General features: G+C 64.5%; 57 protein-coding genes, 2 tRNA genes and 1 pseudogene (2 of these 60 running past the window's edge). 33 read left to right on the top strand and 27 right to left on the bottom strand.

Annotation, left to right across the window (positions count from 1 at the left end; genetic code table 11):
- The 9 genes from Har1131_RS13525 to Har1131_RS13480 form a co-directional block, all read left to right on the top strand.
- Positions 1–81: the final stretch of a cytochrome P450 gene (locus Har1131_RS13525; protein ID WP_050037678.1), read on the top strand. Its footprint begins 1,257 nt before the window's first position; the window shows 81 of its 1,338 coding nt (coding positions 1,258–1,338); the start codon falls outside the window, past its left edge; its stop codon occupies positions 79–81.
- Positions 82–450: 369 nt separating this feature from the next.
- Positions 451–2,631 (top strand): PAS domain S-box protein, encoded by a 2,181-nt coding sequence (locus Har1131_RS13515; protein WP_151146862.1) that lies wholly within the window; start codon positions 451–453, stop codon positions 2,629–2,631.
- 67 nt (positions 2,632–2,698) lie between these two features.
- Positions 2,699–3,682, top strand: a complete 984-nt coding sequence (mvk, locus tag Har1131_RS13510) for a mevalonate kinase (protein ID WP_151103021.1) — start codon at positions 2,699–2,701, stop codon at positions 3,680–3,682.
- Positions 3,679–4,434 carry an isopentenyl phosphate kinase gene (locus tag Har1131_RS13505; protein ID WP_014039764.1) on the top strand — a complete coding sequence of 252 codons (756 nt, stop codon included), beginning with the start codon at positions 3,679–3,681 and terminating at the stop codon, positions 4,432–4,434. Before mvk ends, Har1131_RS13505 begins: the two co-directional genes overlap by 4 nt.
- A 170-nt stretch (positions 4,435–4,604) precedes the next feature.
- Entirely contained in the window at positions 4,605–6,161 is a 1,557-nt protein-coding gene (locus Har1131_RS13500) for a hypothetical protein (RefSeq protein WP_151146859.1), read from the top strand.
- Between the two features lie 264 nt (positions 6,162–6,425).
- Positions 6,426–7,772 (top strand): ribonuclease J, encoded by a 1,347-nt coding sequence (locus Har1131_RS13495; RefSeq protein WP_050038279.1) that lies wholly within the window; start codon positions 6,426–6,428, stop codon positions 7,770–7,772.
- 4 nt (positions 7,773–7,776) lie between these two features.
- On the top strand, positions 7,777–8,817 hold the full coding sequence (gene idsA3, locus Har1131_RS13490) for a geranylfarnesyl diphosphate synthase (protein WP_014039767.1): 1,041 nt from the start codon (positions 7,777–7,779) through the stop codon (positions 8,815–8,817).
- A gap of 87 nt (positions 8,818–8,904) precedes the next feature.
- Positions 8,905–9,840, top strand: a complete 936-nt coding sequence (locus Har1131_RS13485) for an ArsA family ATPase (RefSeq protein ID WP_014039768.1) — start codon at positions 8,905–8,907, stop codon at positions 9,838–9,840.
- A gap of 775 nt (positions 9,841–10,615) precedes the next feature.
- Positions 10,616–12,355: a glutamate--tRNA ligase gene (locus tag Har1131_RS13480; RefSeq protein WP_151146856.1), complete on the top strand. Its 1,740-nt coding sequence runs from the start codon at positions 10,616–10,618 to the stop codon at positions 12,353–12,355.
- Between the two features lie 8 nt (positions 12,356–12,363).
- Here the strand turns inward: Har1131_RS13480 and Har1131_RS13475 are convergent, their stop codons facing one another.
- Positions 12,364–14,805: a PAS domain S-box protein gene (locus tag Har1131_RS13475; RefSeq protein ID WP_151146853.1), complete on the bottom strand. Its 2,442-nt coding sequence runs from the start codon at positions 14,803–14,805 to the stop codon at positions 12,364–12,366.
- A gap of 250 nt (positions 14,806–15,055) precedes the next feature.
- Between Har1131_RS13475 and Har1131_RS13470 the strand changes: the two genes are divergently transcribed.
- The 10 genes and pseudogenes from Har1131_RS13470 (at position 15,056) to Har1131_RS13435 (ending at position 22,657) form a co-directional block, all read left to right on the top strand.
- The gene (locus Har1131_RS13470; protein ID WP_023843159.1) at positions 15,056–15,427 is read left to right on the top strand and encodes an Hsp20/alpha crystallin family protein; all 372 of its coding nucleotides are present in this window, start codon (positions 15,056–15,058) and stop codon (positions 15,425–15,427) included.
- A gap of 57 nt (positions 15,428–15,484) precedes the next feature.
- Positions 15,485–15,640 (top strand): hypothetical protein, encoded by a 156-nt coding sequence (locus Har1131_RS21820; RefSeq protein WP_191907481.1) that lies wholly within the window; start codon positions 15,485–15,487, stop codon positions 15,638–15,640.
- Positions 15,612–15,734 carry a hypothetical protein gene (locus tag Har1131_RS22550; RefSeq protein WP_255518471.1) on the top strand — a complete coding sequence of 41 codons (123 nt, stop codon included), beginning with the start codon at positions 15,612–15,614 and terminating at the stop codon, positions 15,732–15,734. The genes Har1131_RS21820 and Har1131_RS22550 overlap by 29 nt, the downstream gene beginning before the upstream one ends.
- 37 nt (positions 15,735–15,771) lie before the next feature.
- Positions 15,772–16,728 (top strand): alpha/beta hydrolase, encoded by a 957-nt coding sequence (locus tag Har1131_RS13465; RefSeq protein ID WP_151103029.1) that lies wholly within the window; start codon positions 15,772–15,774, stop codon positions 16,726–16,728.
- 49 nt (positions 16,729–16,777) lie between these two features.
- A complete protein-coding gene (locus Har1131_RS13460; protein ID WP_004593526.1) occupies positions 16,778–17,107 on the top strand; it encodes a ferredoxin family protein in 330 nt (109 codons plus the stop codon).
- Between the two features lie 204 nt (positions 17,108–17,311).
- The gene (locus Har1131_RS13455) at positions 17,312–18,166 is read left to right on the top strand and encodes an electron transfer flavoprotein subunit beta (protein WP_050037686.1); all 855 of its coding nucleotides are present in this window, start codon (positions 17,312–17,314) and stop codon (positions 18,164–18,166) included.
- A 2-nt stretch (positions 18,167–18,168) separates the two neighbouring features.
- Positions 18,169–19,832 (top strand): annotated as a pseudogene (locus Har1131_RS13450) (electron transfer flavoprotein subunit alpha/FixB family protein).
- Positions 19,825–21,486 (top strand): FAD-dependent monooxygenase, encoded by a 1,662-nt coding sequence (locus Har1131_RS13445; protein WP_151146850.1) that lies wholly within the window; start codon positions 19,825–19,827, stop codon positions 21,484–21,486. Before Har1131_RS13450 ends, Har1131_RS13445 begins: the two are co-directional and overlap by 8 nt.
- An 11-nt stretch (positions 21,487–21,497) precedes the next feature.
- Positions 21,498–21,857, top strand: coding sequence for a hypothetical protein (locus tag Har1131_RS13440; RefSeq protein ID WP_044951721.1), 360 nt, complete (start codon positions 21,498–21,500; stop codon positions 21,855–21,857).
- Positions 21,858–21,925: 68 nt separating this feature from the next.
- Positions 21,926–22,657 (top strand): GNAT family N-acetyltransferase, encoded by a 732-nt coding sequence (locus tag Har1131_RS13435; protein WP_014039779.1) that lies wholly within the window; start codon positions 21,926–21,928, stop codon positions 22,655–22,657.
- Positions 22,658–22,661: 4 nt separating this feature from the next.
- Here Har1131_RS13435 and Har1131_RS13430 read toward each other — a convergent pair whose 3' ends face one another.
- The 5 genes from Har1131_RS13430 to tmcA form a co-directional block, all read right to left on the bottom strand.
- Positions 22,662–23,636 carry an LLM class flavin-dependent oxidoreductase gene (locus Har1131_RS13430; RefSeq protein ID WP_050037689.1) on the bottom strand — a complete coding sequence of 325 codons (975 nt, stop codon included), beginning with the start codon at positions 23,634–23,636 and terminating at the stop codon, positions 22,662–22,664.
- A 76-nt stretch (positions 23,637–23,712) separates the two neighbouring features.
- Positions 23,713–25,314 (bottom strand): class I adenylate-forming enzyme family protein, encoded by a 1,602-nt coding sequence (locus Har1131_RS13425; RefSeq protein WP_151147294.1) that lies wholly within the window; start codon positions 25,312–25,314, stop codon positions 23,713–23,715.
- A gap of 123 nt (positions 25,315–25,437) precedes the next feature.
- The gene (locus tag Har1131_RS21815; protein ID WP_191907480.1) at positions 25,438–25,602 is read right to left on the bottom strand and encodes a hypothetical protein; all 165 of its coding nucleotides are present in this window, start codon (positions 25,600–25,602) and stop codon (positions 25,438–25,440) included.
- Positions 25,599–26,096 carry a DUF456 domain-containing protein gene (locus tag Har1131_RS13420; RefSeq protein ID WP_050037691.1) on the bottom strand — a complete coding sequence of 166 codons (498 nt, stop codon included), beginning with the start codon at positions 26,094–26,096 and terminating at the stop codon, positions 25,599–25,601. The genes Har1131_RS21815 and Har1131_RS13420 overlap by 4 nt, the downstream gene beginning before the upstream one ends.
- Positions 26,093–28,330, bottom strand: coding sequence for a tRNA(Met) cytidine acetyltransferase TmcA (gene tmcA / locus Har1131_RS13415; protein WP_151146847.1), 2,238 nt, complete (start codon positions 28,328–28,330; stop codon positions 26,093–26,095). The genes Har1131_RS13420 and tmcA overlap by 4 nt, the downstream gene beginning before the upstream one ends.
- Positions 28,331–28,417: 87 nt before the next feature.
- On the opposite strand from tmcA, the gene Har1131_RS13410 reads away from it, so the two are divergent.
- The 6 genes from Har1131_RS13410 to Har1131_RS13385 all read left to right on the top strand — a co-directional run bounded on the left by Har1131_RS13410 (position 28,418) and on the right by Har1131_RS13385 (position 31,405).
- The gene (locus tag Har1131_RS13410; protein WP_151147286.1) at positions 28,418–29,431 is read left to right on the top strand and encodes a nitronate monooxygenase family protein; all 1,014 of its coding nucleotides are present in this window, start codon (positions 28,418–28,420) and stop codon (positions 29,429–29,431) included.
- Positions 29,432–29,644: 213 nt separating this feature from the next.
- Positions 29,645–30,007 (top strand): 50S ribosomal protein L7Ae, encoded by a 363-nt coding sequence (rpl7ae, locus tag Har1131_RS13405; RefSeq protein WP_004593501.1) that lies wholly within the window; start codon positions 29,645–29,647, stop codon positions 30,005–30,007.
- Positions 30,008–30,018: 11 nt separating this feature from the next.
- Positions 30,019–30,246, top strand: a complete 228-nt coding sequence (locus tag Har1131_RS13400) for a 30S ribosomal protein S28e (RefSeq protein ID WP_004516764.1) — start codon at positions 30,019–30,021, stop codon at positions 30,244–30,246.
- A 2-nt stretch (positions 30,247–30,248) separates the two neighbouring features.
- On the top strand, positions 30,249–30,617 hold the full coding sequence (locus Har1131_RS13395; RefSeq protein ID WP_014039785.1) for a 50S ribosomal protein L24e: 369 nt from the start codon (positions 30,249–30,251) through the stop codon (positions 30,615–30,617).
- Positions 30,617–31,081 carry a nucleoside-diphosphate kinase gene (gene ndk, locus Har1131_RS13390; RefSeq protein WP_008310318.1) on the top strand — a complete coding sequence of 155 codons (465 nt, stop codon included), beginning with the start codon at positions 30,617–30,619 and terminating at the stop codon, positions 31,079–31,081. Before Har1131_RS13395 ends, ndk begins: the two co-directional genes overlap by 1 nt.
- A 66-nt stretch (positions 31,082–31,147) precedes the next feature.
- Positions 31,148–31,405, top strand: coding sequence for a glutaredoxin (locus Har1131_RS13385; protein ID WP_014039786.1), 258 nt, complete (start codon positions 31,148–31,150; stop codon positions 31,403–31,405).
- Here Har1131_RS13385 and Har1131_RS13380 read toward each other — a convergent pair.
- From Har1131_RS13380 to Har1131_RS13330, 11 genes are all read right to left on the bottom strand, one after another.
- Positions 31,378–32,091, bottom strand: a complete 714-nt coding sequence (locus tag Har1131_RS13380; RefSeq protein ID WP_014039787.1) for a hypothetical protein — start codon at positions 32,089–32,091, stop codon at positions 31,378–31,380. The genes Har1131_RS13385 and Har1131_RS13380 overlap by 28 nt on opposite strands.
- 48 nt (positions 32,092–32,139) lie before the next feature.
- A complete protein-coding gene (gene msrB, locus Har1131_RS13375) occupies positions 32,140–32,544 on the bottom strand; it encodes a peptide-methionine (R)-S-oxide reductase MsrB (protein WP_014039788.1) in 405 nt (134 codons plus the stop codon).
- A gap of 35 nt (positions 32,545–32,579) precedes the next feature.
- Positions 32,580–32,653: transfer RNA gene (locus Har1131_RS13370), tRNA-Thr, on the bottom strand.
- A 32-nt stretch (positions 32,654–32,685) separates the two neighbouring features.
- The gene (locus Har1131_RS13365; protein ID WP_014039789.1) at positions 32,686–33,153 is read right to left on the bottom strand and encodes an N-acetyltransferase; all 468 of its coding nucleotides are present in this window, start codon (positions 33,151–33,153) and stop codon (positions 32,686–32,688) included.
- 86 nt (positions 33,154–33,239) lie between these two features.
- Positions 33,240–33,815: a CBS domain-containing protein gene (locus tag Har1131_RS13360; protein WP_044951729.1), complete on the bottom strand. Its 576-nt coding sequence runs from the start codon at positions 33,813–33,815 to the stop codon at positions 33,240–33,242.
- Between the two features lie 67 nt (positions 33,816–33,882).
- Positions 33,883–34,656, bottom strand: coding sequence for a GTP cyclohydrolase III (locus Har1131_RS13355; RefSeq protein ID WP_014039791.1), 774 nt, complete (start codon positions 34,654–34,656; stop codon positions 33,883–33,885).
- A 108-nt stretch (positions 34,657–34,764) separates the two neighbouring features.
- Positions 34,765–35,103: a hypothetical protein gene (locus Har1131_RS13350; RefSeq protein ID WP_064288342.1), complete on the bottom strand. Its 339-nt coding sequence runs from the start codon at positions 35,101–35,103 to the stop codon at positions 34,765–34,767.
- Between the two features lie 55 nt (positions 35,104–35,158).
- On the bottom strand, positions 35,159–35,458 hold the full coding sequence (locus tag Har1131_RS13345) for a DUF5785 family protein (protein ID WP_004593490.1): 300 nt from the start codon (positions 35,456–35,458) through the stop codon (positions 35,159–35,161).
- Positions 35,459–35,503: 45 nt separating this feature from the next.
- The gene (locus tag Har1131_RS13340) at positions 35,504–36,766 is read right to left on the bottom strand and encodes a PGF-pre-PGF domain-containing protein (protein ID WP_014039793.1); all 1,263 of its coding nucleotides are present in this window, start codon (positions 36,764–36,766) and stop codon (positions 35,504–35,506) included.
- 493 nt (positions 36,767–37,259) lie between these two features.
- Positions 37,260–37,343, bottom strand: a tRNA-Ser gene (locus tag Har1131_RS13335).
- Positions 37,344–37,369: 26 nt separating this feature from the next.
- Positions 37,370–38,122 carry a hypothetical protein gene (locus tag Har1131_RS13330; RefSeq protein WP_151146844.1) on the bottom strand — a complete coding sequence of 251 codons (753 nt, stop codon included), beginning with the start codon at positions 38,120–38,122 and terminating at the stop codon, positions 37,370–37,372.
- A 100-nt stretch (positions 38,123–38,222) separates the two neighbouring features.
- Here Har1131_RS13330 and Har1131_RS13325 point away from each other — a divergent pair, with 100 nt between their 5' ends.
- Positions 38,223–38,765 carry a hypothetical protein gene (locus tag Har1131_RS13325; protein ID WP_050006898.1) on the top strand — a complete coding sequence of 181 codons (543 nt, stop codon included), beginning with the start codon at positions 38,223–38,225 and terminating at the stop codon, positions 38,763–38,765.
- Here the strand turns inward: Har1131_RS13325 and Har1131_RS13320 are convergent, their stop codons facing one another.
- The 3 genes from Har1131_RS13320 to aroA form a co-directional block, all read right to left on the bottom strand.
- Complete coding sequence (locus Har1131_RS13320; RefSeq protein ID WP_151146842.1) at positions 38,766–39,392, bottom strand: uracil-DNA glycosylase family protein; 627 nt, start codon at positions 39,390–39,392, stop codon at positions 38,766–38,768. It lies immediately after the preceding gene.
- A 1-nt stretch (position 39,393) separates the two neighbouring features.
- On the bottom strand, positions 39,394–40,593 hold the full coding sequence (aroC, locus tag Har1131_RS13315; RefSeq protein ID WP_151146839.1) for a chorismate synthase: 1,200 nt from the start codon (positions 40,591–40,593) through the stop codon (positions 39,394–39,396).
- Between the two features lie 94 nt (positions 40,594–40,687).
- Positions 40,688–41,977: a 3-phosphoshikimate 1-carboxyvinyltransferase gene (gene aroA, locus Har1131_RS13310; RefSeq protein WP_151146835.1), complete on the bottom strand. Its 1,290-nt coding sequence runs from the start codon at positions 41,975–41,977 to the stop codon at positions 40,688–40,690.
- A gap of 97 nt (positions 41,978–42,074) precedes the next feature.
- Between aroA and Har1131_RS13305 the strand changes: the two genes are divergently transcribed.
- Both Har1131_RS13305 and Har1131_RS13300 read left to right on the top strand, forming a co-directional pair.
- The gene (locus tag Har1131_RS13305; RefSeq protein ID WP_174878657.1) at positions 42,075–42,782 is read left to right on the top strand and encodes an SDR family NAD(P)-dependent oxidoreductase; all 708 of its coding nucleotides are present in this window, start codon (positions 42,075–42,077) and stop codon (positions 42,780–42,782) included.
- A gap of 45 nt (positions 42,783–42,827) precedes the next feature.
- On the top strand, positions 42,828–43,694 hold the full coding sequence (locus tag Har1131_RS13300; RefSeq protein ID WP_151146831.1) for a ZIP family metal transporter: 867 nt from the start codon (positions 42,828–42,830) through the stop codon (positions 43,692–43,694).
- Positions 43,695–43,708: 14 nt separating this feature from the next.
- On the opposite strand, the gene Har1131_RS13295 is transcribed toward Har1131_RS13300, so the two are convergent.
- The 4 genes from Har1131_RS13295 to Har1131_RS13280 all read right to left on the bottom strand — a co-directional run bounded on the left by Har1131_RS13295 (position 43,709) and on the right by Har1131_RS13280 (position 48,778).
- A complete protein-coding gene (locus tag Har1131_RS13295) occupies positions 43,709–45,109 on the bottom strand; it encodes a PAS domain S-box protein (RefSeq protein ID WP_151146828.1) in 1,401 nt (466 codons plus the stop codon).
- Between the two features lie 6 nt (positions 45,110–45,115).
- On the bottom strand, positions 45,116–46,606 hold the full coding sequence (locus Har1131_RS13290) for an ATPase domain-containing protein (RefSeq protein ID WP_151146825.1): 1,491 nt from the start codon (positions 46,604–46,606) through the stop codon (positions 45,116–45,118).
- Between the two features lie 442 nt (positions 46,607–47,048).
- Positions 47,049–48,329 (bottom strand): TIGR00300 family protein, encoded by a 1,281-nt coding sequence (locus Har1131_RS13285; protein ID WP_050037704.1) that lies wholly within the window; start codon positions 48,327–48,329, stop codon positions 47,049–47,051.
- Positions 48,330–48,391: 62 nt separating this feature from the next.
- The gene (locus tag Har1131_RS13280; RefSeq protein ID WP_151146822.1) at positions 48,392–48,778 is read right to left on the bottom strand and encodes a hypothetical protein; all 387 of its coding nucleotides are present in this window, start codon (positions 48,776–48,778) and stop codon (positions 48,392–48,394) included.
- A gap of 161 nt (positions 48,779–48,939) precedes the next feature.
- Here Har1131_RS13280 and Har1131_RS13275 point away from each other — a divergent pair, with 161 nt between their 5' ends.
- Complete coding sequence (locus Har1131_RS13275; protein WP_151146818.1) at positions 48,940–50,589, top strand: thiamine pyrophosphate-binding protein; 1,650 nt, start codon at positions 48,940–48,942, stop codon at positions 50,587–50,589.
- 34 nt (positions 50,590–50,623) lie between these two features.
- A complete protein-coding gene (locus tag Har1131_RS13270; RefSeq protein ID WP_146417484.1) occupies positions 50,624–51,325 on the top strand; it encodes an SOS response-associated peptidase in 702 nt (233 codons plus the stop codon).
- Between the two features lie 19 nt (positions 51,326–51,344).
- On the opposite strand, the gene Har1131_RS22545 is transcribed toward Har1131_RS13270, so the two are convergent.
- Positions 51,345–51,470, bottom strand: coding sequence for a hypothetical protein (locus tag Har1131_RS22545; RefSeq protein ID WP_008310277.1), 126 nt, complete (start codon positions 51,468–51,470; stop codon positions 51,345–51,347).
- 119 nt (positions 51,471–51,589) lie between these two features.
- Between Har1131_RS22545 and cysK the strand changes: the two genes are divergently transcribed.
- Positions 51,590–52,516, top strand: a complete 927-nt coding sequence (gene cysK / locus Har1131_RS13265; protein WP_151146815.1) for a cysteine synthase A — start codon at positions 51,590–51,592, stop codon at positions 52,514–52,516.
- Positions 52,517–52,552: 36 nt separating this feature from the next.
- Here cysK and Har1131_RS13260 read toward each other — a convergent pair whose 3' ends face one another.
- Positions 52,553–53,164 carry a translation initiation factor IF-2 subunit beta gene (locus Har1131_RS13260; protein WP_008310273.1) on the bottom strand — a complete coding sequence of 204 codons (612 nt, stop codon included), beginning with the start codon at positions 53,162–53,164 and terminating at the stop codon, positions 52,553–52,555.
- Positions 53,165–53,261: 97 nt separating this feature from the next.
- Here Har1131_RS13260 and Har1131_RS13255 point away from each other — a divergent pair, with 97 nt between their 5' ends.
- Together Har1131_RS13255 and Har1131_RS13250 are read left to right on the top strand one after the other, a co-directional pair.
- Positions 53,262–53,642, top strand: a complete 381-nt coding sequence (locus Har1131_RS13255; RefSeq protein WP_023843165.1) for a hypothetical protein — start codon at positions 53,262–53,264, stop codon at positions 53,640–53,642.
- Positions 53,643–53,652: 10 nt separating this feature from the next.
- Positions 53,653–54,372 carry a DICT sensory domain-containing protein gene (locus tag Har1131_RS13250; protein WP_151146812.1) on the top strand — a complete coding sequence of 240 codons (720 nt, stop codon included), beginning with the start codon at positions 53,653–53,655 and terminating at the stop codon, positions 54,370–54,372.
- Positions 54,373–54,411: 39 nt separating this feature from the next.
- On the opposite strand, the gene Har1131_RS13245 is transcribed toward Har1131_RS13250, so the two are convergent.
- A protein-coding gene (locus Har1131_RS13245; protein ID WP_050038280.1) for a CapA family protein crosses the window boundary here: on the bottom strand, positions 54,412–55,314 show its 3' portion. It continues 225 nt past the right edge of the window; the window shows 903 of its 1,128 coding nt (coding positions 226–1,128); its start codon lies beyond the right edge, outside the window — the gene reads right to left on this strand; its stop codon occupies positions 54,412–54,414.

Genomic DNA, 55,314 nt, shown 5'->3' with positions numbered 1-55,314 from the left:
GGGGAGACGCCTCTGGAGTTGTTGCCGTCGCTGACCGCCCATCCTCGGCAGGAAATGTCGATGCGCGTGCAGGAACGGTAGCGCGGACTCCGATGTGACCACTCCGGTGTCGTCGTCGCCTCACAGTGCGGGATCGACGTGACAGGGACTTGGTCATCAGCTATTTACTGCAGAACCCCGTGTAAGCGTACAAGAACAGCGGACTGAACGTCTCTCCGGTGACCGATTTCAGCCGCGGTCACGGTGGGAGGGCCCCGTTCACAGCCGACTACTCGACCATCATGACACTGCTGCAGAACACCACTGGCGGCAATCGTCCCGCGCCGTTTGCAGTTGTCCTGCGACCGGACCTGTCCCGAGACAGTTCCCAGAGCCATATCACTCCGACTGCTCTTGAGCAGGGAACGATATCTATCCCGGCGCAATGGCCAGACTCGAACGGGATACCGAATGACGTCTGAGACCGCTGTCAACGGGGACGACAGGGTTCAGGTCCTCTACGTCGGCACCGATTCGGACGACGCCGAAACGCTGTCGACGGCGCTCGAACGCGAGAACGGCCGTTTCACGGTCGAAACGGTGCGCACTGCTCCCGAGGCTGTGGCGAGGCTGGCTGACGATACCGTAGACTGTCTCGTCTCCGACTACGACCTGCCCGAACGGAACGGTGTCGAGCTTCTGGAAACGGTCCGTGACGAGCATCCGACCCTCCCGTTTATTATCTACACTGCCCGGGGGAGCGAGGCGGTCGCCAGCGAGGCGATTTCGGCCGGTGTCACGGACTACCTCAGGAAAGAGCCGGGCACCGAACAGCATGTGGAGTTGACGAACCGAATCTTTGACGCCGTCGAGCATCACCGCTCACAGCAGGCGACCACCGAGCGGAACCGAGCGCTCCGGAGCTACGAGCGGATGGTCAACTCCATGCAGGAGGCAGCCTGTATTTACGATGCGGAGGGGCGGTTCGAAATCGTCAACGAGACCATAGCAGAGTGGTACGACACGACGCGCGCTGCGCTCGAAGGACAGACCAGTAGACTCGTTCCGCGTATTCGAACCGAGGGTGAGAGAGACCGCTACCAGGAACTGCTCGACGGAACGCGGGAGCAGCTTAGCGGCGAAATCGAAGCGGAGTTCCCCGGCCACGGACACGCGGTGGTCGCGTACCAGCTAACGCCGCTGGTCGTCGATGGTGTTATCGACGGCATCGTCGGCGTCGCTCGGGACGTCACCGACCGGAAAGAGCGCGAACAGAAGCTACTCCGGAACAAACGCGCGATAGACGAGGCCCCGGTCGGTGTCGTTATCACCGACCCTGGCCAGACGGACAATCCGCTGATCTACGCCAACGACCACTACCGCGACCTGACTGGCTATTCGCTTCCGGAGTTACTCGGGAAGAACTGCCGAATGCTACAGGGCGAGAACACCGATCCGGAGTCCGTCGCTACAATGCGGGACGCGATTGACGCAGAGGAGCGGGTGACGGTCGAACTCAGGAACTACCGGAAGAACGGGACCGAGTTCTGGAACAGGGTTCGGATCGCGCCGGTTCGAGACGACGACGGGACAGTCGTCAACTACGTCGGGTTCCAGCAGGACATCACGGAGCGGAAACGACGCGAGAAACGATTAAAGGAAACGTCGTCGCGGCTGGAAGCCCTCTTCGAGAATTCACCGGACATGATCGACGTGCTTGACGCCGACGGGACGATCTGCGACGTGAACCAGCGGTTCTGTGCGGAGCTGGGGTACGACGAGAGCGAGGTGATCGGGCGGTCGATCTGGGAGTTCGACCTGACGTTCGACGCCGAGGACGTGCAGACCCAGCTTTCCGGGTTCAGTGTCGACGAGCGCCGGAAGTTCGAAGGCCTGTACGAACGCCGCGACGGGTCGACGATGCCGGTCGAAGTACATCTGCTCCGACTCAGCCTCGACGGCAAGGACCGGTTCCTGGCGATCAGCCGTGATCTCACGGAGCGCAAGGAGCGCGAGCAGGAACTCGAACAGCAAAACGAACAGCTCGAACAGTTCGCCAGCGTCGTCAGCCACGACCTCCGGAACCCGCTGACTGTCGCTCGCGGCCAACTCGAACTCCTGCGAGAGGAATCCGATAGCGAGCATATCGACGCCATCGACGGCGCACACCAGCGGATGGATACACTCATCGACGACCTGCTCACGCTCGCACGCGACGGCGCGTCACCCGCTTCGCCCGTCGTGGTTGACCTCGAACCGTTCGTCCAGACGTGCTGGCAAAACGTCGACACGAAAGCCGCGACGCTCCGCACTGACATAGACCGGCCCATCCGCGCCGACGAGAGCCGCCTCAGACAACTGTTCGAGAATCTCGTCCGCAACGCGGTTGAGCACGGCGGTGACGGCGTGACCGTGACCGTGGGCGAACTGGCCGACGGCTTCTACGTCGCGGACGACGGTCCCGGTATCCCTGTGGCCGACCGCGGGGACGTGTTCGATGCCGGCTACTCGACGGCGGTCGAAGGGACCGGCTTCGGCCTGAGCATCGTGAAACAGGTCGCTGACGCCCACAGCTGGGCGGTCCGCGTCGGCAGCGGCAGCGACGGCGGCGCCCGGTTTGAGTTCACCGATGTCGACACTGTCTCTGAGTAGTATCCCGAGGGTCGTCCTGACCATCGACTCCGAAAACGCCTAACGCCCTGGGTGCACACGAGCGGGTATGGTCACGTCGAGCGCTCCCGGGAAGGTGTACCTGTTCGGGGAGCACGCGGTCGTCTACGGTGAGCCGGCGGTGCCCTGCGCCATCGAGCGGCGAGTGCATGTGACGGCAACCGAGATCGACGAGGGATTGCGAATCCACGCGAACGACTTGCAACTGGACGGCTTTACCGTCGAGTACACCGGCGACGGGGAGAGCCATCCGGACGTAGACGTCGCCGAATCGCTCGTCGAAGCCGGCATGGGGTACGTCAACGAGGCAGTGGCACAGGCCCGTGACGCGGCCGACGCGCCGGAAGCGGGCTTCGAGATTTCCGTCGAGGGCGACATCCCGCTCGGGGCGGGGCTGGGGTCGTCTGCCGCGCTCGTCGTCGCGGCGATAGACGCGGCGACCCGGGAACTCGGCGTCGAACTGCCGGCGAGCGAAATCGCCGACCGCGCCTATCAGGTCGAACACGAGGTACAGGACGGGCAGGCCTCGCGGGCGGACACGTTCTGCTCGGCGATGGGCGGGGCGGTCCGCGTGGAGGGCGACGACTGCCGGCGGCTGGACGGCATCGACACCCTCCCCTTCGTCATCGGCTACGACGGCGGGGCCGGCGACACCGGCGCACTGGTCGCCGGCGTCCGGACCCTCCGCGATGAATACGACTTCGCTGCCGACACCGTCACGGCAATCGGCGATATCGTCCGCGAGGGCGAAGCGGTGCTGGAAACGGGCGATTACGAGCGGCTCGGGGAACTGATGGACTTCAACCACGGACTGCTCTCGGCGCTGGGCGTCTCCTCGCGGTCGCTGGACTCGATGGTGTGGGCGGCCCGCGACGCCGACGCACACGGCGCGAAACTCACCGGAGCCGGTGGCGGTGGCTGTATCGTCGCGCTGGACGAGACGGACGACGCGCTCACGGCGCTGAAGTACACGCCGGGGTGTGAGGACGTCTTCCGGGCCGAACTGGACACCGACGGGGTCCGGCAGGAATGACGGCCGTCCTCAAACTCGGCGGGAGCGTCATCACGGAGAAAGACGAACCCGAGACGGTCGATACGGCCGCTCTGTCGGCGGCGGCGTCGGCTATCGCCGAATCGGCAGTCGGGGAGGATATCGTCGTCGTTCACGGCGGCGGGAGCTTCGGCCACCACCACGCCGCCGATTACGGTGTCAGCACGACCGCGGGGACCCACGACGTGGACGGCGTACAGGCCATCCACGGCGCGATGTGTCGGCTCAACGCCGCCGTCGTCGATGAACTCACTGGGCAGGGAGTTCCGGCTGTCCCGATCCACCCGTTCTCGGCGGCCACACGCGACGCCGACAGTGACCTTTCGCTGCCGACGGCGCAGGTCACGACGCTGCTCGACGAGGGGTTCGTCCCGGTCCTCCACGGCGACCTCGTCGCACACGCCGGTGCGGGCGCGACGGTTCTGAGCGGCGACGAACTGGTCGTCGAACTCGCGCCCGCTGTCGACGCGGACCGCGTCGGCGTCTGCTCGACTGTTCCCGGCGTCCTCGACGAAGACGGGACCGTCATCGACCGCATCGAGACATTCGAGGCCGTCGCATCGGCGCTGGGCGGGAGCGACGCGACGGACGTGTCGGGTGGGATGGCCGGCAAGGTCCGTGCGCTGCTCGCCCTCTCGGCCCCCGCCGTCGTGTTCGGGCCCGACGCACTCCCCGCGTTTCTCGCCGGTGAGAGCCCGGGAACGACTATCGCTGGTGATGACGACGACTGGTGAGACTGCTACTACTGTCGTCGACTGGCCCGTCCCAGAAAGCGATTTAGTCCATAGTGTGCCCAGGCTGGCTGATGCAGGGTATCTCTGCCCAGGTCTGGCAGACTGGTAGCTTAAATATCACTTCTTCGGCTGTCGTAACATATTTGTCCTCTGTTATCAATTATGCGACTATGTCTGCAGTAGGTCTGACCGACGTCTATCGATACGGAACGAGGTTTCTCGGGACATTGCTTGTCGTCGCCGGCGTCGGTGGCGGCCTCATCGCTGCAGGGTACGTGCTGATACAGAACGGCTCTCTCGACTCGTTCTCGGGGACGCAAGGCTATCGCGCGGTACTCGGCGTCGTCGTCGGTGCGCTCGGTGGGCTCCTGTTGCTCTCCGGCCTGCTCGGCCTGAGCCACAAGCTCATCGCCGACGCGACGATGGCGGGCACGCTCGCGGCCCAGACAGCACAGCGTGGTGCGAGTGACGTGGCAGCCGCCAGTCCACCAGCGAGCGACCAGGCAGCAACTGAAACTGCCGATGATAGCGCGTCCGCGGCGACCGAATCGGATTCGGAGTCGGAAGAACCGACGACGGAGTCGGCCGAGACTGAACCGGCGGTTTCTCAGGAGACGGAACCGGCTGCCGACTCAGCGACTGTCGAGCCGGCAACGGCCGAACCCGAGGTATCGGAGCCGGTCGCTGACTCCGAGCCGGACGCGGACTCGTCCGGAGACTCGGGGATCCACGCGTCCCAGGAACCCTCCGACCCATCCGACGGGACAGTGGCGTCCGCTACGTCCGACGCTTCGGCGGCCGGGACTGATGACGCACCGGTGACGGCAGCCGACGAAGATCCGCTGGCGGATGCTGACCCGGCAACAGCTGATGACCCGGTAGCAGGCGATGATCCAGTGACAGACAAGGACCTTCTGGACACCGACGACACTTCAGGACCACCGTCGACCGACGACACGATGGCCGCGGCGACAGACGACACGATGGCCGCGGCGACAGACGACACGATGGCCGCGGCGACAGACGACACGATGGCCGCGGCGACAGACGAAGACGAAGTGGAGACGGCCCAGAACGAACAGCTATCGAACCAACAGCCGGCGGAAAACGTTGCTGGACCGGAATCTGAAGCAGTGGACGACACCACTGCGGAGCCATCCCCGACGGACCTCGCCGGTGAGACGGAAACGGTAGAGCCCCAGTCTGAACCCAGCGAGCAGTCGGACCGCGACCTGCTCGCCGAGGACGCCGCCGAGGAACCAGAATCGAGCACGGAACCACAGGAGTGGACTCCGCCGGACCCTGCGGAGTTCGACACGCAGAGCGAGGAACCCGCTGCGGCTGACGACTGGGGAGCGGACGAACCAGTACCGGCCGACGACTGGGAAACCGAACCTGAAGCCGATACCGGACCCACTGCTGTCGGATCACCAGATGACGCCGAGGCGGACCAGCACGACGCCGTGACCGAGGACACCCGACTACTCGACGAATCCGGTAGGGCAGACACGTCCAGTGGCCCGCGGACGACGGACGACCTGTTCGGTGGCGGCACTGCTGACGAGCAATCCGATTCCCGGGCCGACGAGAGCGTACAGGGCGAGGTGGAGTCACAGGACGCGGACGCGACTGACGACGAGGACACGACGCTCGCGGACGACGGTGTCACTGGTTTCGACGTCTCCAGTGACGACGACCCGCTCTCGGACCCCTTAGACGACGAGTAGCGACGAACCCACACCGTTTTAAGAAGCGCCGTTGTAGTCCGGAGTAACCGAGCGCACGGCCGCTCGCGGACTGCGGTTCGGCGGCCGGCAGACGGCGGATGTAAGTTGCGGGACGGAAGTCCCTCCCACTGCGGTTGCACAGGCTACGGGCGTACCCGACTGGCCTGGAGCGCCGACGCGGATGAAGTCGCCTACATTGCAGATACCGTCGTTGCCGTGCCCCACCGGATGCCCGCGGCCGGCTTTCCACTCGGAGCTACAACCATGGAAGTCGAAATTGCGACAATTGGCGGTTACGAGGCTGTAGGCCGACAGATGACGGCCGTCCGTGCAGGGGACGACGTCGTCATCTTCGACATGGGCCTGAACCTCTCGAAGGTACTGATTCACGACAACGTCGAGACGGAACGGATGCACTCGCTGGACCTCATCGACATGGGTGCCATCCCGGACGACCGGGTCATGTCCGACCTGGAAGGCGACGTGAAGGCCATCGTGCCGACACACGGTCACCTCGACCACATCGGCGCGATATCCAAGCTCGCCCACCGCTACGACGCCCCCATCGTCGCGTCGCCGTTCACCATCGAACTCGTCAAACAGCAGATCAAGAGCGAGGAGAAGTTCGGCGTCCAGAACGACCTCGTCAAGATGAGCGCCGGCGAGACGATGTCCATCGGCGAGCGCAACGAACTGGAGTTCGTCAACGTCACACACTCCATCATCGACGCGATCAACCCCGTGCTTCACACGCCGGAGGGCGCAGTCGTCTACGGGCTCGACAAGCGGATGGACCACACGCCGGTCATCGGCGACCCCATCGACATGAAGCGGTTCCGCGAGATCGGCCGCGAGGGCGAGGGCGTCCTCTGTTATATCGAGGACTGTACGAACGCGGGTAAGAAGGGCCGCACGCCCTCCGAATCCGTCGCTCGTCGCCACCTCAAAGACGTCATGACCAGCATTGAGGACTACGACGGCGGCATCGTCGCCACGACGTTCTCCTCGCACATCGCCCGTGTCAAGAGCCTCGTCGAGTTCGCTGACGACATCGGCCGCCAGCCGGTGCTACTGGGCCGCTCAATGGAGAAGTACTCCGGCACGGCCGAACGACTCGACTTCGTCGACTTCCCGGAAGACCTGGGAATGTACGGCCACCGGAAGTCCGTCGACCGGACGTTCAAGCGGATCATGAACGAGGGCAAGGAGAACTTCTTCCCCATCGTTACCGGCCACCAGGGCGAGCCCCGCGCGATGCTCACCCGGATGGGCCGCGGCGAGACGCCCTACGAGCTAGACGACGGCGACAAGGTCCTCTTCTCGGCCCGGGTCATTCCGGAGCCGACCAACGAGGGCCAGCGCTACCAGTCCGAGAAGCTCCTGGGCATGCAGGGCGCGCGCATCTACGACGACATCCACGTTTCGGGCCACCTCCGCGAGGAGGGCCACTACGAGATGCTCGACGCGCTCCAGCCGAAGAACGTCATTCCGGCCCACCAGAGCCTCGAAGGGTTCGCACCGTACGTCGACCTCGCGGAAAACATGGGCTACAAAGCCGGGCGGGACCTCCACATCACCCGCAACGGCAACATGATCCAGCTCACCGAGTAAATCGATGTCCGAACGCCATCAGCAGGTCGAAGACGCGATTGTCGCCCGACGAGACCGGGTCAACGACGCCCTCCCCGAGGACCTTCCGGTGCAGAAGCCGGACCACCTCTACGAGGCGTCGCGTTACCTGCTGGACGCGGGCGGGAAACGGCTCCGCCCGACGGTCCTGCTGCTGGTCGCGGAGTCGCTGCTCGACGTCGACCCGCTGACGGCAGACTACCGTGACTTCCCGACGCTCGAGGGCGGGCAGGCCGATATGATGTCGGCCGCCCTCGCTATCGAGGTCATCCAGACGTTCACGCTTATCCACGACGACATCATGGACGACGACGCGCTCCGACGCGGGGTGCCCGCCGTCCACAAGGAGTACGACCTCTCGACGGCGATTCTCGCCGGCGACACGCTGTACTCGAAGGCGTTCGAGTTCCTGCTCGATACGGGCGCGGCCCCCGAGCGGACCGTCGAGGCGAACAAGCGACTCGCGACGACGTGTACCCGCATCTGCGAGGGCCAGTCCCTCGACATCGAGTTCGAGCAACGCGACGTCGTCACGCCCGAGGAGTACCTGGAGATGGTCGAACTCAAGACGGCCGTGCTGTACGGCGCGGCCGCCTCGATCCCGGCCACGCTGCTCGGGGCCGACGCGGAGACCGTCGACGCCCTGTACAACTACGGGCTCGACGTGGGGCGTGCGTTCCAGATTCAGGACGACCTGCTGGACCTGACGACGCCCTCTGAGAAACTCGGCAAGCAGCGCGGGTCCGACCTCGTCGAGAACAAGCAGACGCTGGTGACGCTGCACGCTCGCCAGCAGGGCGTCGACGTGGGCGACCTCGTCGACACGGACTCTGTCGAGGCCGTTTCGGAAGCCGAAATCGACGACGCCGTCGAGCGTCTGCGAGAGGTAGGGTCAATCGAATACGCCCGCCAGACCGGGCAGGACCTCATCGCGAGCGGCAAGCAGAACCTCGAAGTCTTGCCGGACAACGAGTCCCGGTATCTGCTCGAAGGCATCGCGAACTACCTCGTCGAGCGCGACTACTGAGCGCTCCGACAGTCCGTTTTTCCCGCGTCCTTCGACCCTGAACAGTGCTGGTCAGCAACTAAGACCGGTCAGCCCCTAGGCAGTCGTGTGACTCGGTTCCTCCTCTACGGCGGCAAGGGCGGCGTGGGCAAGACCACAGTTGCGGCGGCGACCGGTCACCGGCTGGCAACAGCGGGCCACGAGACACTGGTCGTCTCCACCGACCCCGCACACTCGCTGGCCGACGCCGTCGAAACCGACGTCGGCGGCGACCCGACGGAAATCAAGTCGGGGCTATGGGGTGTCGAGATCGACCCACAGACCGGTATCGACCGCTACCGGTCGCTGTTCGAGGCGCTGGCGTCGGAGTTTGCTGACGCCGGCATTCGGATGGACGAGGACGAAATCGCCGACCTGTTCACGACCGGCGTGATGCCCGGCAGCGACGAACTGGCGGCCATCGAGGGCATGGCGACGTACATCGAGAGCGACCGCTGGGACCGCGTGGTGTTCGACACTGCGCCGACCGGCCACACGCTCCGCCTGCTCGACCTCCCGTCCGTGATGGACCGCGGCGTCGCGACGGCGATGGACCTCCGGGATCAGGTCCGCCGGAAGGTCAACACCGCCCGGACCATGATGTTCGGCCCGATGGCGAACCGGCGCGACGACGGCCCGGACGACTTCACCGCGATGCGCGAGCGGATGGAGCGGGTCGGGATGGTCCTGCGGGACCCCGAACAGACGGCGTTCCGGGTCGTCACGATTCCGGAGACGATGGCCGTCCGCGAGACGGAGCGCTTGGTCGGGAAGCTCCGGGAGTTCGAGGTGCCGGTGACGACGCTGGTCGTGAACAAGGTCATCGAGGACGCCGGCGACTGTCAGCGCTGTCAGGGGAAGCAGGCGGTGCAGGAGGAGGCGATAGCACAACTCCGGGAGTCGCTGCCCGACCTTGACGTGTGGACGATTCCCGACCAGTCCGGCGAGGTGACTGGTCTTAGTGCGCTGGAACGGGTCGCGGGCTCGTTAAGTGCTGTGGAGTGACCACTCTCCGTTTGCGGGTGACCCGTCGTGCGTAGAATACACGATTCGTCTGCAAACTTAACAACCGGAAAACACATACCGCCATAGATGAGTTGCTTGCGTGATGAATATTCGTCCGTTTCTTGCGGTGTTTCTCATCATCACTGTCGGTATCGTAGCTTCACTACTCCTGTTTCCCACCCTCTCTGCCCACAGCGGCCCGCCCGATGTAACGACGACTGACAAGCCGACGCTTGATCCATCTGTTCCAGCCCCATACCAAGGAACAAAAGCCGAACCCTCTGTCGTCATCCAGGTCGGTGAAACTGGGAATGGCTTGCCGATTCAGGTTTGGAATGCTAGCCCGATGAATCGAACCGTATCCGTCGAGATAATACACAATGACAGTGATTCCTCAGTCGTAACCCGGACAGAAACACTCCCACCGAACGGGACACTTTGGTTGGAAATCCCGTCTCCAGGGTACCTCCTCACAGTGACGGACGAATCAACACAGACGACTGGAACGTACCCAGTAACAACTGACCATTTCGACTGTAATTCCCGGTTTGCAGAAGTCCGTATCGATAGCAACGGAACAGTTGGTTCTCGGACTGTCTCCACAAGTATGGGCTGTTGACGGTGCTCGCTGTACTAATCAGTGTGTCTGCACCCTGTACTGAATGAAGCGAATCGTTGCAGACCAAGGAGCTATGTGAACCGTTTGCTGACACCCTGCCCCAATAGCTAGCCGAACCCGACGGCGTTTTGACCCTCCCAGTCGCAGGTCCCGGTAATGGACGACGAGCTGCGAGACCGAATCACGGAGGCGGCGGAGACGAACGCGCTCCTCAACGCGGTCAAACACGACAGCGAGGCACAGGTCGGGGCGATCATGGGGCCACTCATGGGCGAGAACCCGGAGTTCCGCGAGTACGGCGACGAGATTCCGGGCGTTATCGCCCCGGTCGTCGAGCGGGTCAACGGCATGGATGCCGAGGAACGCCGTGAGCGGCTGGCGGAGTTAGCGCCGGACAAACTCGAAGAACTGGAGAGCGAGGACGAGGGCGAGGACCACCCGCTGCCGGACCTGCCCAACGCCGACGAGTACGATACCGTCCGGATGCGGGTCGCACCGAACCCCAACGGCCCGTGGCACATCGGCCACGCGCGGATGGCCGCCGTCGTGGGGACGTACAAGGAGCGCTACGACGGGGAGTTCATCTGCCGCTTCGACGACACCGACCCCGAGACCAAGCGGCCGGATCTGGACGCCTATGACGCGATTCTGGACGCCATTGACTATCTGGGCTTTGAGCCCGACGACGTAGTCAACGCCAGTGACCGGGTCGAGACGTACTATGAGTACGCCCGCGAACTCATCGACAGAGGCGGGGCCTACACCTGCTCGTGCCCGCAGGGTGAGTTCTCCGATCTGAAAAACAGCGGCGAAGCCTGCCCGCACCGCGAGAAGGACGCCGAGACCACGCGCTCGGAGTTCGAGGCGATGGTCGACGGCGAGTACGACAGCGGCGAGATGGTGCTGCGGGTCCGGACCGACATCACCCACAAGAACCCCGCGCTGCGAGACTTCGTCGCCTTCCGGATGGTCGACACGCCCCACCCGCGCGAGGCGGCCGAGGAGTACCGCTGCTGGCCGATGCTGGACTTCCAGAGCGGGCTCGACGACCACCTGCTTGGCGTCACGCACATCATCCGCGGTATCGACCTGCAGGACTCCGCGAAACGCCAGCAGTTTGTCTACGACTACTTCGACTGGGAGTACCCCGAGGTCATCCACTGGGGCCACGTCCAGGTCGACGAGTACGACGTGCCGCTGTCCACGTCGAGCATCGCCGAACTCATCGCGGACGGCGAACTCGCGGGCTGGGACGACCCCCGCGCGCCGACCGTCGCCAGCCTCGAACGGCGCGGCATCCGCGGCGAGGCCGTCGTCGACGCGATGATTCAGCTGGGGACCTCCACCTCGAACGTGGACCTCGCGATGTCCTCGATCTATTCGAACAACCGTGACCTCATAGACGACAACTCGGACCGGGCCTTTTTCGTCCGGGACAGCGACGACCACGGCGGCCTCGTCGAGCGCCAGGTCGTCGGCGGTCCGGACGCCGGCGAACCGCCGCTCCATCCGGACTTCGAGGAGCGTGGCCGCCGCGAGATTCCGGTAACCAGCGGGGTCGTCGTCGAGGGTGACGACCTGCCGAGCCACGGCGAGCGTATCTGGCTCAAGGGGTACGGCTGCGTGCGCCACACCCGCGACGCCTTCGAGTACACCGGCGACGACATCGACGCCGTCCGCGAGGAGGGCGTCGACGTGATTCACTGGGCACCGGCTGATGGGCCACAGGTCCGCCTCCGGACGATGGACGGCGACGTGTCCGGCGTGGCGGAACCCGGACTACTCGATTACGACGCTGACGAGGTGGTTCAGTTCGAGCGTATCGGCTTCGCCCGCCTCGACGAGGTCGCGGACGACCCGGACACGGAGTCCGTCGCGTACTTCACCCATCCCTGAGGCCGCCGTCACGACGACTCTGCGGTCGGTTCTTCGCCCTGTGTCTCGATCTCGACGCCGCTGAACTCGAACCGGGCGCCGCCGTCCTCGCTGTCGGTAATTTTCAGTTCCCAGCCGTGGGCCTCAGCGATCGTTTCGACTATCGACAGGCCGAACCCGGTGCCGTCATCGCTCGTACTGTAGCCCGATTCGAGAACGGCGTCGCGCTGGTCCGGCGGAATCCCCGGGCCGTTGTCGGCGACGTAGAAGCCGTCCGGCGTGGCTCCGAGCGTTATGGTGACCGCCCCTGCCCCGTCGACCGCTGGCCCGGATTCGGGAGTAGCACCGTCTCTGCCGTGTTCCACGGCGTTTCGTACGAGGTTCTGGAACAGTTCGACGAGGCGGTCGGGGTCGGCCAGTACGCGCTCCGGCGGGTCCCGAATCCGGCGCTCGGCCGCGCTCGTTGGTGCGGCGTCCCACGCCCGAGCGAACGTGTCTCGGAGCGACACCGGTTCGGGGTCGCCGATGTCACGCCCCTCGCGGGCCAGCGTCAGGGTGTGGTCGATGAGCGTCTCCATCCGATTGAGGGCGTCCGTTGCGGCCGTTATCGACTCGCGTACGTCCGCCGAAGCGTCCTGTGACGCCAGTTCCAGATGGCCGCTGGCGACCTGCAAGGGGTTCCGGAGGTCGTGGCTGACGAGGCTGGCGAACTCGTCCAGCCGCTCGTTCTGGAGTTGGAGTTGTCGCTCCCGCCGCTTCTGGTCGGTGATGTCCGTGATGACGGAGACGCTGCCGACCACAGAGCCACTGAGGCCGCGTATCGGGGCAGCAGCGAGGCTCACGTCGACGTGGCTCCCGTCTTTTCGCTGGAGTTCCGTTTCGTGGCCTGCCAGACGCTCGCCCTCGAGTACCTGCGCATGAATCTCGATGGTCTGCTGTCGGTTCTCGGCCGGGATAACGGGGACCGTTTCGCCCAGAACCTCGTCCGCAGACCAGCCGAACAGCTCTGTCGCGGCGGGGTTCCAGACCTCGACGACCCCGTCGGTGTCCATCGCCACAATCGCGAGCGGGGCGGCCTCGACGAGCGTCTCTAGGCGCTCGGTCGTCACTGCGAGTTCGGACTCGATTTCCTTTCGCTGTGAGATGTCACGGACGATGCCGACGCGGCCGGACTCACCGCCGGCCAGTTCGATGTCCGCTGCGTCGACTTCACAGGGGACCTGCTCGCCGGACGCGGTCCGGATCAGGAACTCCCCCGACCCGTCGTCCATCGGTTCGGTTTCCATCTGCCCCAGTACCGTCTCGAAGCGTTCGCCGACGAGACTGTCCTCGACGGTACCGACCAGTTCGGCGAACGGGTCGTTGTACGTGACGAACCGGTCGTGCTCGTCGAGGACGTAGACGGGTTCGCTGACGCCCTCGAAAATCGTCTTGTACTGCGCCAGCCGCTGTTCGCGCTGCTTCCGCTCCGTGACGTCCCGGAGGACGACGAGCCGGCCGACGAGCCCGTCGAACCGGTCGGTAAACGGTGACACTTCTAGTTCGACGAACCGCTGCTGGCCGTCCACGGAGAGCGCGAGTTCCGACCAGTCTGACTGCCCACTGTCGTCGACCGCGACTTTGTCCCAGGTTGGGATGACGGCGTCTACTTGCTGGCCCACGAGCGTTTCCTCGGGGCCAGCGAGGAGGGTTTCGGCCGCTGGGTTCGCGTGGCTGATACAACCGTCGACGTCCAGAACGAGCGTTCCATCGCCCATCTGCTCGACGATGGTCTCCTGGGCGGCTGGCACCGGGTCGAGTGTCTTGAACGTGTAGAGCCCGGTCGTCATCGCTATCCCGGAGACCCCCCAGGCGAAAATCGTGGCGTCTTCGGGTATCTGTAGGAAGTACTGCTGGGTCAGCGCAATGGTCCAGGGAGCCAGCGCCGCGACGAGGACGGCAGCGGCCTGTGTTCGGTACAGGTGTCGCGAGCGGACGAACAACTGAACGAGAACGACTGTCCCGGCGAGTGCCGCAATCAGAATCGTCGCCATGTGGGCGACGAACACCGCTGTGAGGCCGGTCCCGGGCGTCACCACCAGCGACCCCACGGAGCCGCTGGGCGGGAGGTCGAACAGCGATACGCCCGGAAAGACGAACACGGCCATCAGCATCAGTAGATCAAGCGACAGTAGCCCGACGGCCCGGCGCGTCACCGCCCGGTCGAAGTCGGCGTACTGCAACGCGGCGTGCAGCCAGGAGATGGCGACTGCACCCTGCGCGATGGTCGCGACCTGTCGGGCGAGCAACTGGGTCGACAGCGTCGTCGCGGTGATGTCGACGGCGTAGCTGGCAGCACCGACTGACAGAGCGAGGTGAAACACCACCATCGGCGTCCCGCCAGGGTCCTCCCGCTTGCGCCACGCGAGCAGTGAAAACACCGCGGAAAGGCCCGTCAGGACCCACAGGGCCGTCACGAAGCGGCCGTACATCGTTCCAGTAACGATACTCCTATTCCCACTTTATCTTATCGATAGATGGGTATTATTAGTAAAAAATACGCTTGCCTGTAGTCGGTCTCCTCATTACCCGAATCATGCCTTCTAACCCGACTGGGGCTACTTGCAGTGGTTATTTTAAACTCTCGATGAGCTGAATTACTGTTTGTTGTCATATACCATGGTTAGTAAGACTTTTTACGAACTGCAACACTAGTGTCAAATGGACACGAGGTGATGGCCAATGGCACTGCCAACAACCACACCGAGTTCCTGGATGCGCGGTCTTGACCTCCCGTCCCGCCTACTCGAAACCGGTAGCGACGACTACGAACTATATGAAGAGGACGACGAGTTCGTCCTCAACGTCGAGCTCCCGGGCTTTGACGTCGAGGACATCGACGTCTCCTGGGACGACGGCATGTTGAACATCGCCGCCGAACGTGAGGACGAACAGCGCGGCGAGCGTCGGACGTACCACCGACGCTTCCGGTTCCCGAAGCGGGTCGACGACGAGGGTATCGCCGCGAACTACACCAACGGTATCCTCAAGGTGCGCCTGCCCGTCGAGGTAGGCGCGACGGCCCGCGGCAAGCAGATCGAGGTCGAAGGCTGACCGTCGGGCCACAGGCGTACCGCCCGAGAACCGAGCTTTTTCGCTTCGTTCAGAACGATGCAACTGACTGTCAGGCCACTCAAGAACAGAGAGCCGGGGAGTGGGATGGCAGTCATCGACCGGCAGGCTCCGGCGGACAGCGAGTTCAGCAGCGGTGACTTCGTTCGCCTGCAGGAACGCAGCAGTGGCCAGTCGGCTATCGCGACCGTGTGATCCAGCGACTGTGGTGGCACTGGTCGGTGCTGAGGCGTCGTTGGACGCCCGCGATGCCGACGCCTCGCTCGACCACGGCGTCGAGAGCGAATAGCGTCGGGCTTATGTCCGCGACGGCCCGACTGTAGCCCGTGACAGATACCGCTCCCGAGTCGGTAACCGTCCAGCGGGATATCCCGTTCCACGAGATGGACGGCGTGACGCTGACGCTTGACCTGTACGACTCGCCAGCGGCCAGCGGCCCGAAACCGGTTGCCGTGCTCGTCCGCGGCGGCGCGTTCACGTCCGGCGACAAGGGCGAGTTCGCACGGCACGCGCTCGACCTCGCGGCGGACGGCTTCCTCGTCATTGAGCCCCAGTACCGCCTCGCGCCGGAGTGGACGTTCCCGGCGGCGTTGGTCGACGTGAAAGCCGCTATCGAGTGGGCCAGAACGGAGGGCGAGAGCTACGGCGCGGACACTGACCACATCGTCGGCGTCGGCCACTCGGCGGGCGCGAATCTCGTTGTCTTGGCAGCGCTGACGGCGGATGAACCCGGTTTTGAACCCGAGCTGTATCCCGGTGCGTCCTCCCACCTGTCGGCTGTCGTCGGCTACGCCGGCATCTACGACTTCCACGCACTCGATAACGCCGCTGACGACGAAGCCGACGCGCCCCACCGCGCGTATCTCACCGGCGGACCCGACGACGAACCCGCGGCCTACGACCTCGCCTCGCCGGTCGGGCAGGTGAACACCGACGCCCCGCCGACGCTGTTGCTCCACGGGACCAACGACGACGTCGTCCCGCCAGCCCAGTCCGAGCTACTGGCCGACGCGCTCGGGCCGATGACCGATGTCGTCCACGAGACGGTGCCGTCGGATCACGGCTTCCCCTTCCACGGGGCGAACTACGATGACGTGTACGAACGGACCGTCGAGTTCATCCGGCGGGTCGGAGTCGGCGGTCCGGATACTGGTGACAGGGCCGGTGCAGGCGAGAGAACCGGCTTGCCCGGCGGCAACCTGCCGGGACCGGCCGACCGTATCGATGATCTCGGACCGGGGGACACTCGGGGCCCGGATCGCCGCGACGGCCCCGGATTCTGACGGTCAGGTCGAAAAGTTAAGTAGCTCCCAAAAGTGAGATAAGATACCAATGGCCATAGATCCGGAGTTCGAGGAGAACCGCGACGTTGTCGAACAGCACGACGGACACGACGTTTGGGGGCCGGTCGACGAACCCGAGGAACTGGGTATCCACGGGACACACGTCGCCGTCGACTTCGATATCTGCATCGCCGACGGCGCGTGTCTGGAGGATTGCCCTGTCGACGTATTCGAGTGGGTCGACACGCCGGATCATCCGGAGAGCGAAATCAAGGCCGACCCCGCCCACGAGGAGCAGTGCATCGACTGCATGCTCTGTGTCGACGTGTGTCCGGTCGATGCCATCGACGTGGACCCGGGCCGCGCCGGTCGCATCTGAGCTATCGGACCCCCTGTTTCCGCGGGATTACAGCATTCCACACCCTAAATATAAACGCCCCATAGCTGTCAGGCTGTCGTCATACAGCGTGTTACCTGGATTCTACAACCCCTGAGACAGATACGCCTACCTGTCATACAGATTTGTAAACATACATTTATTATAGATTCTTGTGTGAGATACACTCACGAGGGTCGTGATACCATGCACACAGTCGTTATGACGAAAGGCGTTCCGGACTTCCGCGAGGGACAGGTATCGTTCGACGAGGATGGCCATCTCGAACGCGGGAAGACACCGACGGTGATGAACCCCAACGACAAGCACGCGCTTCGGGCGGCGTTCCAGACGAAAGTCCGCAACGGGGGGCACGTCTCGCTGATGAGCATGGGGCCGCCGGGATACAAAGAGGTCTTACAGGAGGGGATGCGGGACGTGTACGCCGACGACCTCTATCTCCTCTCGGACCGCGAGATGGGGGCCGCAGATACGTGGGCCACTGCGATGACTGTCGCCACTGGCCTCCAGAACCTCGACGACCAGCCGGACTTGGTGTTTGCCGGGTTCAAAACTGCTGACGGCGAGACGGGTCACACCGGCCCACAGACCTGCTGGTGTCTGGACTGGCCGATGATTACCCACGTCGTCTCGCTCGACATCGACGAGGACGCCGGTACCGTCCGGGCCAAGCGGCTGGTCGATGGCGACATCTCCGAGATCGAGACGGTCGAAGCGCCGATGCCGTGTTTCATCGTCGCTGACCCCGAGTTCGAACCGACCTACCGGAAGGCGAGCCACCGGCTGAACCACAAGGACCTCCGAGAGGAGACCCAGAAGCGGGCCGAAGAGTACGAGGACTATCTCACGGTCTGGGACCACGAGGACCTCAATCTCGACCCGGACTACATCGGTCTCGACGGGTCCCCGACCATTGTCTCCGGTGTCGACCCGATTCCGAAGGCTCCCTCCGAGCGTGAGGCGACGATTATTGAAGCCGACGACAGCGAGGCGCTGGAGCCGATACTGGACGAACTTACGCCGTACGCGGTAGGTGACTGACCATGCCTGACATCGACCCCACGGAACACGAGATCGCCGAGCTAGGCCCGAAAATCAAGGACGTCGACGACGCGGACGAACTGCGGGCGATGCTGGCGCTGGAGGAAGACGGCGAGGATCGAGTCCCGGTCAAGACGCTCATCGAGGACCGCATCGAGAAAGTCGAGGACGAGGGCGACGGCGAGATGGACCCGGAAACCGTCGACCTCGCTGACCTCACGGTTGCCGACGTGGCGAACATGGTTCGAGAGGTCGACGACGGCGACGTGCTCAGAGACCTGCTCGAACGCGAGAAAGCGGGCCAGGACCGCAAGACGGCGAAGTCCCAGATAGAGAGCCGCATCGAGTCCGTCGAGGGGACCGAGGAAACCGAAGGTGAGGAGACGGCGGAAGTCGAGTACGTTCCGCCGGAGGAGAAGTATCCCGAACTCGACCACCCGACCAACGACAAACAGTGGGTCGAAGGGACCGTCGGGGCAGAGTACCGCGACATGTGGGTGTACTGCGAGACCCAGGCCGGCGAACTCGTCGACGTCTCGAAGGAGATGCTCGGGAAGGCCCGGGAACTGATGGACACCTACAACGAGGACTACGATGAGGACGAGCGCGTGGTCGCCGTGCTCATCGGGTCCGACGCGAGCGACCACGTCGAGGACGTCATCGCCTACGGCGCGGATCTCGTCGTCTACCACGAGGACCCCCGTTTGGAACGGTTCCGCCACCAGCCCTACACAGAGATTTTCTGTGACATGGCCCGTGCCGGCGGCGAACTCGCCGCCGAGGGCCGCGAGGACGTCGCGTGGAAGGACTACCACGAGCCGCGCTACACCATCTTCCCGGCGACGAACAACGGCCGGGACCTCTCGGCGCTCGTCCAGGGCGAACTCGACTCCGGGCTGGCCTCCGACTGTTCGGGGCTGTACATCGAGAGCGCGATGATCTCCAACCCGCGAAAGTCGGCACCGCCGGTGACAAGAAGGAGTTCGAACGGGTGTTGCACATGAAGCGCCCGGACTTCTCCGGGTTCGAGTACTCGACGATTCTCTGTATCGACAAGCCCAACCGGGACTTCCACCCGCAAGGGGCGTCGGTGATTCCGGGGAGCTTCGAGATGCCCGACCCAGATTACGAGCGCGACGGCGAGGTCGTCGACTACGAGATGGACCTCGACGAGGAGTGGTTCACAGTCGAGGTCGAGGAGTACGACCGCCTCTCCGGCGGCGTCGACCTCACCGGCAACGACGTCGTCGTCGCCGTCGGCCGGGGCATCGGCGACGACCCGACACAGGGCATCGAGCAGGCGCTGGACCTCGTCGACGCCTTCGACGAGGCTGACCTGGGGCTGTCCCGTGGCGTCATCACCTCGTCGTACTCCTTCGACGGCCACGTCGAGCAGTACGTTACGGAAGAGCGCCAGATCGGCGAATCCGGACAGGAAGTCGAACCCGACGTGTACATCGCGGCGGGCATCTCCGGCGCGATCCAGCACAAGGTGGGCTGTGACGAGTCCGATACAATCATCGCCGTCAACACCGATCCGGATGCCGACATCCGGGACTTCTCGGACTACCTCATCGAGGGCGACCTGTTCGAGGTGCTCCCGCGGTTGACCGAGGCCGTCGAAGCCGGTGAACTCGGTGCGATGATGGAGGCCAGCGATGACTGACGCCTACGAGGAGTACGAGGCGGTCGTCGTCGGTTGCGGACCGGGCGGAGCGGCCGCGGCGGCGACCCTCGCGCGGAACGGCGTGGAGACGCTGGTGCTCGAACGCGGCGTCGACGCCGGCTCGAAGAACGTCTCGGGCGGGCTCATCTACGCCGAGGAGTCGGCCCCCTACACCATCGACGGGCTGTTCCCGGACTTCCGCGAGGAAGCGACGGAGCGGCCGGTGACGGAGAACCTCATCCACAACATCGCCGGCGACAAGGTGAAATCCTTCGACATCGGCGACCTGCACCACCACGACACGGCGTGGGCCGACGCCGTGCTCCGCCGGAAGATGGACTCGTGGCTCGCCCAGCAGGTCCACGAGCGCACCCGCGAGACCGGCGGCGGCCTGCTGACCGAGGTCCACGTCACCGGCCTGCTCCGCGAGCGGGGCGAAATCGTCGGCGTGACGACCGAGGAACTAGACCCAATCAAAGCCGACCTCGTGGTGGCGGCTGACGGCGTCAACTCCGAACTCGCCCGCGACGCCGGGCTGATGGACTGGGAAGAGCCCGAGGAGTGGTTCCAGGGCGTGAAGGCAGTCGTCGACATGGAGCCCGAGGTCATCAACGACCGGTTCGACGTGGCTCCCGACGACGGCGCGGCCCACCTGTTCTCGGGCGACCTGTTCGACGGCGTCCGCGGCGGCGGCTTCCTCTACACCAACGAGTCCTCGCTCTCCATCGGCACTGTCTTTCACCTCGACTCGATCGCCGAGGAGCGGGCCGAGCCCCACGAACTGCTCGACAGCCTGCTCACGCATCCACTCATGGCCCAGTGGCTCGGCGACGAGTACAACGAGCGCGAGTACAGTGCGAAACTGGTTCCGGACTCGAAGAAGGCGGCCCATCCCTCCCCGCACAAGGACCGCCTCGTGCTGGTCGGCGACGCCGCCGGCCAGATGCAGGCCCAGGGTCCGATCATCAAGGGGATGAACCACGCCGTCACCGCCGGGGCGCTGGCCGCCGAGGCGTTCGCCGACGCTCGGGCCCGCGGAGATCCGTCTCAGGCCGGCGAGCTGTACGAGAAGAAACTCCACGACGAGGGGGTGATGAACAAACTCCGGCCGACCGGGTACAGGGTGTTCGGACAGCTCGGCGAACTCGGTCCCGTCGACGACCTCTCGAACGCTATCGCCGACTCTGCCGTCGGCCGGTTCGGGGTCCGCGCGGCGGCCGGACTGCTCGAACGGGCCTACTCGTCGCCCCGTATGGTGTCGATGATCCCAGACACGAAACTGCCCTACGTGACGCTCCCGACGATTATCGCCGAGGAACTGGGCGAGCCCGTGACCGACGAGAACACCGTCTCGCCGCCGGACCTGGCCGACCGTATCGGCGACCTGACCTACGACGTGGGCGACCCGCACATCGAACTGGTCGACAAGTCCTTCGAGGCCTCGGGCACCGCCGTCACGGCCTGCCCGGTCAGCGCCGAGGACTTCGGCGGTGGCTGTTACCGCGACGAGATGGTCCAGACCAACGGGACCAAGGAACACCTCGTGAGCCTCGATACCCAGCCCTGCGTCGAGTGTGGCACCTGTGCCATCGTCGCCGACACCGAGTGGGAACACCCCGCCGGCGGCAAGGGCGTCGAGTTCAAGCAGGGGTGACCTGTTCGGTGATGAGCGGCCAGTACGACGACCGGATTCGGGCGCTCTCCCGCCGGGCCGAGCAGGTCCACGAGTCGCTGGACCCCGACCCGCCGGACGAGGAGCGAGCGATGGAACTGTTGCGTGAGGGGTTCGGTCCAACGGTGGCTCTGTACTGCGAGGCCCGGACCGGCGGGTCGTGGGTCCGGTTCTCCGAAGCGGAGTTTGAGCGGCTCGAACGGACGATGAACGACTGGCTGGACTGCTACGCCGCCTGCTACGGCGTGGAGTTAGCCGGCACCTACAGCGTCAGAGCGGCCGCAGAACTGCTCGTCGACACGCATAACGCCCGTGACGTGGCAGTCCTTCTGACCGGCGTTCCGGAGCAGTAGCGACCGTTTACTGAGAAGTACATGGTTTTTGATAAAGGATTAAGTACTGTCTCGTGGTAGCAGATACCATGGAGTTAACAGAGCCACTGCAGTTCGACCACGAGGACCGACGGGACATCTACGAGTACATCGAATCGCACGGGTCAGTTGAGCCACGAGCCGCACGGACGTCGCTGCAGATGGACCCGCGCCCGTTCGGCCATCACGTCGCGATACTCAAACGGGACGGCGTGCTGGCAGAAATCGACGGGGAACTCCGCATCGCGTACAACGACACCGTCGAGGAGGAGTTCGAGGCCGACGACATCGAGTTCACCATTCGGCAGGCCCGTCAGGAGGACCTGACCGGCCTTGTCGGGGCCATCCGAGCCGCTATCGGCGGCGGCGAGTACGTCGATGCGGAGACCGTCGCCGACGTGGTGGACAGCGAGGGCGTGCTGCTCCGGCACAACGAACTGGAGTCGCGCATCTTCTTCGTCGCCTGCATCGACGACGACGTTGTCGGGTGGGTCCACCTCAAACACCCTGAAGTGGAGAAACTCAGCCACACCGCAGAGCTAACGCTGGGCGTGCTTGACCGCTATCGGGGTCACGGCATCGGCTCCCAGCTGCTCGCCCGGGGCACCGAGTGGGCGGCGTCGAACGGCTACGAGAAGCTGTACAACTCTGTCCCATCGACGAACGAAGACGCGATCGAGTTCCTCGAAGGCCACGGCTGGGACACCGAAGCCGTCCGTGAAGACCACTACAAGTTCGGCGACGAGTACGCCGACGAGGTGATGATGGAGATCGACCTGTAGCGCGCTACGTCCGCCCCAGCGCCCGAATCGTCGTTCGAGCAAGCTCCCCGTCGACCTGCTGTGGCACAGTTAGCAGAAGCCGGTCGATGACAGCCCTGTCCGCAATTCTATCCCGTTTCTCCTGTGCCTGTTCCGGCGTCCCGGCGATGCCGAGGTCAGCCGTCATCTCGTCAGTGACGAGCTCCGTCGCCTCCCCGCGGTCACCCGCCTGCCAGGCGTCGGCGATGCGCTCCGCCCGGTCCGGATACGTCTCCGCGACAGCCCGGCGATACCCCTCGCCGCTGCCGACGTAGTAGGCGATGTGCTGACGGAGTTCCTCGGTCGCCCGCTCGGAATCCTCGTGGACCACCGCCGGCACGTACGGTGCGACGGTAATCTCGCTCGGGTCGCGGTCGGCATCGCGTGCCGTCTCCACGATGTAGTCGAACGCCGACTCCAGTTCGGAGAACGGGATCATGTGTGGGAGCCAGCCGTCGGCGAGTCTGGCGACGACTCGCCTGTTCGCCGGCCCGAGCGCGGCGTGGTACACCGGCACGTCGCGGTCTAGCGGCGGAACCCCCCTCACCGACGCAACCTCGCCGTCGTGGGTCACCCGCTCGTCGCTCGTCATGAGCTGTTTGACGATGTCGATGGTTTCGTGGGCGCGACGGACCGGTCGCTCGAACTCCATGCTGTGCATGTTCTCGATGGACCGGGCTGTACTCGTTCCCAGGCCCAGCACCGCTCGCCCGTCTGAGACCCTGTCGAGGGTCGTCGCTGTCATCGCCAGCACGGCCGGCGACCGCGAAAAGACGTTGAGTATCGCGCTGCCGATTTCGATGTCCTCTGTCCGTGTCGCAATGTCTGTGAGTTCGACGACGGAGCTGGCACCCCACAGTTCGTTCAGCCAGACCGAGTCGTAGCCCCAGTTTTCGGCCTCGACAGCCAGGTCGATTGTGCTGTGGTCCTCGACGCGTGGCACGACGACTCCCAGATGCATGGTGTAACCGACCGCTGGAACCCTAATAAAGAATCGTGTTGATAACTCGAAGCTGTTCTTCTCTACTCCGGCAGGCTCACTCCTGGCCGATCATGCGCTCCTGTTCCTGCCAGTACTCCTCGCGGAGTTCGTACTTCTGGATTTTCCCAGTCGCCGTTTCAGGAAGCGAGTCCCGGAAGTCGATGCCTGCGGGGACCTTGTAGCTCGCGACGCGTTCCCTGAGAAATTCGAGAATATCCTGTTCGGTCACGTCGCTGTCGGCCGTCGGAACGACAATTGCCATCGGCGTCTCGCCCCAGTCTTCGCTCGGAGCCGGAATGACTGCGGCTTTCAGGACATCGGGGTGATCGTACAGTTCGTCTTCCAGTTCGATAGAGGAGATGTTCTCGCCGCCGGAGATGATGATGTCCTTCCGGCGGTCCATGATCTGTATCATCCCGTCCTCGTCCCACGTCGCGAGGTCGCCGGTGTGGAAGTACCCCTCGACGCGGTCGTTGAACGCCTCCTCGGTAATCTCGGGCTTGTTGAGATAGCGGTCCATCACCTGGTTGCCCTGCACCACGACCTCGCCGATGGCCGTCCCATCGTGTGGCACGTCGGTGCCGTCCTCGTCGACGACCCTGATGTCGGTACACAGCGCCTCGGACCCCTGCTTGACCTTGAGTTCACGGCCCCGTTCGGCGATGCGCCGCGGGGAGTTGCTGGTCGTGATGATCGGGGCCGTCTCGGTCAGGCCGTAGATGTGGATGATGCGCCAGCCGAACTCGTCTTCGACGCGTTCGATAGTCGCCGTCGCCGGCGCGCTCCCGGCTGTCGCGATCCGCACGTCGCGGTCGCCCTGTGTCACGACGTCGCCGTCGTTAGCCCGGTAGTGCTGGATGAGTTTGTTCAGCACCGTCGGCGCGCCGCACATGAACGACACGTCGTACTCACGGACCCGGCGGAAGGTGTCCGCGGCGTCGAAGGTCCGCTGACAGACGTGGGTGCCGCCGGTCCCGGTGATGGCGTAGGTGTGGCCCCAGCCGTTGCAGTGGAACATCGGGAGCGTCCAGAGGTACGTGTCGTCGTCGCGTATCTCCATGTGCTGATTGAGCACCAGCGCGTGCCAACTCTCGGTCCGATGGGTTCTGACCACGCCCTTCGGGTCCCCCGTCGTGCCGGACGTGTAGTTGATGCTGGCGTCGTCGTCCTCGGCCATGTCCGGCCGGTCCGGTTCGGCTGTCGGCTGCCCGTCGAGGATACCGCTGTAGGCTTCCCATTCCCCGTCGATACGGTCGGGCTCGTAGCCGATGAACGTCTCCGCAGGAATGTCGTCCCGTACCGGCTGGACCTTTTCCGCGAAGTCGTAGTCGGCGATGACTGTCGCGGCTTCACAGTCGTTCAGAATATACTCGATTTTCGCGGGATCGAGCCGGTAGTTCAGCGGGACGAACACCGCGCCGAGTTTGTTCGTCGCGTACAGCGTCTCGATGAAGTAGTGTGTGTTCGGCGCGAGGACGGCCACGCGACTTCCCTTCGAGACGCCCCGGTCCGACAGCGCGTGTGCCAGTCGATTGACCCGCTCGTTTACCTCAGCGTACGTGTACTCGGTACCGTCATGGGCGACAATACCGGTTACGTCGTCGTAGATGTCCGCTGCACGGTCGATGAAGTCGGTGGTGAGCATCTCGCGTTTCATGATAACATGCCTCATCTGTCGTATTCAAACCCAATTATTATTATATTTTCTTCGTGAACGGTTGACAGCCACCCTAACTGATACCTTCGTGTGAACTAATCCGTCTGTCGGGAGAACAACAGCCTACGACCACTCGTCCTCGTGGCCGTCCATCGGCGCGGGGACGACGCCGTCCTTCTGTGCCCAGACGCGGGCGTGGTCCGGACACACTTGACGGTTCGCATCCCAGGGGATGTGGAGTTCGACCGCGGCCTCGTTCTCGCAGTCGTCCTCGGCACACCGAGTCATAGGAGCGCGACGGCGACCATGGTGACCAGTATCGACGCGGTTAGCAGGGCCTGGACGACGCCGGAGGCCAGCATTCCGGCGGTCGTCACGAGCGCGGCCTTCGCGCTCCCGCGAGCGTCCTCCTGCCGGTAGAACTCGACGACGAACACCGTGCCGGCGACCCCCAGCAGGATGCCGAGCGGGCCGGTGACGAAAAAGAGGACGAGCGCCACGAGGCCGGCCAGCACCGCCGTCCAGTTCGACGCCCCGCCGACGCGTGCGGCGACGGCACCGCCCGCTATGTCGACGGCCCACGTCAGCAGGCCGACCAGCGTCAACAGGACGAGCAGGACCGTCCCGGGTTCGGTCATCCCGCTTGCGACCCAGTAGAGATAGACGCCGGCGAGCGAGACGAGCGCGCCGGGGACCTGGGGCGTAAGGCTACCGATGACGCCGCCGACCAGGAGCACAAACGCGAGTACAAACAGCAGCGTTTCGAGGCCGAGCAGGCTCATTGGTGTCTATCGAGTTCCTCCTGTACCCAACCGTCGCCGTACAGACGCGTCAACCTTTCGACTATTCCGCCCAGCGTTCGCATACACTCCCGCTCAGAGACGAACGCCAGTTCCTCGGTAACGGCCGGCCACGGCTGCGCTTGCAAGACCTTTCGGACAAGCAGGCGCTCCTCCCGTGGCGAAAGCGCGGCTGGGTCGGCCGGGTCTGAGAGGTGTCGCCGGCTGAGTTCACGGAACGGCTTCGGGTTCGTGTCGAGAACCGACGCACCGCCGGGGACGCCGGCAACTAGCCGCCATTCCCACTCAGAGAGGGAGAGGGACGGTTCGCTGTCAGTCGCTCGTAGCACTGCCCGAACCACGTCGGGGTCGCAGTCGTCGAGCGAGTCTGACAGCACCGCCGCGATGCGGTCCTGAAACCATCCACCGTGTCGGGTCGAGAGCGCCGCCCCGTCGTCGGAACAGGGGTCCAGCATCACGACGGAGTACTCGCCACTGGTCGCGTTCCGCGAGGTGGCGAGGTGCACGGTACTGTAACCGTTGTCCGCCCAGAAGCGGACGAGTTCCGGCGTCGCACCGTAGCTGACCCCAAGCCAGTCCACTTGGTCGGCGAACTCCGTCTTGATTTCCGAGAGGAGTTCGGAGCCGAGCCCGCGGGACCGGACCGCGGCGTGGGTCGCGATGCGGAGGACCCGCTGGCCGACCGGAATCCCGGCGGCCTCGTCCCGGAGCTGCGTCGACAGCACGTCCGGGAGCATGTTCCCACGGACCCGCCCGCCCTCGTACATCGTGGCTCGCGTGTCTGCCGAGAGCCCGCCCTCCTGTGCCAGCAACGCCACCGCGACGACGTGGCCCCCGTGGGTCAGCGCCCGAACGGTGAGATTGGGCGCGTCGAGCAGCCGGGCCAGGTCCGAGGGTTCCGTCCGGTAATGTGCCAGCACGAGCAGGCCGAAGACCTCCCGGAGCAGGTGTTCGTCGGCGAGCAGGTCAGCCGTCGAGAGCCGGCGATACTGTACGCTCTCCGGCGTCGCATCCGCGATGAGTTGGTCGGCTGGCGGGCGGGCGTCCAGCAACAGCGCCCGGAACGCCCACACCTCCACGGGGTCGGCGTCGCTGTACCTGATCGGTGTCGTCATCGACACGTCGGTAACCGTGTGGTCGCTCTCCGCGAGTCGATCCCGGAACCGCACGGAGAAGCCCCGGCCCGCCCCCTCGTAGCCGTGGACGGTCGTGGTAAAAGCGACCGCCGGAGCATCGAGGTACTGTTCGAGTCGCCGGACCGGCAGGGCCGCGGCCTCGTCGACGATGACCACGTCGGGGTCGTCCGGAAGTGCCGCGGCTTCGTCCGGCGGTGCGTACCGCACACAGCCCGCCCCCGCAATGCCGAGCCGCTGTGGTCCGGATGCCTGGTCGCGCGTGAAATCAACGCCAAGCGTCTCCAGTAGATGTGCCGCCCGCGCGAACACCTCGGCGGCGCTCCGGTACTGCGGCCCGGTCACCAGTACGTCCCTGTCCGCCGCGGCGAGGTTTCCGGCTGCCAGCCCGGCGGCGCTGGATTTCCCTCGCCCCCGGTCGGCCTCGACCACGACTGCCTCGCCGGCGGTCTGCAGGGATTCGAATGCCTGGACCGCGTCCCGCTGGTCGTCGGTGAGACACTGAGCGTAGGTCTCGGCGCGGAACCACGCGTCGGTTGGCGGGGTCGGGCTCGGAACCGGGCGGCTCGGTGGCGGGTCCGTCAGGCCGTCCTGCTCGACAGTGCCCCTGTCGACGTCGACGATAGCGATACCTCGGTGTGCTCGCAGCGTTTCGACGAACCGACGGCGGAAGTGGCCGCTCACGTCTTCGACGCTGAACGGCGGGACTGCGAGTGAGGCGTCGAACCCGTCGCGCTCCTCGGGCCATCGGTCCAGCGGCGGCGCGAGAATAACGTAGAGGCCGCCGCCGTCGACTGCACCGACGGTCCGCCCGACCGCGTCCGGCCGCAGTTCCTCGTGCACATCGACGACGACGGCCGTCCGGGTCCGCCCGAGGAGTTCCTCGGCGCGGGACTGCTCGTGGTGTTCACAGTCGAGGAACGGCTCCGGGCCGACGACGGTCGTCTCAGCGCTGGGGATATCCGCAGCGTCGAGGGCTGCCCTCGCTCGCTCCCGCGTCCGGTCGGGGTCGCCCGCCAGCACGAGCAGTCGCCGCTCGTTTGCGCGGCGGGCCTCGGCTCGGAGCGAGCGCGCGATGTCCATACCGGTGGTGGCGGACGCGCCAGTATGGACCTGACGGTCACGGCGCTATCGAGGTACGCTTTTACCGGATCGGACACAGTCGCCGGCATGGCACCCCTCCAGACCCCGCTCTGCTCTGCGATAGGTATCGACCACCCAGTCGTACAGGCACCGGTCGGGAGCGTCTCCACACCGGCACTGGCTGCGGCAGTCGCGGACGCGGGCGGCCTCGGGATGCTGGCGATGTCGTGGCGCGACGCCGACGCGATCCGTGATGCGTACACGGCGGCCGCGAGCGCGACCGACGGCGTGGTCGGCGTCAACGTCGTCCTCGACGAGTCGACGGGCGTGCTCTCGCCGTCGGCATGTCTCGATGCGTGTCTGGACGCGGGCGCGTCGGTCGTCTCCTTCTCCTTTGGCGATGCCAGGCCGTACATCGACCGGGTGCACGAGGCTGGCGGAACAGCACTGGTAACGGTCGCCAGCGCCGCCGAGGCCAGGGCTGCCGTCGATGCCGGTGCCGATATCGTGGTCGCGCAGGGCCGGGAAGCCGGCGGCCACGTCCAGAGCGACGTGACGACTTTCGCCCTGCTCCCGCGAGTGGCCGACGCCGTCGACGTACCCGTCGTCGCGGCCGGCGGTCTCGGCGACGGTCGCGGCCTCGCGGCGGCGCTGACACTTGGGGCTGACGGCGGCTGGTTCGGCACTCGGTTCGTGGCGACCACAGAATCGGGGGCACACGAGACCTACCGGGAACGCATCGTCGACGCGCCCGAGACGGCGACGCGGTTCACCGAACTGTTCGACCGGGGCTGGCCGGACCAGCCACACCGGGTACTCGAAACTGATGAGGTCAGGCAGCAGGCCGGTGCCGATTCAGGTGGGGAAAGCGACGGTAGCGATTCCGAACAGATCGCACAGATGCCAGACGGCGAGCCGATCAGTCGGCTTGCTGATATGCCCCCGCTTGCGGGCATGACCGGCGACGTCGAAGCCCTGCCCCACTACGCCGGTCAGAGCGCCGGCCTCGCACAGAACGTTCGGCCCGCCGGTGAGGTGGTTGCCCGTCTTGTCTCCGACGCGAGGGCTGCGCTGGCCGATGCGTCGGCGGCCGTAAAGTAGGCAGACCCACCGACAGCACCCGTGTGCCGGCCTGGCACGCGATTTCGGCTTCGAAAGCGCTTTTAGGGCCGGTGGCACAGAATGGGGTACAGCCTGCGCCGAGTTGATGATGCTCCCAGCCTTTTCAGGATACACACCATCACGGTGTGACGGGCCCCGCGGCCCGGACACGGCGGGGGAGCCTGAGCTCGCGCGCAGGAGGTGAACATACAAATGCCAGTATACGTAGATTTCGACGTTCCCGCGGACCTCGAAGACGACGCCCTCGAGGCGCTCGAGGTCGCCCGGGACACAGGCGCTGTAAAGAAGGGTACAAACGAAACGACCAAGTCCATCGAGCGCGGCTCCGCCGAGCTCGTCTTCGTCGCCGAAGACGTCCAGCCCGAGGAGATCGTCATGCACATTCCGGAACTCGCCGACGAGAAGGGTGTCCCCTTCATCTTCGTCGAGCAGCAGGACGACCTCGGACACGCCGCCGGGCTCGAAGTCGGCTCGGCCGCCGCAGCCGTCACCGACGCCGGTGAGGCTGACGCCGATGTCGAGGACATCGCCGACAAGGTCGAGGAGCTTCGGTGAGGTGACCTCGGATGAGCGCTGAGGAATCCGAAAGCAGCGGTTCCACGCCCGCCGAGGTTATCGAAGTCGTGGGCCGGACGGGGATGCACGGCGAGGCCATGCAGGTCAAGTGCCGCATCCGCGAAGGCGAGAACCAGGGGCGCATCATCACGCGCAACGTTCTCGGTCCGGTCCGCGAAGGTGACGTGCTCCAGCTCCGCGAGACGGCTCGCGAGGCCGACACCATCGGAGGGCAGTAACCATGCCCCGGACACGCGAATGTGACTACTGCGGCACAGACATCGAACCCGGCACGGGCACGATGTTCGTCCACAAGGACGGCGCGACCACGCACTTCTGTTCCTCGAAGTGCGAGAACAACGCCGATCTGGGCCGCGAGGCCCGCAACCTCGAATGGACCGACACTGCCCGCGGCGAAGCCGGTGCGGTCGAGACAGAGGTTGAAGACGAAGCTGAAGAGGCGGAAGCAGAGCCGGCAGCTGATGCCGAGGAAGCTGACGCAGACACCGACGAGGAAGCGGCTGCGGACGAAGCTGACGCCGACGACGCTGACGAGACCGACGCGGACGAAGACGTCGAGGACGAAGAAGCCGAGGAGGCTGAAGCGTAATGTCCGAGCACGAGCGCACGTTCGTGATGGTCAAGCCCGACGGCGTCCAGCGCGGCCTCATCGGGGACATCGTCTCCCGTTTCGAGGACCGCGGCCTGAAGATGGTCGGCGGCAAGTTCATGCAGATCGACCAGGAGCTCGCTGAGGAGCACTACGGCGAGCACGAGGACAAGCCGTTCTTCGACGGGCTCGTCGACTTCATCACCTCCGGTCCCGTGTTCGCGATGGTCTGGGAAGGTCAGGACGCGACCCGGCAGGTCCGCACCATGATGGGCGAGACTGACCCGGCCGAGTCGGCTCCCGGCACCATCCGCGGCGACTACGGCCTCGACCTCGGTCGGAACGTCATCCACGGCTCCGACCACGAGGACGAGGGCGCAAACGAGCGCGAAATCGAGCTGTTCTTCGACGAGGACGAACTCGTCGACTGGGACCAGATCGACGCGCCCTGGCTGTACGAGTAACGACAGATCGGCTGTCGCGTTTTTTCGAGCACAACCACCTTGAGGGCGGCGTCCGTACCGCTCAGTATGAGCCTGACGCTCTACCAGCTCGACGGCTGTCCGTACTGCGAGAAGGTCGCCGACCGACTGGACGAACTCGACATCGACTACGACAGCGTCTGGGTCGAGGCGCTGCACTCAGAACGTGACGAAGTGAAGCGGGTCTCCGGCCAGCGGGGCGTCCCGGTGCTGGTCGACGACGACCGCGGGGTCACGATGGCCGAGTCCGAGCGCATCCTCGAATTTATCGAGACGACCTACGCGCCCGAAGCCCAGTCGGTGTAGAGGTAGCGGGCGGCCGCGCCGAGGCTCGCAAATATCAGTGGGAGGAAGAACATCAGAATCAGGAGCCACAGCACCGCTGGCGCGGCCTGTCCCTCGCCCCCGCCGTCGAACATAACTGTCCGGACGAATACGAAGCTCCCGATAAACCCAGTGACGACGTAGCCAAAGCCGATGCCGGTCCCGACGAGCGCCGCCTCTTCGAGCAGGCTGTCCGACCGGGAATCGCCGCGGTAGCGTTCGAACAGTGCGCCGACGGTGAGCAGCGAGACGATTGGTATCAGGAAATAGACGATAGGGGGGATGCTCGCGTTCTCAACACCGTACAGGACGTTCCGCGCGGCCGAGCCGTACACCTCGGCACCTGTCGCAGTCACCAGTGTCGGCACATGATGGGCGTTGTACAGCACGAACCCGTACTGGATCAGCCGGTCCGACAGCTCCTGCAGGCCGACCTCCGGCGGGCCGACGAGAAACAGCAGCGTGACGAGCAGATACTCGACAGCCAGCGTCCCGGCGGCGACGCCGGCAGCCCGGAGCCACGGAAACGTTCGGAGGCTCTCAGCTAGCAGGTGACTCTCCGGCTGTGGCTGCTCGGCAGCGGCGGTCGGTGGCTCGTCCACCAGCGACTCGTCGACCGGCGCCCCGGCCCCCTCGTTGTCCGCCTCGTCGGTCCCGTGTTCAGTCACGTCTAGCCGTATCAACTTCAATGACGGAAAAAAGGGTTCCGGTGGTCGCTACTCCGACTCGAAGTCGAGCGCCGCGCCGTTGATGCAGTATCGCTTCCCGCTCGGCTCCGGTCCGTCGTCGAATACGTGGCCTAGATGACCGCCACACTCGGCACAGACGACTTCCGTTCGCTCCATCCCGTGGCTGTTGTCCGCCTGTGTCTCGACGTTGCCTTCCTGATACACGTCCCAGAAGCTCGGCCAGCCAGTCTCCGATTCGAACTTCCTGTCGCTATCGAACAGTTCTGTCCCACAGCCGGCACAGGTGAACACGCCCTCGTCTTCTACGTCGATGAGGTCGCTGCTGAACCGCGGCTCTGTTCCGGACTCGCGGAGGATTCGGTACTCCTCGTCGGAGAGAATTTCGCGCCACTCTTCGTCGTTGTCCGGGAGTTCTCCTTCGGATTCACTCATGCGCCACCGTATGCGCCCCAGCGGTAAAAACGTGAAGCCAGGGGTGGGATTTGAACCCACGAACTCTCGATTACAAGTCGAGTGCTTGGACCACCCAAGCTCCCCTGGCGCGGTTGCATACCTGCGTTGTGTGGGGACCGTTTAGAGAGTATCGTTTTCGGTCGGCTTTTCGAGCTCGATCCGGTGTGGTGCGTAGCCGTGCGCTCGGTAGAACTGTCGGGCGGATTCGTTGTCCGCCATCGCCTCCAGCGCGAGGATATCCGCACCGGCTTCGCGAAGTAGTTCCTCCGCCGTATCGAGCAGTTCGCTACCGACTCCCTGACTCCTGTGGACCGGTTCCACGAAGATGTTCTCGATGATGCCCCGCGTTTCGTCTTGTTCGTACCGGCCGCTGTCGATGGTCACCATGACGAACCCGACGATCTGCCGGTCTATCCGGGCGATACGGACGTTCTCGGCGACAACGCGCTGTACGACAGTCTCCCGGACCGCGGTCCGGTTCCGGTCCCCGAACAGATGTGACCCGTGGGTACGTTGGCTCTCCGCCAGTCGGACCCACAGGTCGACGATGGTGTCCACGTCGTCCATCGAGGCGGTGGCGATTTCCACGGTGGTACTCCGTGTCGTACGGTCAAAACAGTTCGGCTACGCCGCCGTATCCGTCCGCTGTGAGAGGCGGGGCCGGCTGGCGTGGGTCAGACGTCACGACAGTCCGCACAGAGGAGTTGCCCGTTGAACGACGCCAGGTCCCGTGTAAACGTGCTACAGGCGGAACAGATGCCCTGATTATCGAACGAATCCTCGACGGCGGACTGCATCCCGTCGGTGGTGGCTTCCTGCCCGGTCGTCGCAACCGTCGAGGGTTGCTCGGCGACCTCCGTCGACTCGCTCTCTAACCTCGCAGTCGAGAGGATGTCGTGCTCGGTCAGCGTTCCGAGGGGTTCTCCGTCAGCCGTTACCAGGAGAAACTCCGCGGACCGTGTCGCCATTCGGTCCCGGGCCGCCGGGAGTCCAGCATCGGGTCCGATTGTCGGAATGGATTCACGCATCACGTCGCCGACGGTGGCAGTCTCCGGGTCACCGCCGTCGACGATGTATGCCAGTACGTCTCTGTCCGTCGCGACACCGACCGGTTCGTTCCCCCGTAACACGAGAATCGGATGCTGGTCCTCTCGGATCAGCAACTCCGTCGTTTCGAGGAGGTCGTCGGACTCGCTTGCGCCGACGTACTCTCTGTTCATAACCTCCCGCACAGTGACCTCACCGTTCATGTGTCTAAGTACCACACGACCGGTCTAAAAGATACCTCCACTACGTTTATATCGCGTGGTTCACAACTTACTCGGTTGTCTCGGTTTCGATGGTAACGGCCTCGCCAGTCGCCCGACAGGTCTCTAACGCGTGCTTGGCGTCCATCCCGGCCGTAGCTGCCGTCCGCCCGCGTCCGACACCGACTTTCAACTCTACGTCGACCGCGTCACGGACGTGGTTGATTGCGTCGTGGTAGTCCGCCTCGTCCAGGTCCGGACAGACCGCGATGACGTTGTCGCCGCCGACGAAAAACGACAACGAGTCGTGGGCTTCGCGCATATACTTCATGAGCGCCGCGTACCCCTGCTCGATCTGGATGAACGTGTCGAACTCGTTGAGCTGGTCGGTGTACTTCTCGGTGGCGTCGTCGACATCGAAATGCGCGAGTTGCACGTCTGTGGGCTTCCGGAACTCCTCGTCGATCGTCTGACCGCGTAGCACTTCTCGCCGGCCCTTGTCCTGTGCGCTACCGGCCTCCTGTAGCTGCTCTGTTGCCGTTCCCAGCGCCGAGACGGGTGTCGTTCCCGTCGCGACCGAGAGGCTCATCGTCACCGGGTAGCGATTGCCGACGGACTCCTGAATGAGTGCGTGTGCCGCCTCGTCCAGTCCGTTCGTCACGGCGATCATGTTGTCGAACCGCGAGAAGAAGATGTAGCCGTCGCGGTTCCCGAACAACTGTGCGAGGTCAGCGTACAACCGGGACTGGAGCGTCTGCAGGTCGACTTCACGGCGGGGCTCAGGCGTCACAGTCCACGGCCCGTAGTTATCAATCTGTATATGGGTGATCTGGGTGTTGGTCACTGTCCATCGTTCGTTTAGAAGCAACGGGTATTGCTCTGTCGAAATTAACCGGCAGAGTGGACTGAAGGCCGGTCCGGCCGGTGTCGGACTCCGGACATGCGAGCCGATTCAACGGGGGTCAGTCGGCACCGCGTCGGGGCGCTGTATCTCGACGGTCCCGACCATCGAATCGTATGTTACGATATCTGTTGCCGTCAGTTTCGGGAGGTGTTCGGTGAACAGTTCCTCGGTGAGTTCGTCCCTGTCAGTGTCAGGGACTGCCGCTGGCTCGATGTCACGCTGGGCCGCCAGAACCGCCGCCGCGAGGTCTGCTACGACAACCGGTTCACCGCGGTCTGCCAGTATCGAGAGCGCACGACGGCGAGTGTCGTCCGACAACAGATCGGCAACAACCTCCTCGGGGAGTCCCTGCTCGGTGCGGTCGCCGCTTGAAGATGTCGTCGCCATACGCGACGCTACATCGGCCTCCCACAAGTATGTGTCGTGCCCACACACTTCGCAGTCAGGCCTGTTCGAGTCTGTACGGCCACCAGTCCGCTTCGCGCAGCGCGCGCCCGAGAGATTTGTGGAAGTCCGGGAAGTCTTCGAACTCCTCCTGATCGACGTATTCGAAGATGTCCGCCACGCTGACGACCGTCTCGTAGTCGATCCGAACCGGGTGGTCCCCGTACTGTTCGACGTATTCCTCGGCAGTCAGTGGGAAGTCCTCGTCCTCGTCGACTTTCTTCGCCAGCACAGCGTGGCCGTACTTGCGCCGGCCCTCGCTTCCTTCCTCACCGTCCGGATCGTGTGGCCAATCCATACGCGATTCTCTGGACACTGGCACAAAAAGGGTTTCTCTCCCCGCCTACAGTTCGAAGCCGCTGTCGTTCCGGCTGCCACCCCGTCGGAGGAGCACGATGACGACGCCGAACAGGAGCAACGCACCGAGAAGTCCGCCGATGACCAGCACTGTACTGAGGCCCATGACCGTCGCCGGGAGCGGCCCGAGTCCGCCGTCACCGTCACCCGCGGGTTCGGTCTGGACTGCTGGCTCCGTTCCCGTCGGCTCTGTCTTCGGCTCGGCACCGCCGTTCTCGTCGGTCTGGAGCTGGCTCTCGGTTACTTTGATTTCACCGGCGTTGGCGTCGTTGAAGCTGATCTGGAACGTCCCCGGCGTCGTCACGACCGTCGACAGCGTCACGGTCTGTTCGGTGTCTGCCGGCACAGTCACTGAGGTCTGGTTGACGACCTCGTCGTCTACCCGCATCTGCGCGTCGTACGTGCCTGGGGCACTGCCGGCGTTTTCGACAGTCCCTCTGACGCTGACCCGATATCCGTCTGTCGCCTGTTCGCTGACGACTGACGTTCGTGTGACGGAGAACGACGGCTCAATTTTCCCGATGGCGTAGGCCGTCGTCCCTGCGGTATCCGCCTCGTAAACGATACGGTCGGGCTGCTCCGTGGCGACGGTCGTTTCGGCGGCTTTCCAGGATCCGTTGATGCGATGATACACGCGGACATCCTGTGGTGCTATTCCGGCTGACTGGAGTGTTGAGCGGTCCAGCGCGAACTGCATCGACGACGGCTCGACGCCGTCCGACGACCCGACAGTCACCACACCGAACACCGATGCGTCGTCACCGGACGGTACCGCAAGGTCTGCCGCGCTGGGATCAGTGTACTCGGTCACGTCCTGCGTGAATGCCTGCCGTGATGCGTTGACCGTCCAGGACTGGACGGCAAAGGATCGGTTCGTTTGTTCCGATACGTTCAGTTCGTAGGGTTCGTTCGTCGGGACTGTCCCACCGCGTATCTTGAGCTGCCGCGTAGTCGAGTCCGTACGCGTTGTCTCGACTAGTGCCGGCTTGACCTTGACTCGCCCAGCTGATTTCCCTGGGCTCTGGACCTTAATCCTGTACGTTCCGGGGGCATCGAACTCCAGTGCCCGCGTCCGCTCGACCGACGAGTCGGCGTCGACGACCACCCGTTCGGTCGCTCTAGTCGTGCCGTTTACTACGTACTCGATACCCATCGCACCGCCCGAACTGCCGGTGTTATGGACCGTTGCGGTAACGTTTACTGATTCACCGGCCAGTATCGTGTTCGCGTCTTTCGACGCGCCGGACACGAACAGACTCGGTTCAGCAACAGCGGGGCCCGCTACCGTGGCTGCGAGGAGGAGAGAGACGACACAGACGATTGGGAGGCCCGGAAGATGCTGTCTTGGGGACCTATCTTCACGTACCATTACACGGATATAATCCGGACCATCGACATAAAACCGCCCGATTGCTTCGGTTCGGTAAACTGTGCCTACACATCGGAAGGCAGCGAATTCTGTCCACCTCTTCTGTAGGCTCTTGGACTGGACCGAACGTTGCTGTAGTTGCATTCGAACCAGAGCAAGACGGTCGCACTCACTGTGTGCGCTGCGACTTGCAGGGTTCAAACCGCCAGTACATACCGATGGCTCCTCGCGTATTTGCTCGGAGCAATACGGTGGGACTGGAATTTGAACCGAGCCGAGACGGTCCTGCTCACGCCGTTGCGAGGGCTGCGACTCGTCGGCTTCAAATCTCAGCTGGTGTACTTGCCACTCACGGTTTGTTCGTGGCAAAATACGGTGGGACTGGGATTTGAACCCAGGAATCCGTGAGGATACCTGCTTTCAAGGCAGGCGCAATAGGCCGCTCTGCCATCCCACCGCAGTCGGGCATACTGCGTGGGCCTTCTAAGACCTGTCGGTCTCTCGGACCACGGTCGGCTCGCCGTCGTTGTCGACAACACGGATTCCGAGGTCATCGAAGAACGTCATCGTCCGTTCCGGTACGACCCGACCAGCTCGGTTCCGGGCGCGTAGCAGCGGAACCATCGTTTTGAGATCCGATTGCGTTTCGAGGACCGGCGTTGACGGGAGAAAGTCCACGTCGAGGCCGGCATCCGCGGCGCGCTCGCCGATGGTTTCGACCGCCGGGGTGGCGTAGCTGTCCTCGAAATCTATCGGCTCACCGAAACCCGCGTAGTAGACACGGCCGCCCTCAGCAGGGCCGAGTACCACGCCGCTGGATCGGAGTTTCATCGCCGCGCTGTCGATGAGTTGGCGGTTCAACAGTGCCGCTGTCGGTTCGACGGCGGCGACGGTTGCGACGTCTTCCCGGTTGAGGAGGTGTGTGACAGTGTTCCCGACCCGACCGGCGAACGTCGAGCCGACCTGTACCTCGAACCGGGCGTTGCCCGGTGATTCGAGGGCCTCTGTCACTGGCTCTCGCACCGCGGTCTCGGGGTCTACGCCGTCCGGGACCTGCTCCGAGGCACGGTAGTTCACCAACAGCTCGGCCCCGCTGATCTCCACCGCACGACAGACGTCGAGCAGCATGGCTTCGTACAGCTTGGCCGCCTCGGCGTCGTCCAAGAGGTCGCCCGCCAGGTCCTGTAACACGACCCCTTCGACTGGCGGATCAGCCAGTACAGTTACCGTAGTCATACTGTCTTCTCGGCCCGACTGTGATTAGTCGCTTGTGTTCCGACGCAGCTACAGAACAATTATAAGATGTGAGCAGTATTTGATAACTAAGAGAAACTATATGGAGCAATCCCAGACCTACAGATGTGACGGATGTGGGTCGGAGTACCGGGTTCTCGGGGAGCCACGACCCAAGATCGTATGCCGCGACTGCGAACGCGAGGCCACGTTGTCCGGGACTGCGGCGGCACAACGGGCGTACCATATCGGCTACACGCGGTATCGCGAAGCGCGCCGGCAGCTATCCGACGCGCTAGCGACCGTCGAAGACGGGGAGATGGCGCTCGCTCGCGGTGGGTTCGACAGTGCCGCGTCGGACTTCGAGGAAAGCGTCGAGGAGTTCACGACGACTGTTCGCGAAGCGGACGACGACTCGCTGACCGAGTTAGCGGAACGGGCGCGCAAGAAAGCGACCTGTCTCTGGCAGGCCGCCGAGTGGCTCAGCGGCATGACTTACGCCAGCGAACAGGGCGAATCGACACAGGCGAGCCAGTACCGCCACGACGCCGAAAACCGGCTACAGGCGGCAACTGAGTACGGGACAGTGTCGAGCCCGGAAGAGTTGCTCCAGACCGCTGAGACCGAAGTCCAGTCCGATACCTGACTACCGCCCGCGTCGGCCCTTCGTCTGCCGGTAGTCCTGTCCAAGCGTCTCGCTGAGGTGCTCCAGAAACGCTGTCCGTTCCGCATCGGTCTGTTCACTCGGCGGAATCATCGGGAGGATCTCGAATCCCCGACCGCGGATCGTCGTCGCGTGGCGGTCCTCGACGTCGAGTTCGTCCTCGCTCATCGTCGTGTACTCGAAGGCTAACTCTTCGAGGGGGCGCTGGCCGACCGGTAGCAATATCTCGGGATTTATCATCCGTATCTCGCTGTTGAGATACGGTTCGCAGTTGACGACCTCCTCGTCGGTCGCCGCCCTGCCGGGATGGCGACAGCGGGTCACGTACGTCAGGAAGGTGTTCTGTAGCTGCGGCCTGTCGGCGTTCGGGTCCGAGCACATGTCGACCGCGGCGAGGATGTCGAGCAGTTCGCGCTCTTGCTCGCCGGTAAAGGGGATACCGGACTCGTCAGCGCCGACTGCGGGCGAGTCGCCGAGGACGATGAACTCAGCGCCCACGTCGCCGTAGCCGTGGACGACGTTCTCGCGCGTCTCACACAGTGCGGGGCAGTTCTGGCACTCCTCGTCCATCCCGAACGGGTTCGACTTTGACTCCTGATGTGCGTCCATCTTACTCGTCGTCGATGGTTTTCGCGTGGGTGTCCGCGTCCTCGGGGTCGTTCTGTGGGCTGGACGGGTGGTAGTCGGTGTCGTACTCGCCCGGTCGGTCGTCGAGCCGGTCGGGGTTGATGCGGCCGCCGAGCAGCATGAAGTCGAGGACCGTACAGGCCAGCATGGCCTCGACGACCGGGACCGCCCGCGGCGGCAGGACCGGGTCGTGGCGGCCGGTGACGGTAATTTCCTTGCCTTCGCCCGTCTCCCAGTCGACCGTCTTCTGGGTCTTGGGAATCGACACCGGCGCGTGCCACGACACCTCGCCGTAGATTGGCTGGCCGGTCGTGATGCCCCCCTGGATGCCGCCGTGGTCGTTGCCGACAGGCGTGGGGTGGCCGTCCTCACTAAACTCCCAGTTCTCGGTGTACTCGCTGCCCTTCGTCGTCCGGGCCTCGCGGCCGATGCCGTACTCGAAGTCGTTGACCGCCGGAATCGAGTACATCGCCTGGCCGAGCCGGGACGGGAAGCTATCGAACCGTGGCGCGCCGAGGCCGGACGGGACGCCGCGACATTCGAAGTAAATCGCGCCGCCGATGGAGTCGCCCTCCTTCTGGTGCTTGTCGGCCAGGTCGCGCATCTCCTTGGCCGCGTCGGGGTCGGCACAGCGGACCTCGTTTTCCTCGCTGTGTTCGAGCATGTCCTCGAAGGTCACCGGGCCGGCCTCGACGTCGCCGATCTGGCAGACGTGGGCCTTGATCTGGACGTCGTAGTCGGACTGTTCGAGGATCTGCTTGGCGACGCCGCCGGCGGCGACCCAGTTGACTGTCTCGCGGGCCGAGGACCGGCCGCCGCCGCCCCAGTTTCGGGTCCCGAACTTCGCGGAGTAGGTGTAGTCGCCGTGGGACGGTCGCGGAGCCGTAATGAATGGCTCGTACTTGCCCGAGCGGGCGTCCTTGTTCTCGATAACCATTCCGATGGGCGTGCCCGTCGTGTACCCGTCCTGAATCCCGGAGTTAATCGTCACCTTATCCGGTTCGCCCCGGGAGGTGGTAATCATCGACTGGCCGGGCTTGCGCCGGTCGAGGTCTTTCTGTATCTCTTCCGCTGAGAGTTCGACGCCCGCCGGGACGCCGGAGACGGTACAGCCCATCGCCTCCCCGTGGGACTCGCCGTAGGTCGTCATGCGGAACAGACGACCGAACTCGTTGCCGTTCATTACAGTGGTGTCGGGGTTGGGGGCATTTGAACCTTGTAGATGTGGCCGGTGCTTGTCCCGCTATAGGCGACGATAGCGTCGGTATCCCCGCTATCTACCGCTCGACGGCCGCGCCGAGCGAATCGAGCACGTCGAAGAAGTCCGGGAAGGACACGTCGACGTGTTCCGCGCCGGTCACAGTTGTCTCGCCGTCGGCGACGAGGCCGGCGACGGCCAGCGACATGATGATGCGGTGGTCCGCGCGGCCTTCGACGGTCGTGCCGATGAGGTCACTGTCCGCGCCGTAGACGAACAGTTCGTCCTGGTGTTCCTCCACCTCAGCGCCCATCTTCGTCAGTTCTTCAGCCATCGCGCTCACGCGGTCAGTCTCCTTGTACCGGACGTGCTCGGCGTCGGTAATTCGGGTGACGCCGTCGGCGGCGGCCCCAAGCGTCGCGATGGTCGGCAGGAGGTCCGGCGTGTCTTCGACGCCGACCTCGATACCGGTTAGCTCGGACTGCGTGACGGTGATTTCGCCGGTTTCCTCGTCCCAGTCGAGGTCGGCCCCCATCCGGTCGAGGATGTCGACGATGGCGGCGTCGCCCTGAGCGCTGGGGAACGCCGACGTGACGCGCAGGCCGTCCTCGGCGGCGAGCGCACCGGCCGCGAGCAGGTAGCTCATCGACGAGAAGTCCCCGGGGACGTTGTAGTCGCCGCCCGCTGGCGTGTAGGACTGACCGCCCTCGACGGTGAACCCGGTATCGGTCTTCTGGGCGTTGATGTCGAACGCGTCCAGCACCTCCAGCGTGATATCGACGTACGGCGACGATTTCAGCTCGGTCGTCAGGTCGATATCGATGCCGTCCGGCGAGACGGCCCCCGCCATCAGCAAGGCGGTGATGTACTGCGAGGACACGTCGCCGGGAATTTCGACCCCGCCGCCGTCGATGCCGCCGCCGACCACGAGCGGGGCCTGCCCGTTCCGGCGAGTCGATTCGGCGTTGCCATCAAGTTGTTCGATGGCGTCGAGCAGTGGCCCCTGGGGACGCGACCGGAGGGACTCGTCGCCAGTCAGTACCGCGAGGCCGTCCTGCAGTGCGGCTGTCGCGGTGACCAGCCGCATCGTCGTCCCGCTGTTGGCACAGTCGATCACGTCGTCCGGCGTCTCCGGCCGGCCGTCGAAGCCCGTCACTTCGACCGTCGACTCGTCTTCAGCCAGTGAGACGCTCCCGCCGTAGGCCTCGACCGCTCGCATTGTGGCCTTCGTATCCGCACTCACGAGCGGGTCGTGGACGACCGCGCCGTCGGCGTAGCCCGCAGCCAGCACCGCCCGGTGCGTGTAGCTCTTCGACGGCGGTGCTTGCGCCGTCCCCTCGACCGTCGATTCGGTAATCGTGATGTCCATGCCCGGTCGGTAGCGGGCGTTCGACAAGAGGCTACCGCTCTCTCACCCCACCGACGGTGGGAGCAACGACCTTGTGGCTGGCAGCGGTACCACCGCTATGGTCCCAGCGATGGACGGCGCGACCGTTGTCGTCACGGGTGCGAGTAAAGGTATCGGCGAGCAGATAGCCCACGCGGTAGCGGGAGCGGGCGCACATACGGTCATCTGTGCCCGCGACGCGGAGGCGCTCGAGCGTGTCGAAGCCGATATACGGGATGCAGGCGGCTCCGTGACCGCGATTCGGACGGACGTGCGCGACGAGTACGACGTGGAACGACTGGTCGAAACTGCCACACGAGACGGTGACGGCGCAATACAGTACGTTGTCGCTAACGCCGGCGTCTACCACGGAACCGCCGGCGAGACACCGCTTACCGAGGAATCCTACGCTGCCTTCGACGACCACCTCCGGACGAACGCTCGGGGCGTGTTCTCGACGATCCGCGAAGCCGTCCCACACCTCGGTCCGGACGCCCGCATCGTCGTCCCGACGGGCGTCGTCGCCCGCGAAGGGATGCCCGGATACGGTTCCTACGCAGTCTCGAAGGCCGCCGCGGAGGCCGTTGCCCGCGGGTTCGCCGCCGACCTCGACATCCCGGTCGGTGCAGTCGACCCCGGACAGGTCGCGACGGACCTCTCCGGCGACGGCGGACGCGACCCGGAATCCGTCGCCGAAATGGTCCTCTGGGCGCTCCGGGACGCTGACCCGTCAGCACTGGACGGCGGCGTCATCGACTGGGGCGACTATCGGTCGGCGACCCGGTGACCGCCACCGATGGGTTTATTAGCAACAGGCCGGTGATTGTAGATAATGTCTATTAACTCAACCTCAGTTTTTAATAACGCTGGCCGAATCTCCACCGCCGGCCTCGCGAGTGTTGTCGGCCTGGTGATCCTGTCCGGCGTCGCAGTCACCGGCGGGGCGAGTAAGGTTCTGGTCATCTCCTGGGTCGCGTTCGTGGCAATGGCACTGGGCGCGTGGCTTGGGGCGCGGGCCGATGAAACGAACCCCTACCGACTGGTCTGGGGCTACGGGCTCGCGAGCGGGGCGATGGTCACCTCAGCGGCCATGTTCCTCGTCCCGCAGGCGATGGGACTGGGCGGCCAGGCCGGCGCAGCGCGTATCGGCGGCGTCGGCATCGCCGCCGGACTGGTCACCGGCTACGGCACCCACACTATCGGCCACCGGCTGACCCACGTCGAGACTGCCTTCGACATGACGACGCTTGCCATCGCCGCCCACGCCCTCTCGGCCGGCCTGGTCATCGGGCTGGTCTACGCCTCGATGCCGGAACTAGGTATCCTGCTCGGCCTCGCTATCGTCTCACACAAAGGGCCGGCCGGCTACGCCGCAGCCCGGCGGCTCGGACGCAGCGGCAAGTCCGCCACCGCGCTGTTGCTCCCCGCGGCCGGCGTCGGCCTGACGGCGATCCCGTCCGCGCTCCTCCCAATTCCGGAGTCCGCTCTTCTCAACGCAGTTATCTTCGGATTCGCCGCCGGCATCTTCCTCCACGTCGCGATGGACTTCCTGCCGAACTGCGAGGCCGGCAGCGAGATCGACGAGGTCTGTGAACTCCACGACCACTCCCACGACCTGCTCGACGAACTCCGAACGCACGCCGTCGCGTCGACGCTGGTCGGCGCTGCTGTCATCGTGCTGGCCTGGGTCGCTATCTGAACGCGCGTCCGTCGTCACCGGACGGGCACAGTCACGGACACACTCGTCCCGTCGGTATCGGCCCGGATGTCGATATCGCCACCGACGTAGCTGACGAGCCAGTACGCGAACCACAGCCCCAGTCCGGACCCGTGTTCGAGCGGCTTCTCTTCCGCCGCCTCGATGACCCGCCGCTCTTGATCCGGGACCCCTGGCCCGTTGTCCACAATCGTCACTGTCGCTGTCGAGTCGTGGCGCTCCGTCCGGACGGTGACCCGCGGTGCCGATGCGTCGGAGTGCTTGATACCGTTCTCGATGAGTTCCTGCAACGCTGGGACTACCTTTGCATCTATCGCGGACGACGAGACGGAGTCGCTCTCGACGACGAACTCGGCGTCGGGGTATGCTGCGGCCAGCCCGTCCGTGATGTCACTGAGGACGTCTTCGAGTTCGCGCTCGACATCGTCGGTAAGCGAGTCCGCGAGCAGTTCCTGTACGTGGTGCGCTTTCTCGCTGATGTCGAGCAGGGACTGCACGTTCGCTTTGATCGTCTCGAGGTGGTCGAGAGCGGCGTCGTCATCCACTAACTCTGACAGAATATCCGCACGTCCACTGATCGTCGTTCCGTTGTTCCGGAGATTGTGCCGGAGAATCCGATGGAACACGGTGAGCTGTTGCTCGCGCAGTCGGCGACCGGTGATTTCGTCCTGCATCCCGACGAACCCCTGGATCGTCCCGTCCGCGTCCTGAATCGGGGCGATGGTCTGGTTGATGATGAACCGCTCGCCGGACTTGCGCTCGTTTACGATCTCGCTCGTCCAGACCTCGCCGCGACAGATCGTGTCCCAGAGCCGTTCGTAGAACTGTTCGCTCTGTTCACCGGACTTGAGTATCCGCGGTGTTCGACCGATTGCCTCTTCGGCGCTGAATCCGGTGAGTTCCTCGAACGCCGGGTTGACGTACTCGATGACGCCGTAGGTGTTCGTTATCAGAATCGCGTGGCCCGCATGCTCGACGGCGTTCCTGAACCGCCGGAGTTCGCTGTTTTGTTCTCTGAGGTCCGCAACGAGGTCCTCGGTGTGGCTGCGCCGGGCGAGGAGGTTCGCGATGGTTCGAAAGAGCGCCTGCGTGTCCAGCGGCGCTGTCATGATATCATCGACGACGAGTGGCTGCTCGGCCGCGTCGATATCGGGCAGGTCAATCCTGACTGGCGTCCCCTCACGACGCACCAGAATCACGGGGCAAAACACCGGATCTGCCCGGTGTTTGTACTGCTCTATCGACTCTCTGTACTTCGGAAACGACGACTCGTCGACGATGTGGAGGTCGACTTCCCGGAACTCGTCGTCCGTGATCGGCGTGTGGTGTTCGGCGACGACGGAGGCGAGTGCCTCCCGGTTGCCGTCGCCGGCCAGCAGTAATTGGACGTCGGCCATCGGTGGTTAGCGAGTGGATGAGCGTCCGCCGCTGTCTCCATGCCGTTCGGGCACGCCCTCGAACACGCCGTGCATCCCCGAGACGGGGTCGCCGACCTGAAGGCCGTCGGCGGTTATCTCGAACCGGCGGGGGACCGCCTCGAACCCGCCGACGCGCTTTTTCAGTGCGCCGACGACTCGCTGGAGTTCGCCCCCGACCTCGATGTAGTTCTCGAAGACGATGTTGTCGGCGAGGTAACTGACGTTCTCGCTCGTGGGTTCGTGAAGCCCCGTCACGTCCCTACGCTGGTCGATCAGGATCACAGCGGTGTTCCCGCGCGTGAGATGCTGTGTCAGGGCGTGGAGCCGCCGACGCAGTTCCACGTCGTCCTGTCCGTGCTTGATCGCGTTCTTGTAGCCCGCGATGCCGTCGATAACCACGAGTTCGGCCCCGCGCTCCGCGGCCTGTGTCTTCACGCGGTTCGCGAACTCCTCGGGCGACATCGCCAGCGACTCGATCTCCTCGACGAGAAGTGTCCCCTCGTCACGCAACTCCGAGAGCGGTATCCCGAACGTCTCACAGCGGTGTGTGAACGTGTCGATGGATTCGTCGAACAGGTAGGCGAGCGCCGGGGACCCGTCTGCCGCTGCGGAGGCCAGGAACTCCGTCGCCGTCGTCGACTTGCCGACGCCCGAGGGGCCGCTGAGAATCGTCACCGTCCCGCGTTCGAGCCCGCCATCGAGAAGTGAGTCCAGTTCTGGAACCCCGGCAGAGAACTGCGCGGGGTCGAACGACCGCGTCCGCTGTTCCGGTTCGAGCGCGGGATACACTTCGACGCCGGACTCCCGGATTTCCATCCCGTGTGAGCCGTCCTGTTGGCCGATGCCGCGATGCTTGCGCAGTCGAATACGCCGACCCGCCTTCTCATCGCCGTAACTGAGCGAGATGATGCCGTCACTGAGCGACCGAAGCTGGCTGTCCATCTGATTGCTCGGCGTCTTGGTCGCCAGCACGGTCGTCTCCCTGTCTTGCAGAAAGCGCGCGAAAGAGATGATACGCTTCCGAAACTGGTACTCGGTCGGTTCGAGATACTGGAAGTGTGTGATCGGGTCAATGAGGACGCGGTCCGGGTCGACCCGCTCGATAGCCTCGCGGATATCCGAAATCAGGTGGCCGTCCTCGACGTCTCGCGGCTTGACCACGTCGTACGATTCGGCCTCCATGAAAAACTCCGAATCGGGGCCGACATCCAGAAACGTCGCGTCGGCGATATCGATGCCGAGTTCGGCAGTGTTCGCCAGTAAATCGGCAGCCGATTCTTCGGCGTGAATGAACAGCACGTCGTCGCCTGCTTCGAGCCCCGCTTCGAGAAACTGCGTGCCAAGCAGTGTTTTGCCGGTCCCGGGCGGTCCGATAACGAGATAGAGCCGCCCTTCCACAAGCCCGCCTCTGAGAAGCGAATCAAGGCCTGAGATCCCGCTGGAAAGCCGCGTGAACTGCCGCAAAGGAGAGGGCATAGAGAGAGTATCGGATGGCGGGTAATAAGCATCTCGCGAGAACGCGGGCGTGACAACCGAGGACACGAAACACCGATTCGCGTCTCCTCGCTCTTTCGACTAACGTGAGCGAAGAAGCGACCACTCGCGCCGCTCGTGGTCGTCCTACTCCTCGTCGAGCAACTGCTCCGCCAGAATCGGGACAAACGTCCGCAATCCACCTTTTTTACCATCGGGTGTGCTCCCTGTGGTCACACACCACTCGATAAAAAACGTGGGCGAAAAAGCGACCACTCGCGCTGCTCGTGGTCGTCTTACTCCTCGTCGAGTAACTGCTCGGCCAGAATCGGGACAAACGTCCGCAATCCACCTTTTTTACCATCGGGTGTGCTCCCTGTGGTCACACACCACTCGATAAAAAACGTGGGCGAAAAAGCGACCACTCGCGCTGCTCGTGGTCGTCTTACTCCTCGTCGAGTAACTGCTCGGCCAGAATCGGGACGAAGGTGCCGATGTCGGTGACCATCCCGACTGCCTGTGCGGAGCCACGGTCGAGGAGCTGTGTCACCGTCGCGGGGTTGATGTCGACGCAGACGACCCGCGTCGTCGAGGGGAGACAGTTCCCGACGGCGACCGAGTGCAGCAGCGTCGAGAGCATCAGCACCATGTCGGCCTCGTGGGCCTGCTCCCGAATGGCGTTCTGGGCCTCGACGGCGTCGGTGATGGTGTCCGGGAGCGGGCCGTCGTCGCGGATAGAGCCCGCGAGAACGAACGGCCGGTCGTTTTCGATGCATTCGTACATCACGCCGGAGCCGATGGTGCCGGACTCGACGGCCTCCTCGATGCCGCCCTCGCGGATGACCTCGCTGATGGCGTAGATGTGGTGCTTGTGGCCGTGGCGGGGATGGTCAAGGCTCTCGGTGTCCATGCCTAGCGAGGTCCCGTAGATGTCGCGCTCGATGTCATGGACGGCGAAGCCGTTGCCGGCCGAGAGCATATCGACGTAGCCCTCCCGGACGAGGCGGGCGAGGTCCTCGCGCGCCCCGGAGTGGATGAGGGCTGGCCCACAGACCGCCATCACTTTGCCACCCTCCTTTTTCGTCTCTTTGATGGCGTTCGCGATCTTGCGGATGGTCGACTCCGAGGGGCGCTCCGAGGAGACGCCGCCCTGCATGAAGCCGAACGCGCCGCCCGAATCGCGGGGCCGCTCCGGCGGCTGGACCTTGATGCCGGTTTCGTCGGTGACGACCATGTCGCCCTCCTCGATAGCGTTCAGGACCTTGGTGTAAGCTCGGGGGTAGTCTCTCGGTTCCTCGTCGTCACCGTTCGACTGTTCCGAGGCGCGGTGCGCTTCGCCGTCTTCGACGACCACGGCGCAGTCCATCTCCATGTCCTCGACTTCGATCCACTCGCCGCTGTGGCGGATGAACGTCGGGTGGTTCGTCGTCGAGTAGAACCCGTGCGGGACGACCTGGTCGTCGGGTGCGGGGACGAGCGTGGCGTCTTTCGGGTCCGAGGGGTTGACGCCGTGCTGGTGGAGTTCGTGAACAATCGACTGCAGTTGGTCTTCGTCGTCAGCCTCGACGAGCATCCGGGCGTAGGACTCCTCGTCTTTGTGACGGCCGATATCGAACTCCTGAACGGAGAAGGAGCCGCCCAGATCCATGATGATGCCGAAACAGGACTGCATCATCCCGGAGTCGATGATGTGGCCCTCTAGTTCGACTTCGCGAGAGACGGTCATGGCCAAGACATGGAGACAGGTGTGTAAGACGGTTTTGGGTCTGCACCACTCCGGCGACCCGGCTACCGCCCGTCAACGTGTCGTTGCACGGCCCACGACTCTCCCTCGCTGGCCTCACGCAGCCGCTCGAAGAACCGCTGTAGCCCGTCGGACTCCGTGGTCGGCAGGACGTGCAGTCGGACCGTCCCGTCGCGGACGGCAACGCGGAACACGTCGGTCGTCTCCTCGTCGCGGACCAGCCACAGCGGCATCGGCAGGTCGTGGAAATCACCGTAGCGGTACGGTCCGGCCTCGAGGATGTCGACGACTGTCTCGGCGAGTTCCGGCATCGACCGCTCCCGATCCGGGATAAGTCGGAACTCCGTCCCGCCCTCGTATTCGACCCCGCTCCCGTGGGGAAAGCGCCGCTGTGGGTGTGCAGGGATGCTGAACGGGGGGTCCGTGGTCATCTGTCACGTAGTTGGGCGCTTTCGGATTTAAATTCGCGGGCCATGCAGGGCTCGATAGTACAACCGCCCCTGCGTCTGTGGCGTCGATCCGACGCGGTCTAGCATGACCGGTGGCGAACTAAAGTCATGAGAGTGAATTGTCTTCGGAGTGAGGAATCAGTATGCGCGTTAGTCTGGCGGTGGTAGACCGTCTCGTCGCGAACGGCATCGATACCGTCTTTGGCATCCCGGGGAAGCAGTCCCTCCCGCTGAACGAGGCCATCGGCAAGCGAGACGACATCCGTTTCGTCGTGGCACGGCACGAAACTGCGGTCTCACATCAGGCCTGGGGCTATGCAGAGACGAGCGGGCAGATAGCGAGCACTGTTGTCGTTCCCGGTCCGGGCGATATGAACGCGATGAACGGCCTGAAAAACGCGCTGAACGACTGCACGCCGCTGGTGCACTTCGCCATCGAAACCGAGCCGGCGCTCCGGGGCGGGGATGCGATTCACGAAACCCCGCCGGACACCTACGACAACGTCGTCAAAGAGAACATACTACTGAAGAACCCCGAGACGACAGCGGCGACGATTGACCGAGCGGTACAGATCGCTAAGACACCTCCGAAGGGGCCAGTCAGAGTCGGACTCCCCAAGAATTACTTGCAGATGGACGTGCCAATCGCTGGTGCAAGCACACCTTCGGCTCCGTCCACCAGCACCGTCCCGGAGCAGGCGGTTGCGGAAGCCGCTGAGCACCTGCTCGCGGCCGAGATGCCAGTTATCATGGCAGGCGGTGGTGTGCGAGCGTCGGGTGGGACGGCGGCGCTCCGAAGCCTCGCCGAGCGACTTGACGCGCCCGTCGTGACGACGTACAAAGGCAAAGGCGTGTTCCCGGAGGATCACGACCTCAGTGCCGGTGTCCTGAGCGGGAGTGCAAGCCCAGAGCTACTGGACTGTCTCGCCGACTCCGACGCCGTACTCGCCGTCGGCTCCGACCTCGACGCACACGGGACACGCGGGTGGTCCGTCGAACTACCTGAGACGCTCGTTCACGTCACGATTGACGCCGACGACCTCGGCACGGGCTATGACCCGACTGTCGGCATCCTCGCAGATGCCGCGGACGCGATGACGGCGGTCGAGAACAAAATCGCGGCGGCTGATACCGCTCCTGCTACGAAGGCGGACGGCACCGAACGCGCACAGGCTGTCCGCGATGCCACTGCGCGTCGTATCGAACCGCTCGTGGATTCGGAACCACCGCTCACCTCCGTCCATGTGCTGCAAACTCTCCGGGACGCAGTCCCTTCGGATGCTATCACGGCCGTCGACGCCGGGGGGTTCCGCGTCTGGGCGCTGAACACGTTCGAGGCGTACGGGCCGCGCAGCTACGTCAACCCCGGGTCGTGGGCGACGATGGGAACCGGACTGCCGTCGGCGATTGGGGCACAGCTAGCCAATCCGGACACGCCCGTCGTCGCGTTGACCGGTGATGGCGGCCTCATGATGTGCGTGCACGAGCTCCACACTGCGGTCGCCGAGGACCTCCCGATCACCGTCGTCGTCCTCAACAACGACGATTACGCGATTATCAGTGAGGAGGCCGGCCGGAGTTACGACCTCGACCACCAGGCGTACGGATGGGACACGACGCCGATTGACTTCGGAACCGTCGCTGCCGGAATGGGGATGGAAGCCGTGCAAGCCGACACGCCGTCCGAAATCCGCACGGCGGTTCGCGAGGCGGTGCAGACGGACGCGCCGACGCTCGTCGAGGTCAGGACCGACCCGACGGAGCCACAGGCGAGCGAGTGGATGAACGAGTAGTGGATTTATCCAGCGGGAACGCCAAAAGTAGGCCATGTGTGGCCGCTACAGTTTGTTCTCTCCTCGCGACGAAATTGAGACGCGGTTCGACGCCGAGTTTTCTTGCGACTACGAGCCGCGATACAACGCCGCTCCGAGCCAAGACCTGCCGGTCATCACTGCCGAGTCGTCCGGCACAATCAAGCGGATGGAGTGGGGGCTGATTCCGTCCTGGGCTGACAACCGCACGGACCACGGGCACATCAATGCCCGCGCCGAGACGCTGGCGGAGAAACGTTCGTTCGCTGAGGCCTACGAGTCCCGGCGCTGTCTCGTCCCGGCTGATGGGTTCTACGAGTGGGTCGAGACGAGCGACGGCAAGCAACCGTATCGCGTGGCGCTGCCGGACGACGACCTGTTTGCGATGGCGGGGCTGTACGAGCGGTGGGAGCCGCCACAGCGCCAGACCGGACTGGGGGAGTTCGGCGCGAGCGGCGGTGATTCCGGCGGGGAAGACGATATCGTCGAGTCGTTCACGATTGTGACGACCGAACCGAACGACGCCGTCGCTGACCTCCATCACCGGATGGCCGTCATCCTCGACCCGGCTGAGGAGTCGACGTGGCTGCGCGGCAGCGCCGACGACGTGTCCACACTGCTTGACCCGTACGACGGCCCGATGCGGACCTATCCGGTTTCGTCAGCGGTCAACAGCCCAGCCAACGACTCGCCGGACCTCATCGAACCAGTCGGGTAGTGACGGCTGGGTAACGGCGCTACTCGCTCGGCGTGTTCTGGCGCTTGAACTGGTGCAACATCTTCCAGAGCGTCTCTTCTTCGACCTGGTTTTCGGCGGCGGATAGCTGGCGGTACAGGCCCTCAGAGACGGTAATCTCGGGCATTACTGGAACGCTCGTGTGGAGGCAACATAAGCTTCTGGAGACTCGGAACCGAGTGAATGTATCCGCCCCACAATATTCTGGGTACGTCGTTACGGGGGCTAATCGCCTTCTCCCGGTGTATGCAGTCGTACGCCCAGCGAGACGACGGTACTGTCGCGTCCAGTGTGACTGAGCTCATCGGCGACACGCCGCTGGTCTGTCTCGACAGCTTCGCGGACAATCTGCTCGGCAAGGTCGAAGCGGCCAATCCTTACTCCGTCAAGGACCGCATCGCGCTGTACATGGTCGAGGCGGCCGCAGAGTCCGGAAACCTACCTGACGACGGAACGGTCGTCGAGGCGACCAGCGGCAACACCGGTATCGGGCTGGCTGCTGTCTGCGCTGCACGGGGGTACGACTGCGTGCTGACGATGCCCGAATCGATGAGCGAGGAGCGCCGGCAGTTGCTGTCGGGGCTCGGCGCGGACCTCGAACTCACGCCGGCCGACGGCGGCATGAGCGGCGCAATCGAGCGCGCGAACGAACTCGCGGATGCGCCGGATACTGTCCGCGCCCGGCAGTTCGAGAACGAGGCGAACCCGCGCGCCCACCGCGAGACGACGGGTCCGGAGATATGGGCCGATACCGACGGCGACGTAGACGCCGTCGTTGCCGGCGTCGGGACCGGCGGCACGATCACCGGCATTTCGGAGTACATCGAGGAGGGGGTCGGCGCGGACCTCACCTCGGTCGCCGTCGAGCCTGAACAGTCCAAACTGCTCTCGGCGGATGACCCGGACAGCCACGACATCCAGGGTATCGGTCCCGGGTTCGTTCCGGACATTCTCCGGCGCGACCTCGTCGACGAGGTGCGGACCGCGAGCAAGGCGGAATCCATGGAGGCGACCCACCGACTCGCCAGCGAGGAGGGGATTATGGTCGGCATCTCATCGGGTGCGGCGCTGCACGCGGCCGCGGAGTACGCCACCGAGAACCCCGACAAGACGGTGGTCGCCGTCCTGCCGGACACCGGCGAACGATACCTCTCGACGGATCTCTGGGAATAAGGGAGAACCGTCGCTACGTCGTGGAGAAAACAGCCTTCAGGCGACCCGGCCGAACGCCAGCGTGCCGCTGATGCTCTCGATGTAGGCCTCGACGACCTGCCCTTCGCGCGCTCCGGAGACGAAGATGGTGTACTTCCCTTTCTCGGCGACACCGTCGCCCTCGCGGCCGGTGCCGGTGATCTTGACCTCGTAGGTCTCGCCCTCTTCGAGCGTGGGTCGGTCCTGCTGCGTGTTCGAACTCGCGCCCTTGGCGACCGGGCGGAACGCACCGCAGGCCTGACAGCGCAGCATGTCGACGCCGTCCTCGTTCTTGAGGACGGTGTCGGGCAGGCCACACTCGGAACAGGTGACGTACTCGGCGACGTACGCGTCGATGGCGGCCTCGAAATCAGCGGTGTCGAACGACCCGTTGTAGCGGGCTTCGCCGCCGTCGAACTGGCCGTTGGTCCCGAACTCGCGCTGGATGGCGCGGTGGAGATGCTGGGCGTCCCGCGAGACTGCGTCGGCGATTGCCTCTAAGTTCGTCAGGCGTGTGAACGCCCCGTCGGTCTGGCCCTCGGGGTCGGGAATCGAGAGCCGTTCGCCGGCTTCCCGGGGTTGGTCTGGTAGTACGTCGTACGCACGCTGTAGGGCGGACTCGTAGTTCATACATCTTAGACGGTGCTGGCACGTAAATGGATTCCGTCACATCTGTGATCTCCTATCGGCCAATGATATTAATACTGAGAGTGGATAATTGATTGACATGGATCAGCACGAACAGCCTGTGGAGACGCCGGGACTCGCGTCCGAGCGACTCGATACGCTATTACGGGCGCTGGCAGCCGAGCCCCGGCGGATGATATACACTTACCTCGCCGAACACGACTCGGCCTCAATCGCGGAACTCACTGACGTGGTCGTGGGCTGGTCCAGCGCGCGTGGTCGAGACACCGACGCCCGCAACTGGGACGATACCCGCACGTCGCTCCACCACCGCCACCTCCCTGTTCTCGATGACGCTGGCGTTATTAGCTACGACGCTGCCCAGCGGACCGCGACGCTGGCATCGCTGTCGCCATCCACGGCCGAGGTTCTGGCGACGATAACCGATCTGGATACCGCCGAGACAGACCACGAGGACTGATCGTGGGCCGATGACAGTTCGTACCCTCCTCCGACGCTTCGAGGACTCGGACGTGGAGATAACTGTGTACGGTCCGCCCGCAACGAAGACTGTGGTAGAGCGTCTGGCAACTCAGGGAATCGACGCCACCTGGCGGAAACTCCCGACTGGACACCAGAACGCGTTTGTCGTCGTCCGCCGCGACGGCGCGTTCGCCGGGACACCGCCACTCACAGCGCTGCAGGCGTTCTTATGTAAGCCGACGACAGAGCCCGACGACAGCAGGGTGCCTGACAGTGACCCGGACCGGCAGCTTCTCCACTCGGCGCTGGCGAACACGCTCCTCGCATCGCTCACGCCGGCACAGTTGCTCGCAACGTCGCACGAGTTCGAGGACAGGGCCTACCGCGTCGGGAAGGGAACGCTTCGAGTGAGCTTCCAGTCGCTGTCGATCTTCCGCTCTCAGCGCGCCCGATACCAGACGCTCGCCAGCGACACGGACCTCGACATCCACGTTTACGGACGAGACGACTGGGAGCCGCCAGCGATTCCCGGAATCTCGTTCCATCCGCTCACAGACACCGTGCTCGAACAGGTGTGGCTGCTGGCGTTCGACGCCGCCGGCGACGACCAGAACAAGTGTGCACTCGTCGCCGAAGAAACCGAGGACGGACCGTTTCGTGGTCTCTGGACGTACAACGCACGGCTGGTCGACGAAATCATGACGACGGTTGTGGCTGTCGACGAGTAGCAACTGACCACGAGTCGGCCCGGAAACACCCAGCGGATGCTATGCCGGACATGACAGCGGGACCCGAAGTCCGAGGCCATTACGCTCGATAGCCGTTCCGAAGGGCCGAGAGCGCTCCCGGAGTGTCTCACGAAGCCACTCAGCCACCGCTTCGTCGGCGCGTCCGACCTGTGTGTACGCGTTCTCGACCGGCGTGAGTTCGAGCGCGGCCAGCCGGCCGTCCTCGATATGGAGTTCGAACAGGAAGCTCCGGTCGTTGCGGTAGCCGTCCTTGACCGCGTAGTCGTCGACGAAATTACCGGTGTCGTACATGATGGGGCGACCGCGGTACACCTCGACCCCCTGGATGACGTGGGCGCTGTGGCCGTGGACCACGTCGGCCCCGTTGTCCACCAGCCAACGGGCGAAGGCCTGCTGTGTCTCGCCCGGTTCGGTCACCCAGTTCGGCCCCCAGTGAGCGGTGACGACGAGCAGGTCGGGGTCGGCGTCGCGGGCCGCCGCCAGCGCGCCTCCGACGCGGCGGCGAGTCAGCGGGTGGTTCGGGTCCAGCGGTGCGTATGCCGTGCCGGGACTGTCGCCGTCGGCGGCGTAGCTGGGTGACTGGTCAGTGACGGCGACGACGGCGATCGAGAGGTCGCCGATCTCGACGAACGCCGGCTCGAATGCTGTCTCGCTATCGACGCCGGCCCCGGCTGAGGCGATGCCAGCGTCGGCGAGGTGAGCCGGCGTGTCCGTGAGTGCCGCCGGTCCGAAATCGAACAGGTGGTTGTTCGCCAGTCCGGCACAGGAGACGCCGGCGCGGTCCAGCGCGGCCACGGCCCATTTCGGGCTCGCTCGGAAGTGGAACGTACGGCCGGGCCGCGGTTCGCCGCGGTCCGAGAGACAGCATTCGAGGTTCGCCACCAGCCCGTCGAGTGACTGGAGTTCGTCGAGCATCGACCC

It is taken from the genome of Haloarcula sp. CBA1131, assembly GCF_008728975.1.
Classification (GTDB): domain Archaea; phylum Halobacteriota; class Halobacteria; order Halobacteriales; family Haloarculaceae; genus Haloarcula; species Haloarcula hispanica.
This window is presented reverse-complemented; position numbering and strand designations above follow the sequence as displayed.

What these genes read in the sequence shown, in the direction of transcription:
- Har1131_RS13260 (WP_008310273.1), bottom strand. Translation starts at nt 53,164, where the DNA reads ATGAACTACGAGTCCGCCCTACAGCGTGCGTACGACGTACTACCAGAC.
- Har1131_RS13425 (WP_151147294.1), bottom strand. Translation starts at nt 25,314, where the DNA reads ATGAAACGCGAGATGCTCACCACCGACTTCATCGACCGTGCAGCGGAC.
- Har1131_RS21815 (WP_191907480.1), bottom strand. Translation starts at nt 25,602, where the DNA reads ATGACTCGGTGTGCCGAGGACGACTGCGAGAACGAGGCCGCGGTCGAA.
- tmcA (WP_151146847.1), bottom strand. Translation starts at nt 28,330, where the DNA reads ATGGACATCGCGCGCTCGCTCCGAGCCGAGGCCCGCCGCGCAAACGAG.
- Har1131_RS13280 (WP_151146822.1), bottom strand. Translation starts at nt 48,778, where the DNA reads ATGACCACGGACCCCCCGTTCAGCATCCCTGCACACCCACAGCGGCGC.
- Har1131_RS13250 (WP_151146812.1), top strand. Translation starts at nt 53,653, where the DNA reads ATGACAGTTCGTACCCTCCTCCGACGCTTCGAGGACTCGGACGTGGAG.
- Har1131_RS13460 (WP_004593526.1), top strand. Translation starts at nt 16,778, where the DNA reads ATGGCCATAGATCCGGAGTTCGAGGAGAACCGCGACGTTGTCGAACAG.
- Har1131_RS13445 (WP_151146850.1), top strand. Translation starts at nt 19,825, where the DNA reads ATGACTGACGCCTACGAGGAGTACGAGGCGGTCGTCGTCGGTTGCGGA.
- aroA (WP_151146835.1), bottom strand. Translation starts at nt 41,977, where the DNA reads ATGGACATCACGATTACCGAATCGACGGTCGAGGGGACGGCGCAAGCA.
- aroC (WP_151146839.1), bottom strand. Translation starts at nt 40,593, where the DNA reads ATGAACGGCAACGAGTTCGGTCGTCTGTTCCGCATGACGACCTACGGC.
- Har1131_RS13505 (WP_014039764.1), top strand. Translation starts at nt 3,679, where the DNA reads ATGACGGCCGTCCTCAAACTCGGCGGGAGCGTCATCACGGAGAAAGAC.
- Har1131_RS13495 (WP_050038279.1), top strand. Translation starts at nt 6,426, where the DNA reads ATGGAAGTCGAAATTGCGACAATTGGCGGTTACGAGGCTGTAGGCCGA.
- rpl7ae (WP_004593501.1), top strand. Translation starts at nt 29,645, where the DNA reads ATGCCAGTATACGTAGATTTCGACGTTCCCGCGGACCTCGAAGACGAC.
- Har1131_RS13475 (WP_151146853.1), bottom strand. Translation starts at nt 14,805, where the DNA reads ATGTACGGCCGCTTCGTGACGGCCCTGTGGGTCCTGACGGGCCTTTCC.
- Har1131_RS13360 (WP_044951729.1), bottom strand. Translation starts at nt 33,815, where the DNA reads ATGAACGGTGAGGTCACTGTGCGGGAGGTTATGAACAGAGAGTACGTC.
- Har1131_RS13305 (WP_174878657.1), top strand. Translation starts at nt 42,075, where the DNA reads ATGGTCCCAGCGATGGACGGCGCGACCGTTGTCGTCACGGGTGCGAGT.
- Har1131_RS22545 (WP_008310277.1), bottom strand. Translation starts at nt 51,470, where the DNA reads ATGCCCGAGATTACCGTCTCTGAGGGCCTGTACCGCCAGCTATCCGCC.
- Har1131_RS13500 (WP_151146859.1), top strand. Translation starts at nt 4,605, where the DNA reads ATGTCTGCAGTAGGTCTGACCGACGTCTATCGATACGGAACGAGGTTT.
- Har1131_RS13295 (WP_151146828.1), bottom strand. Translation starts at nt 45,109, where the DNA reads ATGGCCGACGTCCAATTACTGCTGGCCGGCGACGGCAACCGGGAGGCA.
- Har1131_RS21820 (WP_191907481.1), top strand. Translation starts at nt 15,485, where the DNA reads ATGCAACTGACTGTCAGGCCACTCAAGAACAGAGAGCCGGGGAGTGGG.
- Har1131_RS13345 (WP_004593490.1), bottom strand. Translation starts at nt 35,458, where the DNA reads ATGGATTGGCCACACGATCCGGACGGTGAGGAAGGAAGCGAGGGCCGG.
- Har1131_RS13325 (WP_050006898.1), top strand. Translation starts at nt 38,223, where the DNA reads ATGGAGCAATCCCAGACCTACAGATGTGACGGATGTGGGTCGGAGTAC.
- Har1131_RS13440 (WP_044951721.1), top strand. Translation starts at nt 21,498, where the DNA reads ATGAGCGGCCAGTACGACGACCGGATTCGGGCGCTCTCCCGCCGGGCC.
- idsA3 (WP_014039767.1), top strand. Translation starts at nt 7,777, where the DNA reads ATGTCCGAACGCCATCAGCAGGTCGAAGACGCGATTGTCGCCCGACGA.
- Har1131_RS13395 (WP_014039785.1), top strand. Translation starts at nt 30,249, where the DNA reads ATGCCCCGGACACGCGAATGTGACTACTGCGGCACAGACATCGAACCC.
- Har1131_RS13480 (WP_151146856.1), top strand. Translation starts at nt 10,616, where the DNA reads ATGGACGACGAGCTGCGAGACCGAATCACGGAGGCGGCGGAGACGAAC.
- Har1131_RS13300 (WP_151146831.1), top strand. Translation starts at nt 42,828, where the DNA reads ATGTCTATTAACTCAACCTCAGTTTTTAATAACGCTGGCCGAATCTCC.
- Har1131_RS13285 (WP_050037704.1), bottom strand. Translation starts at nt 48,329, where the DNA reads ATGACCGTCTCTCGCGAAGTCGAACTAGAGGGCCACATCATCGACTCC.
- Har1131_RS13275 (WP_151146818.1), top strand. Translation starts at nt 48,940, where the DNA reads ATGCGCGTTAGTCTGGCGGTGGTAGACCGTCTCGTCGCGAACGGCATC.
- Har1131_RS13470 (WP_023843159.1), top strand. Translation starts at nt 15,056, where the DNA reads ATGGCACTGCCAACAACCACACCGAGTTCCTGGATGCGCGGTCTTGAC.
- Har1131_RS13455 (WP_050037686.1), top strand. Translation starts at nt 17,312, where the DNA reads ATGCACACAGTCGTTATGACGAAAGGCGTTCCGGACTTCCGCGAGGGA.
- Har1131_RS13270 (WP_146417484.1), top strand. Translation starts at nt 50,624, where the DNA reads ATGTGTGGCCGCTACAGTTTGTTCTCTCCTCGCGACGAAATTGAGACG.
- Har1131_RS13435 (WP_014039779.1), top strand. Translation starts at nt 21,926, where the DNA reads ATGGAGTTAACAGAGCCACTGCAGTTCGACCACGAGGACCGACGGGAC.
- cysK (WP_151146815.1), top strand. Translation starts at nt 51,590, where the DNA reads ATGCAGTCGTACGCCCAGCGAGACGACGGTACTGTCGCGTCCAGTGTG.
- Har1131_RS13410 (WP_151147286.1), top strand. Translation starts at nt 28,418, where the DNA reads ATGGCACCCCTCCAGACCCCGCTCTGCTCTGCGATAGGTATCGACCAC.
- Har1131_RS13385 (WP_014039786.1), top strand. Translation starts at nt 31,148, where the DNA reads ATGAGCCTGACGCTCTACCAGCTCGACGGCTGTCCGTACTGCGAGAAG.
- Har1131_RS13350 (WP_064288342.1), bottom strand. Translation starts at nt 35,103, where the DNA reads ATGGCGACGACATCTTCAAGCGGCGACCGCACCGAGCAGGGACTCCCC.
- Har1131_RS13290 (WP_151146825.1), bottom strand. Translation starts at nt 46,606, where the DNA reads ATGCCCTCTCCTTTGCGGCAGTTCACGCGGCTTTCCAGCGGGATCTCA.
- Har1131_RS13420 (WP_050037691.1), bottom strand. Translation starts at nt 26,096, where the DNA reads ATGAGCCTGCTCGGCCTCGAAACGCTGCTGTTTGTACTCGCGTTTGTG.
- Har1131_RS13255 (WP_023843165.1), top strand. Translation starts at nt 53,262, where the DNA reads ATGGATCAGCACGAACAGCCTGTGGAGACGCCGGGACTCGCGTCCGAG.
- Har1131_RS13430 (WP_050037689.1), bottom strand. Translation starts at nt 23,636, where the DNA reads ATGCATCTGGGAGTCGTCGTGCCACGCGTCGAGGACCACAGCACAATC.
- Har1131_RS13320 (WP_151146842.1), bottom strand. Translation starts at nt 39,392, where the DNA reads ATGGACGCACATCAGGAGTCAAAGTCGAACCCGTTCGGGATGGACGAG.
- mvk (WP_151103021.1), top strand. Translation starts at nt 2,699, where the DNA reads ATGGTCACGTCGAGCGCTCCCGGGAAGGTGTACCTGTTCGGGGAGCAC.
- msrB (WP_014039788.1), bottom strand. Translation starts at nt 32,544, where the DNA reads ATGAGTGAATCCGAAGGAGAACTCCCGGACAACGACGAAGAGTGGCGC.
- Har1131_RS13400 (WP_004516764.1), top strand. Translation starts at nt 30,019, where the DNA reads ATGAGCGCTGAGGAATCCGAAAGCAGCGGTTCCACGCCCGCCGAGGTT.
- Har1131_RS13330 (WP_151146844.1), bottom strand. Translation starts at nt 38,122, where the DNA reads ATGACTACGGTAACTGTACTGGCTGATCCGCCAGTCGAAGGGGTCGTG.
- ndk (WP_008310318.1), top strand. Translation starts at nt 30,617, where the DNA reads ATGTCCGAGCACGAGCGCACGTTCGTGATGGTCAAGCCCGACGGCGTC.
- Har1131_RS13515 (WP_151146862.1), top strand. Translation starts at nt 451, where the DNA reads ATGACGTCTGAGACCGCTGTCAACGGGGACGACAGGGTTCAGGTCCTC.